Raw genomic sequence first — 55624 nt, 5'->3', positions numbered from 1 at the left:
GTGCCGTCCGGAGCCCGTACGTGCTGGTCGGCGACCACGTAGCCGACCCGGGCGCCGGGGAAGCAGGTCTTGGCGAACGAACCGAGGTAGACCACCCGCCGCCGCTCGTCCAGTGCCTTGAGCGTGGGCAGGCCGCTGCCCGTCGGGGTGAAGAACCCGTAGGGGTTGTCCTCCAGGACGAGCAGGTCCTCGGCCTCCGCCAGTTCCAACAGCCGCCGCCGTTCGGCGACCGGCATGCAGGTGCCGGTGGGGTTGGAGAAGTCCGGCACCGCGTAGAACGCCCGGGGCCGCTTGCCGGCGGCCCGCAGTGCGGCGATCGTGCGTCGCAAGACGTCCGGATCACACCCCTCGGGGCCCTCCGGCACGTGGACCGTCTCGATGTCCAGCAGGCGGGCCGCGCCGGTGATGCCCACGTAGCACGGCGAGGAGACCAACAGGACGTCCGACGGGTCGGCGAACAGGGCGCGCAGGACCAGGAACATCCCCTCCTGCGCGCCCACCGTGACGACCAGGGAATCCGGCTCGGCGGTGATGCCCTCGTCGTTCTGCAGGGCGCGCGCGACCAGTTCGTGGATCTGGCCGTTGGTGCGCCCGTACTGGAACAGCAGCGTCCGGACCTGGTCGGGGGTGCAGCCCCGCTCCTCGATCAGGTACCGCTGGTAGGCGGCGAGGTAGTCACCGATCCGCTCGACCTCGAAGAGCCCCTCGTAGGGGCGGCCGGGGCCGAAGGAGATCGCCTCCGGGTAGCGGGAGGTGACCTCGTTGAGGAAGTTCATCACCTCCATCAGCGGATCGGCGAGCGAGCCGTGCAGCGCGCGGCTCGGCAACTCGGTGGTGGGGGGAACCTGGCTCACCTGGCGTCCTCCCACAGGACCGGGCAGAAGTCCGGGTCGGTGTAGTCGGGGTTGCCGGCGGCGTCCTTCCGGACCAGCACGTCGTTGTTGTAGATGACCTGGCCGCCGTCGGACAGCTCGAAGGGACGCCACTGGTTGGTGCGGTCCTGGAGGTGCAGCGAGATGGCCCGGCGGGGCCGGTCGCTGACGTTGTAGCCGCTGCCGTGGTAGGTGCGGCAGTGGTGGAAGCTGATGTGCCCCTTGGGGATGGTGATGGGCACCTTGCGGACCTCCACGTTGTTGAAGGCGGCGTTCTCCGTGAGCATGTCCTCCAGTTCGGAGCGGTCGCGCTCGGCGAAGTGGCGGCTGGTGGAGTCGTCGTTGCCGGTCTCCTTCCAACGGTGGCTGCCGTCCACCATCGTGATGGTGCCCATCTCCTCACCACAGTCGTGGAACGGGATGAAGGCGGTCAGCATCTCGTCGGAGGAGCAGGTTTGCCAGTAGTGCCGGTCGAAGTGCCAGGGCACGATGTTGCGCGCGTCGTCCGCCCGCTGCGGCTTGTGGATCAGGGTGCTGTTCCACAGGCGTATCTGGCTGGTCTGCGAGATCAGGCCGGCGACCGCCGCGATGATCGGCTTGGACAGGATGGAGCGGATCGTGTCGTCCTCATAGAAGATGTAGTCGTTGTGCCGGTGCACGTCGCCCTTCTCCGGCTCCCAGTACGCCAGCCGCGGCGGACGGGCGGGCAGGGTGCGGTCCCGGTGGCCGGCGTAGAAGCGGTCGGCCGCGGAGTCCAGCAGGTCGACCTCCTCGTCGGTGAGCAGCTTCTTCGACAGGTAGTAGCCGTGCTCCTGGAAGAACTGCACCTCCTCCTCGGTGGGCAGCAACTCCCGCTCGGCGGCGGTCAGCGGGAAACGGGCGTCGTCGATCGTCATGCCGGATCCTTCGTCTCGGTGGTGTGGGGTCGTGCGGGGGAGGGTCAGGTGGTGCGGCCGGCCCCGGCGGGGCGCAGCAGATCGTGGGTGACGTCGGAGAGCCGGGGCCGGCCGGTGAGGGCCATCGCCTCCTCCAACTCCGCCCGGAGGGTGGACAGCACCTGCGCCGCGCCGGGCTCGCCGTCGACGGCCAGGCCCCAGAGGACCGGCCGGCCGACCAGGACCGCGCGGGCCCCGAGCGCCAGTGCCTTGAGCACGTCGGTGCCGCGCCGGACGCCGCCGTCGACGAGGACCTCGCACCGGTCCCCGGCGGCCGCGACCACCTCCGGGAGCGCCTCCAACGCCGGTACGACGCCGTCAAGTTGGCGACCCCCGTGGGTGGACACGATCAGCCCGGCCACGCCCAGCCCGGCCGCCCGGTGGGCGTCCTCCGCGGTGAGCACGCCCTTGAGGACCAGGGGCAGGTCGGTCAGCGACCGGATCCACGCCAGGTCGTTCCAGGTGAACGCGGCGTCGTGGTGCCGGGCGGCGTGCCCGGCGAGCGTGGAGTCGCCGGCGCGGCCCTCGTGCAGCCCGGCCTCGTGGTCCCGGTCGAGATTGGCCGGGCGGATGTGCGCCGGCAGCCGGAACCCGTTGCGCAGGTCGCGCTCCCGGCGGGCCATCCGCGGGGTGTCGACGGTGATCACCAGGGCCCGGTACCCGGCGGCCTCGGCGCGGCGCACCAGCGACGCGGTGACCTCCCTGCGGCGCAGCACGTACAGCTGGAGCCACAGCGGTCCGGTGGCGGCCGCGGCGACGTCCTCCAGCGACGTGCTGGCGAAGGTGCTGGTGACGGTGAGCGCGCCCGCCGCGCCGGCCGCGCGGACGGTGGCGAGTTCGCCGTCCGGGTGCACCAGTTGGTGGTAGGCCATGGGCGCGATGCCCACGGGGAGCGCCACCGGGGCGCCGAGCAGGGTGGTGGCCGGCTCGCAGTGGGACACGTCGACGAGGGCGCGGGGCCGCAGCCGGTACCGGTCGTAGGCCGCCCGGTCCTCGTGCAGGGTCAGCTCGTCGCCGCTGCCGCCGGCGATGTAGTCGAACACCGAGCGGTCCAGTCGGGCCCGGGCCGCGGACTCGTAGTCCCGCGGGTTGAGCAGCGGTTCGGGCCGGGTTTCGGGGGTGGCGGTGGGCGCGGTCACCCGCCGGCCCTCGCCGCGGCACCCGCCGGTACGGCGTTGTCGGCGCGCTCCCGCTCGACGGCCTCGTAGAGGGCCTTGATGTTGCCGCTGCCGAAGGTGCGGGCGTCGAGCCGCTGGATCAGCTCGAAGAACACCGTGCGGCGGGCGTACGGGGAGCGGGTGAAGACCTGCACGAGCTGGCCCCACTCGTCCCGGTCGGCCAGCAGTCCCAGTTCCTGGAGGACGGCCGGGTCGACGCCCACCTCGATCCCGCGCTCGGCCAGCGAGGCGTAGTAGCCGGCCGGGGTGTTGAGCAACTCCACGCCGGAGCGGCGCAGTTCCCGTGCGGCGGTGACGATGTCGTCGGTGGCGTAGGCGACGTGCTGCACGCCGGGGCCGTCGAAACCGTCGAGGAAGTCGTTGAGCTGGCCGCGGTCGCTGGTCGGGTCGGGCTCCACCATGGTGAAGGTGATGCCGCGGGTCTCGTCCTGGACCACCTTGGAGGCCATCGCCTGGCCGCCGACGACGATGTACTCGTCGTAGGTGTGCTTCAGGCCCAGCGCCCGGCCGTAGAAGTCGACCATGGTGTCGAGGGAGCCGGGGCGCAGGACGAAGGCCAGGTGGTCGATGGAGCGCAACAGCCCGGCGTCGGCCGCGCCGTCGTCGACGGGCAGGTAGCGCTGCGGCAGGAACGGGCCTGCGGGATCGGCACGTTCGACGAAGGTGTGCACCAGGTCGTTGGTCGCGGCGATGGTGGCCCGAACGACCCGACCGCCCGCGTCCTCGAACGTCTCGGGCCCGGCGACCGGGTCGGCGCCGGCAGCCACCGCACGGGCGAAGTCGCCGGCCGCGTCGGTCGACCGCAGGGCCACGTCCCGGATGCCGTCGCCGTGCTTGCGCACGAAGTGCGAGGCGGCATGGTCGGCGTGCAGGGCCGAGGTCAGCACCAGGCGGACCCCGCCGTGGGCCAGGACGAGCGACCTGGCGCCGGCCAGTCCGGTAAGCGGGCCGGCCTCGGCCACCACGCGGAATCCGTAGGTGCTGCAGTAGTAGTGGGATGCCTGGTTGACGTCACCGACGAAGAACTCGACGTGGTCGACGGAATGGGCGGTCACTCTGGTCCAATCTCTCGAACTGAAGGGTGTGCGGACGCACCGGCCCGCCCCGCCGCGGAACGCCTGGCGGGGGTGGCCGTTCGGTCATTGCGAGGGGAGTGCGGATGCCTCCGCCGCTTCGGCGAGGGCGCGGAAGACGTAACAGGCCGAGGTCGCGCCGGGGTCCTGGTGCCCGATGCTGCGCAGCCCCAGGTAGGCGGCCCGGCCCTTCCTGGCCTGGAGCGGGATGGTGGCGAGCATGCCGGTCTCGGCCGCACGGGCGGCGGCGCGGGCGGCTGGGGGGAGGCCGGCGCCCGATTCGGCGGCGTCCCGGAAGGCGCCGACCGCGGGCGAACAGGCGTCGATCATGGTTTTGTCGCCGGGGACGGCCGCGCCGAGGCGCTGCATGGTGGCCAGCGCGGCGGTGAGCCCGGCCGCGAACCGGAGGGTGCTGACCTCCGTTGCCGTGCCGAGGGCCGCTCCCCACGTGCGGAAGGCGCCCCCGTACAGGGGACCGGCGGCGCCTCCGACGACGGAGACGAGGGTCGTGCCCGCGGCCATCAGGGCGGTGCCGGGGGAGGCCGGTCGTTGGGACGGGGCGTCGAGCGTGACGCGCACGGCGGCGAAGCCACGGGCCATGTTGAACCCGTGGTCCCCGTCCCCGATGGCCGAGTCGAGGTCGATGAGGTGGTGCTGGTGCTGGTGCATGGCCGTGCTGACGCGCCGCAGCCAGTCGAGGACGAGGGAACTGTCCACCACGTCCCGACCGGGCACGTCCGCACGGCCCCGTAACGTCTCGGGCTCCCCCGCAGGCTCCCGCATGACAGGTGCTCCTTCGATCCCCCGCGCCGCAGTGCTCCGCGGCTACCGGATTACCAACGCATTACCGAAAGGCGTTCGGCATTACCGAATGCCGATAGGAAGCAAAACGCAGCGACCCCGGCCGCGTCAAGGTTTACCCGCACACGTGAGCGCAGGCTTGACGGTTCGTAGGGCGAAGCGCGGCCTGCGGAAGGCGGGTTGGTGAAGGGCGGATGACGTGGAGGTGTGGCGGCCGGGCGGACATCCGTCGGCGGCTCGCGGACCCGTGCGGTCCCACGCCTCGTGTGGTGCTGAAGCGGTCGGGACGCCAGGCAACCTCAATCGCAGGCGCGCAGGCCGGCGTTGCGCGGGGCGCCGAGGTCCCGGGACAGGCTGCGGGCGGCCTCGCGCACCGCAATGGCGTGTTCCTGGCGGGTGTTTTCGGCCATGAGCCGTTCCACCGGGCCCACCAAGCCCAGTCCACCGACCGCTTCGCCGGTGCGGTCGAAGACCGGCGCCGCGATGCCCGCGTCGCCGAGCGTCAACTCGTTCTCGTCCACCGCGTAGCCGGTCTCGCGCACCCGGTCCAACTGGGCCTCCAGGCGTTCCGGATCGTCGAGGCTGAAACCGGTGACCCGCGGCAAGGCTCCTGCCAGCAGGGCGCCCCGGCCCGCTGCGGGGCGGAAGGCGGCGATCGCCTTGCCCAGCGCGCAGGCGTGCCAGGGCAGACTGGCCCCTGTCTCCAGCACCTGTACCGCCCCGCCCGGGCGGAACGCGTGGTGCACCACCAACACCTGGCCGTCCGTCAGGATGCCGGCCCAGACCGCCGCGTCGGCCTGGGAGGCGAGCCGGTCGGCCCAGGTCACCGCCCGGGTCCGCAGTTCGTGCGAGTCGAGGTAGGCGTTGCCCAACGTCACCAGGCCCGGGCCCAGTTGGTACTTGCCGCTCTCCCGGTCCTGGACGACCAGGCCCTCCGACTCCAGGGTGCGCAGCAGTGCGTGGGCGGTCGGCTTGGCGACGCCGACCCGGTCGGCCAGCTCCGTCACGCCCAACCGCGGGGTCGCCGTGGCGAGTTCCCGCAGTACGTGGATCGCTCTGTGCACCGCCTGGACCATGAACCACTCCTCGGTCAGTATTGCTGAACAGTGTTCCGACCCATAGGGTCCTTGTTCATGACACCGCTGGTTGGCATCGTACTTGTGTCGCACCGTGCGGAAATCGCCCTCGGAGTACGGTCGCTGGCCACCGAGATGGCCGGCGGCCGGGTCACCGTGATCGCGGCCGGCGGCACCGACGACGGCCGTACCGGAACGAGTTACGCCCGCGTCCTCGCCGCGCTGGACCGCGCCGCCACCGAGGCCGGTGTGCTGGTCCTGCCGGACCTGGGCAGTTCGGTGCTCACCGCCCGCCTGGTCCTGGGGGAGCGCCCCGACATCCGCGCCGTGCTCGCCGACGCCCCGTTCGTCGAGGGCGCCGTCGTGGCCGCCGTCACCGCGGCGACCGGCGCCGCGCTGCCCGCCGTCGCCCGGGCCGCGGAGGAGGCCCGGAGCATCAGCAAGTTCTGACCGGGCGGCCGTCCACCGGCGCCCGCGCTCCCGGGGTCGTCTCCGCACCGGGCCGGCCCCTCCGGCCGCACGGGTGCTGCCGACAGCCATAGACGGCACCAATGGCCGCCATCGGCACTGCGTCATTGCCCTGCCGGCCGCCGTCGATCAAGGTGGAGGACGTCGCCGTCCCCGCCCGTGCCCCCGTGCCGTCCCTGCCCGTGCCCCCGATCAGAAGTGCGGACCGTCAGTCATGACCTCACCGAACGTCGAGCAGTCCCGCCCCCACACCGTCGTCTTCCGCGGCATCCGGCCCCTCGGCGGTCCGCCCGTCGACCTCACCGTCGTGGACGGCGTCGTCGACGCGGCGGGCGTCGGCGCCGGCGGCGCGGCCCCCGGGACGGCGTCCGAGGTGGTGGACTGCGCCGGCCTGCTCGCCCTGCCCACGCTCGTCGACGCGCACATCCACCCCGACAAGACGTCCTGGGGCGAGCCCTGGTACACCCGCCGCCGCCCCGCCCACGGCATCGCCGACCACGTGGCGCAGGACGTCGAACTCTCCCGGTCGCTGCCCACGCCGGTCGGCGTGCGGGCGCACCGGCTGCTGGCCCACGCCGCGGCGTGCGGCACCCGCGCCCTGCGCGCGCACGCCGACGTGGCCCCCGCCTTCGGGCTCGAAGCGCTCGTCGGCGTCAACGAGGCGCGCGCGGCCCTCGCCGGCGTCCTCGACGTCCAGACCGTCGGCTTCCCCCAGCACGGCCTGCGACAGGCACCCGGCACCGACAGGCTCCTGGACGAGGCCGCCCGGAGCGGACTGATCGACCTGGTCGGCGGCATCGACCCGGCGGGCTTCGACGACGACCCCGAGCACCTCGACACCGTGTTCGGCCTCGCCGAGCGGCACCGCCTCGGTGTGGACGTCCACCTGCACGACCGCGGCGCTCGGGGCCTGGCCCCGCTGCGGGAGATCATCGCGCGCACCCGTGCCCTGGACATGGGCGGCCAGGTGACCGTCAGCCACGTCTTCTGCCTCCCCGGTCTGGAGCCGCGGGAACTCGACGAGCTGGCCGACGAACTCGCCGCGGCGGGCGTCTCCTTGACCACGGTGGCCGCCGACTCGGTGTCCGTGCTGCCGCACCGGCGGCTGCGTGCGCACGGGGTGCGGGTCGGCATCGGGTCCGACGGCGTGCGCGACGCCTGGAGCCCCTTCGGCACCGGGGACATGCTGCACCGCGCGCACCTCCTCGGATACTGCACCGGTGCCCGCCTCGACGAGGAACTCGACGCCTGCTACCTGGGTGCCGCGCACGACGGGGCCGCCCTCGTCGGCCTGCCGCGGGCCGACTTCACGCCCGGGGCGCCGGCTGACTTCCTGCTCGTCGACGGCGAGTGCCTGGCCCAGGCCGTGGTGGACGTGCCGCAGCGGCGGATGGTCGTCCGGGCCGGCCGGATCGTCGCCCGCGACGGCGCCCTCTGCTGATCGCCCGCGACGGCGCCCTGTGCTGACCGGCCACCAACGGGGTGACGGGCCCCGACGGCAGCGTAGGTCCGCACTCGACGTCACGATGCGGAGCGAACACTCCGAACCCTTCCCCACTTTCCCTAACCTTCCCTATTGGAGTTGCTGATAGGGAAGGTTAGGGTATTTTCATGAGTGATCGTCTGTACTCCGTGGAGCAGGTGGCCGAGCGGTTGGGCCTGCATGTGCGCACCGTCCGCAACTACGTGCGCGACGGGCGACTGCCCGCGGTCCGCATCGGCAAGCAGTACCGCATCGCGCACGCGGACCTGGAGGCCTTCACCGGCCGCCCGGTTCCCGCGCCCGAGGACGGCACGGCGGGCCGGGAGCCCCACACCGAGGTGTCGAGCATCGTCGAGGTCGAGGACATCGACCCCGCGACGGCCGACCGGCTGACCTCGCTCCTGATGTCCGCGGCCACCGGACGCGGGCCGGGGGAGCGACCGCTGCGGATCCAGACGGTCCACGACAAGGACCGGGCCCGGTTGAAGGTCATCGTCCTGGGCGGACTGGCCGACACGGCCCGGTTGTTCGACTACATGGAGGGGGTACTCACATCGTGAGCACTAACGAGGGCACGAGCGCCAGAACGGACGGCGGCACGAGCGCGCTGTACACGTCCGAGGCCGGGGCGGCGGAGATCCGGCGCCGCTACCAGGACGCACTGGAGGCCTGGCCGGTGCCGGCCGAGCGGGTGCGGGTGCCGACCCGACACGGCGAGACCTTCGTCGTCGTCTCCGGCCCCGAGGACGCCCCGCCCGTGGTGCTGCTGCACGGTTCGGGTGCCAACGCCACGATGTGGCAGGGCGACATCGCGTCCTGGGCACAACACTTCCGCACCTACGCCGTGGACCTCATCGGCGAGCCCGGCCTCAGCGCCCCCACCCGACTGCCGTTGGACTCCGACGCGCACGCGCAGTGGCTGGACGACGTCTGGCAGGGGCTCGGGCTCTCGACCGCGGCGGTGGTCGCGACGTCCCTCGGCGGGTTGCTGGCGTTGGACTTCGCCGACCGTCGGCCGGAGCGGGTGACGCGGCTGGCGCTGCTGTGCCCCGGCGGCGTGGGGCGACAGAAGACGGGCTGGGTGTTCACGTACCTGCTGTCGCGGGCCTTCGGCCGCAGGGGAGTCCGCCGTTCGGTGCGCGCGGTGACCGGCATCAAGGACCCCGCCCTCCAGCCCGTCCTCGACACCGTCGTCCTCACCTTCACGTACTTCAAGGCGCGTACCGAGCGACTGCCGGTCTTCCCCGACGAGGTGCTGCGCCGACTGGGCGTACCGGTGTTGGTGATCGCCGGGGACCGGGACGCGCTGTTCGACTCCGCGGAGACGGCTCGGCGGGTGCGCCGTTGCGTGCCGCGGGCCACGGTCCGCCTCCTGCCCGGCGTCGGTCACGCCATCTTCGGCCAGACCGCGGCGATCCGGGACTTCCTGCGCGACTGAACCGGTGGTCCCCAACGGCGTTGCGGAAAAAGTGAGTTGAGGGCAGCCGGAGTGGTGCCTGTGAGGGCTGGCACGGGCGTTCGGGCGAGGTGCGCCGGCGCTCGGCCATGCGCCCCCCTGCGCCCCCGCGCACCCCGCAAGACTCTCTGGACGGCCCCCAGGGCGGGCCCTAGCGTCACGCGTCGTGACTAGCATCCCGCAGGCTCCTGACATCCTGTCGGCGCAGTTCGCGACCGACCCCTACCCGGCGTACCGCGTGCTGCGCGAGCACTATCCGCTGCTGCACCACGAGGGCACCGGCAGCTATCTGCTCTCCCGCTACGAGGACGTGGAACGGGCCTTCCGCGAGCCGGTGTTCACCAGTGACAACTACATCTGGCAACTCGAACCGGCGCACGGCGGACGCACCCTGCCGCAGATGAGCGGGCGCGAACACGCCGTGCGCCGGGCCCTGGTGGCCCCCGCGTTCCGCGGCCGGGAACTGCGCGAGACGTTCCTGCCGATCATCGAGCGCAACGCCCGCGAACTGATCGACGCCTTCCGCGAGGACGACGAGGTGGACCTGGTGGCGCAGTTCGCCACCCGCCTCCCGATCAACGTGATCGTCGACATGCTCGGCCTGGACCGGGCCGACCACGACCGCTTCCACGACTGGTACACCGCGGTCGTCGGCTTCATCGCCAACCTCGCCCAGGACCCCAAGATCGCGGACGCCGGGCGCCGCGCGGGGGAGGAACTCGCCGCCTACCTCCACCCGATCATCCAGAAACGGCGCGCCGCACCCGGCGACGACCTGCTCTCCAGGCTGTGCACCGCCGAGGTCGAAGGTGTCCGGATGAACGACCAGGACATCACGGCGTTCGTGAGCCTGCTGCTGTCCGCCGGCGGCGAGACCACCGACAAGGCCATCGCCCTGATCGTCCGCAACCTCCTCGCCCACCCCGAACAGCTCGCCGCGGTCCGCGCCGACCGCTCGCTCGTCCCCGCCGCGTTCGCCGAGACGCTGCGCCACACCCCGCCGGTCCAGATGATCATGCGGCAGCCCGCCGAGGACGTCACCGTCAGCGGCGGCACCGTGCCCGCCGGCGCCACCGTCACGTGCCTGATCGGCGCGGCCAACCGCGACGCCGACCGCTACACCCACCCCGACGCCTTCGACGTCCGCCGCCCCGACCTCACCCCGGACACCGCCTTCAGCGCCGCCGCGCAGCACATCGCCTTCGGCCTCGGCCGGCACTTCTGCGTCGGCGCCCTGCTGGCCAAGGCCGAAGTCGAGACCAGCATCAACCAACTCCTCGACGCCTTCCCCGACATGGCGTTCGCCGACGGCGTGGCGCCGCCCGACGCCGGCGTGTTCACCCGCGGACCGCGGCAACTACGGCTGCGCCTGGGCGACCACCGGCGCTGAACGACCCCGTTGCACGCGGGCCGGCCGCACCCGGCGACGCCGCGGAGGATCACGCCTCCGCGGCGCGGGCGTCCGCCCAGGGATCCACCGGGACCACCCCGGTCACCCGGCCCCGCACGTCCAGCAGCCGCCCCATCAGCTTGGTCTGCCGCAGGACCACCGAACGGTCCCGCAGGACCAGCTGCGGCAACCGCTCCCCGAGCTGCGTCTCCAGCCGTTGGACGTCGGCCACGGTGTGCAGCCACACCGTGAACAGCAGGTTCTGCGGACCGGTCACCGAGGAGCACAGCCGGACCTCCGGCAGCGTCAGCAGCACCCGCACCGCCTCCGGCAACCGCTCGGCGGGCACGCTCGCCCACAAGGTCGCGGAGACCGGCCACTCGGTCAGCTCGCGCGCCACCTCGCAGCGCAGTGCCAGATCGTGGTCGGCGAGCAGCCGGCCGACCCGGCGCCGGACCGTGGGCGCGCTCAGCCCGACCGCTCGGCCCAGGGTGACCGCGCTCGCCCGGCCGTCCCGCGACAGCTCGGGCAACAGCGCCCGGTCGGGACCGTCGAGGGGGACCGCGGCACCGGTGCGCGGCGGGGGCGCGGCGGCGGTCCGCAACTGCTCGCTCTGGGCGGCGGTCAGCGCCCGCAGCCGCCACCGGCTGCCCTCGCCGTACAGGCGGGTGGCGATCCCCGCACGGGTGGCGGTCACCCCCGGCAGGGTCGCGATGGTGCCCAGCAGCAGCGCGGAGAGTTCGCCGAGGCCCGGCACGAAGGCGGTGATCAGCAGGTCGCGGCCGCCCGCCATGTGCTCGACGGTCGCGACCTGCGGCACGTCGGCGAGCGCCCGGGCGACCGCGTCCACACTGCCCGACCGGCAGTCGATCTCGATGAACGCGGTGACCAGCCGTTCCAAGAGGCGACGGCCCGGATAGCCGGTCACCCAGGCCAGCCCCGAACGCTCCAGCCGGCTCCAGCGGCGGGCCGCGGTGACCGGGTCGATGCCGAGGACCGGCGCCACGGTCTGCCAGGACGCCCGCGGCGAGATCTGCAGCGCGTGGACCAGCCGCGCGTCGAGACCACCGAGGACACCGGTTTCCTGCATGAGGGCCGCCTTGCTGTGTCTTTCCTGCATTCCCAAGGTATTCCGTTTGCCGCGGTCACGGCGCTGAGCAGCATGTCCTCCCAGCCGGGCAGGCCGCCCGGCACGGACGGTCCGGGGAGTCCCGGGCCCCGTGGGGAAAGAGGTTCGCGATGACTCCAGCGGTCGCCGACGGCGGAACGCAGACCGGAAGGGGCAGCACCCCAAGCACCGGCGAGGACGTCCGCAAGGGCCGCCGCGCGCTGCTCGCCGCGACCGTCGGCGGGGTCGTCGAATCCTTCGACTGGACGCTCTACGCGGTGCTGGCGCCGTTCTTCGCCGCGCAGGTGTTCCCCGGCGACGACCCCGTGACCCAGCTGCTCGGCGCCTACCTCGGCTTCGCGGTCGGCTTCGTCGTCCGGCCGCTCGGCTCGTACCTGATGGGACGGATCGCCGACGCCCGCGGCCGCCGCTTCGGACTGACCCTCAGCATGGCCGTGATCTCGGTGGCGAGCGTGCTGATCGCGGCCCTCCCCACGGCCGCGACGATCGGCGCGGCGGCGCCCGTGCTGCTGGTGGGACTGCGTCTCGTCCAGGGCCTGTCGATGGGCGGCGAGAACCCCAGCGCCGCCGCGTACGTCACCGAGACCGCGCCGCGCTCGGTGCGGTTCCTCTACAGCGCCCTCTCCTACTCCGGCGTGATCATCGGCAACATCCTCTCGTTCGGCGTGCTGACGCTGCTGCTCGGCACCCTCGGCAAGGACGGCGTCACCGGTGGCGGCTGGCGGATCGGCTTCCTGGTGGCGGCCGTGCTGGGACTGCTGGCGCTGTGGATCCGGCGCGGCGCCCAGGAGAGCGAGGAATTCGCCGAACAGGCCGCCCACCGGCCCACCGCCGCCGAGCGGCGCGCCCTGCTGCGCACCCACTCCCGGCAGCTCGCCGCGGTCTTCCTGATCACCCTCGGCGCGACCATCGGCTACTACTTCGGCACCACCTACCTGCCCCAGTACGCGGCGCAGCTGGGCGTCGTCTCGGCCGCCGATTCGGCCGCCGCGATGCTGCTGCCGCTGGTGGCGCTGATCGCCGCGATGGCCGTCGTCGGCCGGCTCGCCGACCGGCTCGGGGCGCTGCGCACCCTGCGCACCGGCCTGGCGCTGCTGACCGTCGCCACCGTGCCGCTGATGACCGCGCTGGCGCACCGGACCCTGCCGATGTGGCTGGTCACCGTCGTCTACCTGCTGCTGATCGCGGCGCCGATCGGGCTGGCGAACGTGCTGTTCGCCCAGCTGTTCCCGGTGGCCGTGCGCGTGGTGGCGATGGGCGTGCCGTTCACCCTCGCCACGGGGCTGTTCGGCGGAACCTTCCCGCTGCTCGCCCAGGCACTCGGTAAGGCCGGGCACCTGACGCTGGTGCCCTGGTGGGCCGCCGGCGCCGCGGCCGTCTCCTTCCTCGGCACCTTCCTGATCCGCCCCCCGACCGACCCCTCCGCCAGCGACTCCATCCCCCCTGCGACCCGTGAGGACCCCGCATGAACCTCCGTGACGACGCCCACGCCCTCTCCGCCGACCTGGTGCACCTGCGGCGCACCCTGCACCGCACGCCCGAGGTCGGCCTGGACCTGCCCCGCACGCAGGAGACCGTGCTGGCCGAACTCGCCGGCCTCCCGTTGGAGGTCACCACCGGCGGGGGACTGAGCTCCGTGACGGCGGTGCTGCGCGGCGCGGCCCCCGGCCCCCTCGTGCTGCTCCGCGGGGACATGGACGCGCTGCCGGTCGCCGAGCGCACCGGCCTGGACTTCGCCGCCGACAACGGCCGCATGCACGCCTGCGGCCACGACCTGCACACCACCATGCTCACCGGCGCCGCCAAGCTGCTCTCCGCCCACCGCGACCGGCTCGCGGGCGACGTGCTCTTCATGTTCCAACCCGGCGAGGAGGGCTTCGACGGCGCCCGGCACATGCTGGCCGAAGGGCTCCTGGACGTCGCCGGGCGCCGACCCGACGCCGCCTACGCCGTGCACGTGATGTCAGCCGGGCTGCCCGGCGGCGTCTTCGGCACCCGCGGTGGCCCGGCCTTGGCCGCGTCCAACGTGCTGCGGGTGACGGTGCGCGGCGCCGGCGGGCACGGCTCGATGCCGCACCGCGCCAAGGACCCGGTGCAGGCCGGCTGCGCCATGGTGACCGCGCTCCAGACGTGGATCACCCGCACCTTCGACGTCTTCGACCCGGTGATCCTCACCGTCGGCACCTTCCACGCCGGCACCCAACAGAACGTCATCCCCGACACCGCGGTCTTCGAGGCGACCGTCCGCAGCTTCTCGGCCGAAGCCCAGGCACGGGTCAAGGACGGCACGGTGGAGGTGTGCCGGGGCATCGCCGCGGCGTACGGCGTCGCGGTGGACGCCGAGTTCGCCGAGCTGTACCCGGTGACCGTCAACGACCACGCGGAGGCCGCATTCGCCGCGGACACGGTCCGCGAGGCCCTCGGCGAGGAGCGCTTCGCCCCGCTGCCGCAGCCGCTGCACGGGTCCGAGGACTTCTCCCGGGTGCTGGCCGAGGTGCCCGGCGCGATGCTCACCCTCGGGGCGCCCCCGGCCGGCGCCGACCCCGAGCGCAGCGCCAACAACCACTCCCCGCTGGCCGAGTTCGACGACGCGGTGCTGGCGGACGGCGCGGCCGTCTACGCGGAACTCGCGGCCCGACGGCTGACGCGTACCCCCTAGGTGCTTGCACCGCCCCGCCGCCCCGGTCACAGTGACAGGGCCCTCGACATCCGCTATGTCCGGTCCGTCCCCGGTGGAGGAATCCCGCATGACGCAGTTCGAGCAGTGGGACATCGTCACCGGGGTGGGACTGACCGCGCTCGGCGTCGCGGCCGGCCGGGCCCTGGACACCGAACGCCCGGACCACCTCGTCAGCGACCCCTACGCCGCTTCCTTCGTGGCGGCCGCCGACCCGCCGGTGCCGGTGCCGCGGCGGCTGGCCGACACCGCGCGGATGCCCGACGTCGCGCGCGACGTGTGGACCTCGATGGCGCAATACCTCGGCGTCCGCTCCCGGTTCTTCGACCGGTTCCTGATGACGGCGGCGGCCGGCGGCGTCCGCCAGGTGGTGGTGCCGGCCGCCGGCCTGGACGCCCGGGCCTTCCGCCTGGACTGGCCGCCGGGCACCGAACTGTTCGAGATCGACCAACCACGGGTGCTGGAGTTCAAGGACGGCGTGCTCGACCGCCTCGGCGCCCGCCCCCGCTGCGCCCGCCACCCGGTCCGGGCCGACCTGCGCGGCGACTGGCCCACGGCGCTCCGGGACGCCGGATTCGACCCCGACCGGGCGACGGCGTGGCTGGCCGAAGGACTGCTGCCGTTCCTGCCCGCCGACGCCGAACGCCGGTTCTTCGACCGGATCGACCGACTGTCCCCGCCCGGCAGCCGGCTGGCCGCCGAACACCTGGCGCCCAGCGTCCGCCCCCTCATCGAGGACCCGGAGTTCCGCGCGGCCGCCCGCCAACTCGGCGTGGACATCGCCGACCTGTGGCACTTCGCCGGCAAGGCGGACCCCGACCGGCAGCTCACCGCCGCCGGCTGGGCCGTGCGGTCCGTCCCGACCTACGAGGTCGCCACCGCGTACGGCCGGGACCTGCACGGTCTGATGGGCCGCACCGCACAACACGGCCGCTTCCTCACCGCCGAGCGATAGCCCGACGGTGAGCAAACGGCGCGCCCGACGACCGGGGGCAGTCGTCAGCCGTCAGACGCGGGCACCGGTGTCCCACCGGTCCCGGCGGGCACCGCGCCGCGCCGGGCGGCGGCCCGACCGCCGCGGCGACGCACCGCCGTCCCGCTCCAGGACGACGGCCAGCGGAGTCGCGGTGAACACCGACGAACACGTCCCGACGACGATGCCGATGAGCAGCGCCAGCGCGAAGTCGGTCAGCGTGTCCCCGCCCAACGCGGCGAGCGCGGCCAGGATGAACACCGCACCCATGCCGGTGTTGACGGTGCGCGGCACGGTCTGCAGCACCGCGGTGTTGGCGAGGTCGGGGAACGGCGTGCCGCGGGCGGCGCGCCGCAGTTCCCGGACCCGGTCGAAGACCACCACCGAGTCGTTGACCGAGTATCCGATGACGGTCAGCAGCGCCGCGAGGAAGACGCCGTCCAGCGGCTTGCCGAGCCAGGCGAAGACCCCCACCAGCACCACGACGTCGTGCGCCATGGCGACCACGGCGGACAGCGCGAACGTCCAGCGGAAGCGCACCGCGAGGTAGCCCAACTGCGCGACGAGGGCCAGCCCGAGGGCCACCAGCGCGCCGCGACGCAGCTCCTCGCCCAGGCTCGGGCCGATCAGCTCGTCGCGCACCTTCTGCGCCCCGCCGCCGAGTTCGTCGACGACCCGGCCCGCCGCGGTCAGCTCCGCCGCGGAGAGCCGTTCGGTGCGCACCGTCAGGGTGCGGTCGCCGGAGGTGGAGACCTGGGCCCGGTCCAGGCCCGCCGTGCCGAGCGCGGCGCGGGCCCGCTCGGCGTCGACCGGCCGGGTGGTGGTGTACTCGACCATCCGGCCCCCGGTGAACTCCACGCCGTAGTCGAGGCCGCGGACGGCGATCCCGGACCCGGCCAGGAGCAGTGCGGCACCGCTCAGCGCCAGCCAGCGGCGCCGGTGGCGCATCAGGTCCGGGCGGCGCCGGGAGAGCCAGGACCGGACCCGCCCGAGGCCGGCCAGACCGGTCAGCCCAGGGCGCCGCCGGACCGGCCGCAGCGCGATCGCGCACTCCGCCAGCACCCGGGTGACCAGCAACGCGCTGACCATCGAGGCGGCCACCCCGATGCACAGGGTGACGCCGAAGCCGCGCACCGGCCCGGACGCGAAGAAGAACAGCAGCACCGCGGCGATCAGGGTGGTGACGTTGGAGTCGGCGATGGCGCTGAACGCGTTGCGGAAGCCGGCGGCCAGCGCGCTGCGCAGGGTGCGCGGACGGGCGCCCGGCCCCGCCGCGTACTCCTCGCGGGCCCGTTCGAAGACCAGCACGTTGGCGTCCACGGCCATCCCGATCGCCAGGACGAACCCGGCGAGGCCGGGGAGGGTGAGGGTGGCGCCCAGGGCCAGCAGCGCCGCGTAGGAGATCAGCGCGTAGCAGGCCAGCGCCAGCGTGGCGAGCGCGCCGAGCAGACGGTAGACGACGGTGATGAACACGGCCGTCAACGCGACCCCGATGACCGCGGCCTGGGCGCTGGAGGTGAGGGCCAGTGCGCCGAGCGTCGGGCCGACCGCCCGCTGCTCGACGATGTCCACCGGCACCGGCAGCGCCCCGCCGTTGATCAGCAGCGCCAGCTCCTGCGCCGCGTGCTGGTCGAAGCCGCCGGTGATCCGGGTCGTCCCCCCGGTGATGCCGACGCCGCACGCCACGGACGACTCGACCTGCGGCGACGAGATGACCTTGCGGTCCAGGACGATCGCGGCGCGGCGGGCCGGATCGTGGGGTGCGGCGCAGGCCGCCTTGCCGGTCAGCTGGGCCCAGGCGCGTTCCCCGGCACCGTGCAGGCTGAGGCCGACGAACCAGCCGCTGCCGTCCTGGCCGTCGAACTCGGCCGCCGCGCGCCGCACTTCGGCACCGGTCAGGGCGGCGGGACCGAGCCGCAGCGGCGTGCCCGAGTCGTCGGGCAGGACGGTGGCGCCGTCGGCGGGGGCGGTGCGGTCGGTGTCGGTGCCGGGGGTGGCTGTGCCCAGGACCGGATGGATGGTGAGTTGGGCGGTGCGGCCGAGGACTTCGGCCGCCTCGTCGGGATCGTCGAGGCCGGGCAGTTCCACCAGGATGCGGTGGTCACCGGCGCGGGAGAGGTTCGGTTCGCTCACCCCGAGGGCGTCCACGCGGCGGCGGAGCACCTCCAGGGTGCGGTCGGTGGCTTCCCGGTCGGCCTCGGCGGTCGGGGAGTCACGGGTTTGCAGTACGAGTTGGGTGCCGCCGCGCAGGTCGAGACCGAGCCGTGCGGGCTGGGTCAGCGCGAGGAACGTGGAGAGGGCAAGGATCGCGAGCGCGAACAGCGCCCGCACCCTCGTGGCGCGGGTCACAATGCCTCCAGCAGGCATGGGCGGGCCGCGGGTGCGGCCCCGTTGGTTGGCTGTGCGAGGGAGCTGGAGGCTGGGGCGGGGCCCGGTCCCGGCACCGGCCGGCGTAGCGGAGCGAGTCGGCCACGACGGCGCCGGGCGGCGCCGGGCGGTGCGTGCGGTGCGACGGCCGGGCGCCCTGATGCGCGGGCACGGTGCCGGGCGCCGGCGCGGGGGCCGGCAGGTGACGGGTCGTCGGCCCGATGAAGTGGGGCGGCCCGTGGTCGGCGGTGTCCCGGGACGCCGTGTGGTGCGCGCAGGCCGCGGTGGAAGGAGCACCGGCCCGTTCCGCGGCCGCGGCGTCGCCGGCCCCCGGTACGAGCACCGCGAGCACCGCGAGGAAGGCGAGCAGGACGGATCGGCGCCGCCGCGCCACATGAGCACACACAGTACGCAAACCCTCCCTTAGCGACACTCTGCCATGTCCGTCGCCCGCGCCGCCCGGCAGGGCCGGCTCCGGCGCCTGGCACGGGCGGCCACCGCCCCTTCGGCATGACGGTGCGGCCCTCGTCAACGCACTAGGGTGGGCACGGAAGTTGCGGGGGGACGCACGACGGCACGAAGGAAAGGTGGCCCGCGCATGGCAGTGTCGGAGGACTGGATGGGGGCGCCGCCCCCGGAGCCCGTGGAACTCCATACGGACCGGCCGCACGCCGCCCGGGTCTACGACGTCCTGCTCGGCGGCAAGACCAACTACCCGGCGGACCGGGAGGCGGCGGAGCAGACCCTCACGGCGCTGCCCAACGCCGGCGCGATCGCCCGTCAGAACCGCGCCTTCATGCAGCGGGCCGCCCGCTACCTGGCGACCGAGGCCGGCATCCGCCAGTTCCTGGACATCGGCACCGGCATACCGACCTCGCCCAACCTCCACGAGATCGTCCAGGCGACGGCGCCGCAGGCCCACGTCGTCTACGCCGACAACGATCCGATCGTGCTGGCGCACTCACGCGCCCTGCACACCAGCCGTCCCGAGGGCCGCACCGCCTACATACAGGCCGACCTCTGCCAGCCCCGCGCGATCCTGCGGAACCGGATCCTGCGCGAAACCCTCGACCTCAGCCGGCCGGTGGCCCTCACGCTGATAGCCGTGCTGCACTGGCTCCCGACGGACTGCGACCCCTACGACGTCGTCCGGGACCTGATGGCGGAGTTCGCCCCGGGCAGCTTCCTGGCCCTGACGTACGTCACCGCCGACTTCGAGCCGCAGGCCCTCCAAGAGGTCTCGGACAACTTCGAGGCCAAGGGCTCGCACGTGAACGCGCGGAGCAAGGGCGAGGTGTTGCGCTTCTTCGACGGCCTGGAGTTGGTCGACCCGGGCCTGACGGCGGTCCACCGTTGGCGCCCGGACCACGTCGAAGTGGGCACCGGCGCCTGGTCCGACGCGGACATCCCGCTGTACGCCGGGCTCGGCCGCAAGGGCTGACCGGCCCACGGAAGCAGGCCCCCGGCGCGACGGCGCCGGGGGCCGCAGTTCATTCCGCCGCCGGGAGCGCCGCCCAGACGGCCTTGCCGGCCGCGGTCGGGGTGGTCCATCCCCAGGACGAGCTGAGGCAGTCGATGATGTGCAGCCCGCGCCCGCTCTGGGCGAAGAAGTCGGGCTCCCGCAGCACCGGGACGTCCGGACTGTGGTCGCAGACCGTGCACAGGACGAGGTCCCGGCAGCGCAGCAACCCCATCCAGAGCTGATGCGGTGCGGTCGCCCCGCGGGGCTGTCCGTCGGGTTTGGCGAGCCCGTACCGCAGGGCGTTGGAGAGCAGCTCCGAGACGACCAGGGCGGCGTTGTCCACGAGGGGTTTGAGGTTCCAGCCGTCGAGGGTGGCTCCGGTGAACCGGCGGGCCTCCGAGGCTGCCTTGCCGTCCGCCGAGAGGGCGCGGGCGGCGAGCCCGGCGGGCCGGATCGCACGGTCGTCGAGCCGGATGTCGCGCGGGGCGTGGGCGAGCCAACGGCTGAGGGGCTGGGTGGGGAAGAGGGCGGCAGGTGGTCCTGCCGGGTGGGTTGTCATCACGAACTCCGTGGCGCCTCTCAGACCTTCGTCACGAACGGGTGATTCGGCTCCCACTATCCCCGGCCGCTGCTGGCGCTGCAAGTGCATCTGCAATTACATTCGAGACGAACGCAATTGCATCGGTAAGTGCATCCGCCCGTGCGGCTGCACGTGATGCCTGGTCAGACGCGTGTGCGCGGAGCAAGGGAGTGGCGGGATGGAGCAGTTCGACAACGGTGTGGCCGCGGGCCTGATCGAGGGCGCGGTCTGGCGGAAGAGCCGGCGCAGTGCGCCCGGGGGCGACTGCGTCGAGGTCGCCGCGCTGGCCGACGGCGGTTTCGCGGTCCGCAACTCCCGCGACCCGCAGGGCCCGGCGCTCATCTACACCCAGGCGGAGATGGCGGCGTTCGTCGGCGGCGCAAAGGACGGCGACTTCGACGCGATGCTGGGCTGAGCGGCCGCGGAACGGGCCCGCCGGCACACGGGCCCGTCCTCACGCGCATCGTTGGCGCATTTCTGTACCTGACGGCCGGTAAGTGCGACACTGGGGGTATCAACACTGTCGCTCACGGGAGTTGGGATGACCGCGATGAGCCGGCCGGAAGGCGAGCTGTCGATAGCGCGATACCTGCAGGAGCCGCAGGTGGGCCCCACGGCCGCGCGCATCGTGCTGGGAGCGCAGCTCCGGAAACTGCGGGTCGGCGCCGGGATCTCACGTGAGGCCGCCGGCACGGCGATCCGTGGTTCCCACGCCAAGATCACCCGACTCGAACGGGGCCAGGTCGGCTTCAAGAGACCCGATTTGGTCGACCTTCTGACGCTTTATCAGGTGCTCGACCCGGAACGCCGGGACGACTACTTCGCCCTGGCGGATCAGGCCAACTCCTCCGGCTGGTGGCACGAGTACAGCGACGTCCTGGAGGACTGGTTCGAACTCCACCTCGGCCTGGAGGAAGCCGCCGCGCTGATCCGGACCTACCAGGTGCAGTTCCTGCCCGGACTGCTACAGACCGAGGAGTACGCCCACGCCGTCACCCGCATCGGCTACCCCAACGCACCGCAGACCAAGGTGGACCGCCTGGTCGCGCTGCGGATGGACCGCCAGCGGCTGCTGACCAGGACGGACGCCCCGCGGCTGTGGGCAGTGGTCGACGAGGCGGTGCTGCGCCGTCCGTTCGGCGGCCGCGAGGTGATGGCGGCCCAGCTGCGGTCCCTGCTCAAGGCGGTGGAGATGCCGAACGTCACGCTCCAGATCGCCCCGTTCAGCGTGGGCGCGAACGCGGCGGCCGGCGCCCCCTTCAGCATCCTGCGGTTCGCCGAACCGGAACTCCCCGACAAGGTCTACCTGGAGCAGCTGACCAGCGCCCTCTACCTGGACAAGCAGGAGTCCGTCGACCAGTACACCGCGGTCATGGACCGGCTGTGCACCGAGGCCAACACCCCCTCGGAGACCGCTGACTTCCTCACCCGGCTGATCGACGACCTCGGCTGATCGAGGACCTTGGCTGAGCGACGGGTCGGCCGACCGGACCTCCGCGACGGGGAACCAGGCGGTCGTCGCAGCGCACCCCGCGCCCGGATCACCCGCGCCCGCCCAGGAAGCCGTACCACTCCTCCAACCGGTCGGCCACCGCCGCGAGCGAGAACTCCGCGGCGACCGCGACCCGGCCGGCGGCCGCCCGTCGGGCCCGCAGCGCCGCGTCGTCCAGGAGCTCCAGCACCGCCCCGGCCAGTTGCTCCGGCGAACCGTCGGTCACCGCCGCGGCGTCGTGCCGTCGCAGCGCGGCGGCGATCCCGCAGCGGTCCGTGCAGACCACCGGAGTGCCCACCGTCAGCGACTCCAACACGCTCATCGGGAACGGCTCGTCGATGCCGGGCAGGACGTACACGGTGGCCCGCGCCAGGCGCCGCACCGCCGCATCGTGGTCCAACGCGCCGCCGTAGGCCACCACCCCGCCCAACCCCTCGTCGGCGACCGTCAGCCGGACCTCGGCCAACCGCCCCTCGTCCGCGCCGTGGACCGGGAACGTCACCTCCGGCCGCTTGGCGTGCACCAACGCCGCCATCCGCACGAACGCCTCCGGCCGCTTCCGGGCCTGGAGGCGGGCCAGGAACAGCACCTCGGTCGGCTGCCGCTCCGCAGCCGCCCCGCGCGCCGGCGCCCGCACCCCGTTGGGCATCCGGACCAGGCGCGGTCCGCCCGGCCCGAGCACCTCCCGCAGTTCGGCCTCCTCCGCGTCGGTCAGCACCAGCACCGCCGCGGCGCGCCGCAGCAGCGGGACGAAGCACCGGTCGAAGGACCTGGCCAGCACCGCACGGCCGGGCCGGACCGCGCCGTGCGTCTGTACCAGGAACGGGCGCCGGCGCACCGCTGCCGCCGCGAGCGCCGCCAGCGACACCAGGTTGCGCCCGGCGTGCAGGTGGAGCACGTCGGCCCGGCCGGCCAGCCGCCACAACAGCGGCAGCAGCCCCAGGTGGAACAGCCCCGGCAAGCCCCGCCCCGGGACGAAGGCGCGGGCGCGTCGGGCGTGCAGCGGCACCCCGTCCACGGTGCGCGGCGGCGCGCCGCGACCCCGCCACAGGGCGACCAGCCCGACCTCGTGGCCGCGCCCGGCCAGTTCGCCGAGCTGCGCCGTGGCCACGCCGACGGGACCGTCGTGCGCGCCGTCATCACCGACCAGCGGGACCACGTGGACGATCCTCATCGGACGCCTCCCGCGGTGTGCACGGTGCCCGCAGGCCCGTCACGGTGCGCGACCCGCTCCGCCGTGGCCCAGGCCGCACCGACCGGCACCGCGGCAGCTTCGAACAACCCCATGGCCCCCCACTCGGTCGTCCCCAAGACCGGCGCGGTCGGCCCCCCCCCGGAACGCGACCGCCGCCGTATTGGAGCTGAACGTAGAGCACGTTGCGCCCAACGGCTGCCGAATTCCTAATTTGAGGGTTCTTGTGGCTTGTTGTTGGCAAGTGTGCCGTGCCGTTACGCGCGTTCGTCGGTGCGGTCAGGTGCCGAAGCGCAGCCGTCCGGGGCCCTCCCCGCGCAGGTCACAGGCCCTGCGTGCGGCTCGTGCGGACACCCACCGGAGGGGCGCGCCCACCCCGGGACGGGCGGGGCCTCGGCCGCGGGATTGACTACTTCGCGCGCTTGCACCCGGGCAACCACCGCACCGAACCGGTCGCCCCGCGGAACGTGGCCCGGATCACAACGTCGTGTGCCGGACGCTCGGAATGCCACCCCCGCCGGGGCGGTTGGTGACTACACGCAAGCACCGCACACACCCGTACCAACCGGTACTTATGAGGAGTTCCCCGTGACCGTCACCGCGTCCGCAGCCTCCCGCGCGGCCGAGATCCTCTCCCGGCCCGTCGCACTGAACGGCCTGACCGTTCCGAACCGCATCGCGATGGCGCCGATGACGCGCATGTTCTCCCCGAACGGCGTCCCCGGTGAAGACGTGCGCTCCTACTACGCCCGGCGCGCCGCCGCGGGGGTGGGCCTGATCATCACCGAGGGCACCTACGTCGGCCACGCATCGGCCGGGCAGAGCGACCGGGTGCCGCGGTTCCACGGGGACGAGCAGCTGGCCGGCTGGGCGAAGGTCGCCGAGGCCGTGCACGAGGCGGGCGGCACCATCGTGCCGCAGCTGTGGCACATCGGCATGGTGCGCCAGCAGGGCGAACCGCCCTTCGCCGACGCCCCCGCCGTCGGCCCCTCCGGCATCCGCGTCGACGGCACCGAGGGCACCGGCCGGGCGATGACCCGGCGCGACCTGGACGACGTCATCGGCGCCTTCGCGGAGGCCGCCGCGGCCGCCGAGCGCATCGGCTTCGACGGCATCGAACTGCACGGCGCCCACGGCTACCTCCTGGACCAGTTCCTGTGGGACCGCACCAACCGCCGCACCGACGCGTACGGCGGCGACCCCGTGGCCCGCACCAAGTTCGCCGCCGAGGTCGTGGCCGCGGTCCGGGCGACCGTCTCGCCCGACTTCCCGGTGATCTTCCGCTACTCGCAGTGGAAGCAGGAGGCGTACGACGCGCGGCTGGCCGAGACCCCCGAGGAGCTGGAGGCGATCCTGGCCCCGCTCGCCGCGGCCGGCGTCGACGCCTTCCACGCCTCCACCCGCCGCTACTGGCGCCCGGAGTTCGACGGCTCGGACCTGAACCTCGCCGGATGGACCAAGAAGCTCACCGGCCGGCCCACCATCACCGTCGGCTCGGTCGGCCTCGACGGCGACTTCGAGCGCGCCTTCCAGGGCGAGGGCGCCCCGGTACAGGGCATCGACGACCTCCTGGACCGCCTGGAGCGCGACGAGTTCGACCTGGTCGCCGTCGGACGCGCCCTGCTCCAGGACCCGCAGTGGGCCGCGAAGGTGCTCGGCAACCGCACCGAGGAACTCCAGCCGTACGACGCCAAGGCGCTCAAGTCCCTGAGCTAGCCGGCCCCGGGCCGGGCACCCACCCCGTGCCACGACCTGCGCGCCACCCCTGGGGGGCCGCAGGGCGGGGCACGGGGCGGGCGCCCGGTCAGGTCAGCTCGTCGGCGAGCAGGTCCATGAGCAGCGCGTCCTGCCAGCGGCCCGTCCGGTGGTCGCGCCCGTACGCCCGCATGACGCCCACGGGCCGGAACCCGACCTTGCGGTAGCTGCGGATCGCCGCGGTGTTGGCGGCTGCGGGGTCGATGGTCAGCCGGTGGTGGCCGCGTTCGGTCACCAGCCACCGGGCCAGCGTGCGCACCGCGTCGGTGCCCAGTCCCCTGCCGTGATGACGCGCCGTCAGGAAGACGTCGATGCCGGCACGGTGGAATTCGGGGTCGGTCTCCTCGTCGAACTGGATCGCTCCGACGACCTCCCCCTCGAAGACGATGGCGAGCATGCCCGCGAAGTCCGCCGGAGGCGACCACCACGCCGCCACCTCCGGCTCCCGCACGATCCGGTCGAGCACCGCACCCTCGCCGTCCACCACCGGTCGCAATACGACGTCGTCCCCGCGCAGCTCCATGCCCCCATCATCCCCCAGGGGGTGGTCACGCCCGGCGCTCGCACGACCTCGTGCAACGAGCGAACCTGACGGCGGACGTTCTTATTACAGTGGCGACGTCACTTACTGACGATCTACGGACCAAGTGAGGTATTCGCCAACCATGTCGACCGAAACGTTTGAGTTCCAGGTAGAGGCCCGTCAGCTGCTCCAGCTGATGATCCACTCGATCTACTCGAACAAGGACGTCTTCCTCCGTGAACTCGTCTCCAACGCCTCCGACGCCTTGGACAAGCTGCGCCTGGCCGCGCTGCGGGACGACGCTCTCGACGCCGACGTCTCCGACTTGCACATCGAGCTTGAGATCGACAAGGGCGCCCGTACGCTCACCGTCCGGGACAACGGCATCGGCATGTCGTACGACGAGGTCGGACAGCTCATCGGCACGATCGCCAACTCGGGGACCGCCGAATTCCTCCGGGAGCTGAAGGAGGCGAAGGACGCGGCCGGTGCGGAGGGGCTGATCGGCCAGTTCGGCGTCGGCTTCTACTCCGGCTTCATGGTGGCGGACGAGGTCACCCTGCTGACCCGGCGCGCGGGCGAGAAGAAGGGCACCCGCTGGTCGTCCCGCGGCGAGGGCACCTACACCCTGCAGGAGGTCGACGAGGCCCCGCAGGGCACCTCGGTGACGCTGCACCTCAAGCCGGCCGACCCCACCAACCAACTGCACGACTACACCGCGGACTGGAAGATCAAGGAGATCGTCAAGCGGTACTCGGACTTCATCACCTGGCCGGTCAAGCTCGTCGGGGAGGCGCCGGCCGAGGACGACGGACCGGCCGAGCCCGAGACGCTCAACTCGATGAAGGCGCTGTGGGCGCGTTCCCGCGACGAGGTGTCCGAGGACGAGTACCACGAGCTGTACAAGCACATCAGCCACGACTGGCGCGACCCGCTGGAGACCGTCCAGCTCCAGGCCGAGGGGACCTTCGAGTACCAGGCCCTGCTGTTCGTCCCGTCGCACGCCCCGCACGACCTGTTCACGCAGAACGCCGCGCGCGGGCTCCAGCTGTACGTCAAGCGCGTCTTCATCATGGACGACTGCGAGGCGCTGCTGCCGCCGTACCTCCGCTTCGTCAAGGGCGTGGTCGACGCGCAGGACCTCTCGCTCAACGTGTCCCGCGAGATCCTCCAGCAGGACCGGCACATCCTGATGATGCAGCGGCGGCTGACGAAGAAGGTGCTGTCGTCGGTCAAGGCCATGATGGCCGACGAGGGCGACCGCTACGGCACGTTCTGGCGGGAGTTCGGCGCGGTGCTGAAGGAGGGGCTGGTCTCCGACTCCGACAACCGCGACGCCCTGCTCGCGGTCGCGTCGTTCGCGACCACGCACGGCGAGGACGAGTCCGTCACCCTGGAGCAGTACGTGGAGCGGATGGGGGAGGGGCAGGAGGACATCTACTTCATCACCGGCGAGTCCCGGCAGAGCATCGACAACTCCCCGCACGTGGAGGCGTTCCGCGAGCGGGGCATCGAGGTGCTCCTGCTCACCGACCCGGTCGACGAGGTCTGGGTCGACGTGGTGGGGGAGTTCCAGGGCAAGCGCCTCCAGTCGATCGCCAAGGGCGAGATCGACCTCGGCGCCAAGGACGACGCGGAGTCCGAGGGCGAGCGGGAGAAGCGGGCCGAGGAGTACGCGGGCCTGCTCGGCTGGATGGGCGAGCAACTCGCCGAGGACGTCAAGGAGGTGCGGCTGTCGTCGCGCCTGACGGTGTCGCCGGCCTGCATCGTCGCGGACGCCGACGCCATGACGCCGGCGCTGGAGAACATGTACCGGGCCATGGGACAGGAGGTGCCGCGCACCAAGCGCATCCTGGAACTCAACCCCGACCACCAGCTGGTGAAGGGCCTGAACCAGGCGTACGGGGAGCGCGAGGACCGCACCGACCTCACCGAGAACGCCGAACTGCTGTACTCCTTGGCGGTCTTGGCGGAGGGCGGCCGCCCCACCGACCCCGCACGCTTCGTGAAGGTGGTGGCGGACCGCCTGGGCCGCTCCCTCTGACCGTCCGCCGTTCCGCGGCCGAGGGGTGAGAGCGTCCGCCGGTAGGCGTCCGGCAGCGGTGACCGGTGCACCGCTGCCTGGCCTACTGGCGGACGCTCCGTCATGCGTGGGGACCGGCGGCTACCCCATGCTCTTGGCGCCGTCCAGGGACTCGCGGAGGATGTCCGCGTGGCCGGCGTGCTGCGCGGTCTCGGCGATGATGTGCATCAACACCCGACGGGCCGACCAGTGCGCGTCAGCCTGGAACCAGGGGGCCTTGGGCAGCGGCCACGAAGCGTCCAGGTCGGGCAGGGTGGCGACCAACTCGTCAGTCCGGCGGGCCACTTCCTCGTAGGCGGCCAACACGCCGGCCAGCGTCTCGCCGGGCAGCAGTCGGAACTCCTCGGCCCGACGCTCCCAGTCGGCGGCGGTCATCGCCGTGAAGTCGGGCATCACCGAGGGGCCGTGCTGGATGAACTCCACCCAGCTGCGTTCGGCCGAGGTGACGTGCTTGATCAGGCCGCCCAGGCACAACTCGCTGGCGCCGGTCCGCCGGCCGGCCTGCTCGTCGGTGAGGTCACGGGTGGTGAAGCGCAGGAAGTGTCGTTGCTTGGCCAGTGCCGCCAACCACTCGGCGCGCTCGCCGGTGACCGCGGGTGCTTCGGTCGGGTGCTCGGTGGTCGATTCGTCGCCAGTCATGGACTCCGCCTCTCGGTGTTGCCTGTTCCATCGGTGAGGAGAACGCTAGGCGGCATGGCGGACAGTGGCTGTCCTAGATCGGAACCGGGGGGCCGCGGATCGGGTTCCGCGCGCCGATCCCGCCGCCCCGACGCGACACGCGCCCGACATCAATCCGTCACGCCCGACCGGGAATGGCGGCCCAACGTGCCGCGTTCTCAAAGGGCATGACTGTTGGAGTTTCCCTCAACCCGATCGACCCGACGAATCAGATCGACGCGAGCGTGCAACTCGCCAAGGAGGCGGCGGCCGCCGGACTGCGGTCCGCCTGGTTCGGCCAGACCTTCGGCGCCGACTCGCCCCAGCTCGCCGCGCTCGTCGGGCGCGAGGTGCCCGAGCTACAGGTGGGCACGTCCGCCATCCCCGTCTTCGGGCGGCACCCGCTCGTCGTCTCCAGCCAGGCCCAGACCGCACAGGCGGCCACGCACGGCCGCTACCACCTCGGACTCGCGCTCGGCACCAAGCTCCTGACCGAGAACGGCTTCGGCATCCCCTTCGAACGACCCGTCGCCCGACTCCGCGAATTCCTCACCGCAGTACGGCAGTTGACCGAAACGGGCAGTGCGGACTACCACGGCGAGCTCCTCACCGCGACCACGCCGATCCCCGCCCGGGTGCCCGGCGCGGAGTCCGGCGTCCCGCTGCTGGTCGCGGCCATGGGCCCGCAGGCGCTACGGGCCAGCGGGGAACTCGCCGACGGGATCCTGCCCTACCTCGCCGGGCCCCGCGCCCTCGGCGAGCACATCGTCCCGGCCCTCACCGCGGCCGCCGAGGCCGCCGGTCGCCCGGCCCCACGGATCGTGGCACTCGTCCACGGCGTGGTCACCGACGACGTCGAAGCGGTCCGCAGCACCTTCACCGAGACGCTCGCGTTCTACGAGCAGATCCCCTCCTACGCACGGGTCATCGGGCTGTCCGGCGGCCGGCGGGCGGTCGACGTCGCGGTCATCGGCGACGAGAAGAAGGTGGCCGCCGAGGTGCAGCGCTACCGCGACGCCGGCGCCACCGAGGTGGTCTTCTCGGGGACGGAGGTCAACGGCGCCGCCGACCGGCGCCGCACCTGGGAACTCCTGGGGCAGCTGGCGGGCTGACCGGACGGGTCGCCGGGGAAAGCCGGATGCACCGACCGGCGGCCGGCCGTTACCCTGTCCGCATGTCTACGCCCCGCATTTCCTAGCCGAGGACCCGCTTCCACGCCAGAAGTGTGTCCTCGTGCTTATTCGGAGCGTTACATCATGATCACCGTTCGTGGCGTCGAGCTGCGCGCCGGCGCCCGCCTGCTGCTGTCCGACGTGTCCTTCACCGTCTCTCCCGGCGACCGGGTCGGCCTGGTCGGCCGCAACGGCGCGGGCAAGACCACCCTGCTGACCGCCCTCGCCGGACGGGCCGAACCCGCCGCCGGGACCCTCACCCGCACCGGCCCCCTCGGCTACCTCGCCCAGGACTCCCGCGCCGCCGACCCGGCCCAGCGCGTCCTCGACCGGATCCTGTCCGCCCGTGGCCTGGACGCCGCCCTCCAGCGCCTGCGCGCAGCCGAGTCCGCGATGGCCGACGCCGCCGACCCCCAGGGGCTGGAGCGCGCGATGGCCGCCTACGCCCGGGCGGAGGCCGCCTTCCAGGCCGGCGGCGGCTACCCGGCGGAGGCCGAGGCCGCCCGGGTCGCGGCCGGCCTCGGCCTCCCGGAGCGGGTACTGACCGGACCCGTCGGCGCGCTCTCCGGAGGCCAGCGGCGCCGGGTCGAGCTGGCCCGCATCCTCTTCGCCGGGCACGGCGGCACGCTGCTGCTGGACGAGCCCACCAACCACCTCGACGCCGACTCCGTCGGCTGGCTCCGCGGCTTCCTTCGGGCGCACCGGGGCGGCCTGGTCGTGATCAGTCACGACACCGCACTGCTGGCGGACGTCGTCAACCGCGTCTTCCACCTCGACGCCACCCGCGCGGCCATCGACCAGCACAACACCGGCTGGACCGGCTACCTCGCCCAGCGCGCGGCGGACGCCCGGCGCCGCACCCGCGAGCGGGCCAACGCCGAGCGCAAGGCCGCGTCCCTGCACGCCCAGGCGGACAAGATGAAGGCCCGCTCCGCCACCGCCGTCATGGCCAAGAGCATGGCCCGCCGCGCCGACCGGATGCTCGCCGAGCTGGAACCGGTCCGGCGGACCGAGAAGGCGGCCCGGATCCGACTGCCCGAACCGCACCCCTGCGGCCGGATGCCGCTCGGTGCGATCGGCCTCACCAAGTCCTACGGCGACCACCCGGTCCTCACCGGGGTCGACCTCGCCGTGGACCGGGGCAGCCGCCTGGTGATCCTCGGCCTCAACGGCGCTGGCAAGACCACGTTGCTGCGGCTCCTCGCCGGTGCGGAGAGCCCGGACGCCGGCCGCGTGGTGCACGGCCAAGGGCTGCGCCTGGGCTACTTCGCCCAGGAGCACGACACCCTCGACGGTGCCCGGACGGTCCGGGAGAACCTGGCCGCGGTCGCCCCGCACCTCACCGACCAGGACGCCCGGCGCGTGCTGGGCGCGTTCCTGTTCTCCGGAGACGACGCCGACAAGCCCGCCGGTGTCCTCTCCGGAGGGGAGAAGACCCGCCTGGCGCTGGCCGGACTGGTCCACTCGGGAGCCAACGTGCTGCTCCTCGACGAGCCGACCAACAACCTCGACCCGACCTCCCGGGACGAGGTGCTGGCGGCGGTCGGTCGCTATCCCGGCGCGATCGTGATGGTCACCCACGACGAGGGTGCCCTGGACGCCCTGCGCCCCGACCGCGTGCTGCTCCTGCCGGGCGCGGACGAGGACCTGTGGAGCGAGGAGTACCGCGACCTGGTGGCCCTCGCCTGAGCGAGCCGGGGCGCGCCGGACCGGCGCGGGTGATCCGGCCCGATGACGGCGCTGGTTCCCGGGCCCGCGCCGTGGTGGCGGCCGGGGCCCGGGAACCAGCCGCTCACGTCACGACGTCGGCGTGGCCGTCGGCGTCGGGTAGGCCGTGGTGGCGGCGGACGACACCTGGCGGGCCTCCTTGGCCACCAGGGCGGCCAGCTTCGCCGGGGTCAACTTGGTGGCCGGGTCGGCGAGCGTCTGCCCGTTGACCTGCACGACCGGGACCGGGCCCAGGCCCGCGGCGGCGTAGTCCTCCTGGGACTTCTTCGCCCATCCCTGGCGCGTGCCGCGTTCCAGGCACAGGTTGAACGTGTCGTGCTGGATCTTCCCGGCCTTCTTCGCGATCTGCTTCAGGAGCTTGGGGTCCTTCAGGCCGTCGGTCTGCGGCGCCGGCTGCTGCTTCCAGAGCTGGTCCATGAAGGGGCCGAAGCGGCCCTGGTCCTGGGCGCAGGCGGCCGCGGCGGCGGCCTCCTGCGCGCCGGTGCCCCCGTACTGCCGGTCGCTCTGGGTGACCAGTCGGTAGTCGATCTGGACCTGCCCGGACGCCAGGAGCTGCGCGAATGTGGTGGCGTACTTCTGCGCGAAGTCGCGCGACTGCGGGCTGCGCGGGTCCTCGTACACCGTCATGGTGACCGGCACGGTCGGCTTGACGGGCAGGGACAGCTTCGTGGCGGCCGACGTGCCCACGGCGCCGGAGGGCGGCTCGAACGCGGTCGCCTCGCCGGCCCGGGAGAACTGGCCGATCACGACGGCCGCCCCGCACACCACGGCGAGGCCGACCCCGGCCACCACGTAATTGCGCCAGTGGCCGCCGGAGCCCTTCTTCGTCGCGTCGCCGTTGTTCTTGTTCCCTGCGGAGGCCACCATGCGCACCCTTTCACCAGGCAGTTCTCTGTGCTTGCCGACGGCGCCGTTCGCCGCGCCGGGCCGTCCTCAGCCGTCTCCGCGGGGTGCGGACCACGGCTGTGGCACGCACAGTGTGGCAGCATCCGCGCGCTACCCCCGGCTCGGGGCCCGCGCTGGGCTGCTTCCGGCCGGCACGCCGGCACCGCAGGACGCAGCAGTGCGCGAAAGCCTACGGAGAGCGAGCGGCCCGCCGGCGCCGGGGAGGCCGGCGGAGGCGCCAGACCGGCCGGTCGGTCTGGCGCGGGTCAGCTCCCGGGCGGCGACCAGACGTAGGGCGTGGTGGTGGTGATGGGGAGGAAGCCCAGCCGTTGCAGGATGGGGGCGCTGTCGGCGGACGCGTCGACCTGGAGGTACCGGACGCCGCGGGCCACGGCGAGTTCGGCGCGGGCGGCGACCAGCGCACGGTAGATCCCGCGGCCGCGCCAGGCCGGCCGGGTCGAACCGCCCCACAGGCTGGCGAACTCGGTGCCCTCCCGGAAGACCAACCACGCCGCGCAGACCACCTCGCCGCCGGCCTCCGCCACCAGGACGACGATCTCCTCCTCCGCCGCCGCGATGCGGGCGCTCAGGTCCTCGGCGAGCCAGCTCCAGTCCTGGCCCCATACCGCCGACTCCATGGCGGCGATGCGGTGCAGGTCGATGTCGGCGGTCACCCGCCGCAGCGCGACACCGGCCGGCAGGACGGGAGCGCCGGCCAGCTGCTCGGTCCGGCCGACGAGCACCGTCTCCGGTTCCTCGGGGACGAAGCCCGCGGCACGGAGCCGGTCCGTGAGGTCCGCCGGCCGGTCGTGCCCGCGGGTCTTCCACTCCACCGCCTCGCCGCGGGCGGCGAAGCGGTCGCGCTGGCGGGCGATCAGCCGGTCCAACTCGGCACCGCGCAGGCCGACGTCCGGCGGTGCGCTGACGAAGCCGCGGAACTGCCCGACGACCCGCAGCACCGGGCCGTCCTGCTCGTAGGCGACCCCGTCGGGCGGCGTCGGAGGTACTCCCCGCATCTGCTCGTCGTAGGCCGCGAGCAAGCCGTCGATGTCCGTCACGCACCCGACATTACTGAGCGGTGGCAACTGGTTTTCCGGGCCGAACCGCGCCCCGGCCCCGCGACCGCCGCGCCTATCGTCACCCGTGCCCCGGCCGACCGGCCGGCCCCACCAGAGAGGTACGACCATGACCTTCACCCTGACCACGGACACCATGACGGTGCGGGGCCGGCGACTGGCCTACGCGGATGCCGGCGGACCGGGCACGCCGGTGCTGGCCCTGCACGGGCACTTCGGCCGGGCCAGGGCGTTCGCCGCCCTGGCCGCCGCCCTGGCACCGGAGTTCCGCGTCGTCGCCCTGGAACAACGCGGCCACGGCCTCAGCGCTCGCGACGACGACGTGTCCCCGGACGCGTACGTGGCCGACGCCGCCGCCTTCGTACGGGCCTTGGAGCTGGGACCGCTGCCGGTGCTCGGCCATTCGATGGGCGGGGTCGTGGCGTTCCGGCTGGCCGCGCACCATCCGGAACTGGTCCGGGCGCTGATCGTCGAGGAGGGCGGTGCGCTCAACCGCCGGCCCGAGGTGGCGCATCCGGTCCTGGACGTCCGGGACTGGCCGCGCCGGGCACCGACGCTCGGCGAGCTGCGCCGCCAGGTGGAGGCCCGGGGCGTCCCGGACGCCGGCTACTTCCTGGAGAGCGCCGTCGAACGGCCCGACGGATGGGGGTTCCTCTTCGACCACGCGGACATGGTGCGGTCTCAGGAGGCGCTGATCGGTGACTGGTGGCCCGACTGGCTGGCCACCAGCTGCCCCGCGCTGCTGCTGCACGGCCTGGACAGCTTCGTCCTCCCCACCGCGATGGCGCGGGAGATGGCGCAGCGCCGGCCGGGCACCACCCTGCGGGAGTTCCCCGGGTGCGGGCACTGGCTGCACGACGACGACCCGGCCGGATTCGCCGCGGCGGTACGGGAGTTCCTCACCGCGCTGTGAGGGCGCCGCCGGTCGTCCCGCCCCGGCTCGGCGGGTCTATCGGGCGAGCAGGCCGTCCAGGATGCGGCCGTACAACCACCGTGCCGAGCCGGCCACCACCGGTCGGAAGGCGTCCGGGACGCCGCGCGGGTGCACCTCGCCGCGCCAGACGACGCGGCAGCCCCCGTCCCGCGGACCCACCTCGACCTCGGCCCAACCGGTCACCACCCGGCCCTGCTTCGCCAGCCGGCAGCGGCCCACGGCCGCCGCGCCGGTGGCGGCCGGCGGCTCCCACCGCACGACGCGCATCACGTCGTCGAACGCGAGCCGACCGAGGCCGGTCCGGGCGACGAAGGTGGTGCCCTCCCGGGTGGGCGGCGGCGTGGTCACGGTGATGGTGGTGAGCGGCACGTAGGCGGCGTGGGCCGCCCAGTCCGTCAGCCGTCGCCATGCCACGTCGGGGGAGAGGGGCGTCGTGCGTGCGATCAGGAACCCGGCCACGGCCCCATGCTAAGCAGCCGCGCGGTTCCCGGCCCGGCCGGTCTCAGGCCGGTGCGTAACCCCGGCTGCGCACCAGTTCCCGGGCGAGGCGGGTGAAGGCCAGCGCCGCGGCGGTCCGGTAGGCGTCGGCGCGACGGAGCAGCGTGACGGTCCGGGTGGGCAGGGCGGGGGCGAGGGGGAGCGGGGTGAGGTGGGGGTGGTCGTGGGTGATGGCGTCGGGGAGCACGGTCGCCAGCGAGGTGCGCCGGACGATCTCGGTGAGTGCCTGGATGGAGTTGGCCTCCACCGCGATGCGCGGGTTGACGTGGTGCTGGGCGAAGTAGGCGTCGATGTGCGTGCGGGTGGCGAAGTCGCCGCTCAACAGGGCGAGTTGGCGGTCGGCGAGGGCGCTGACGGGAAGCGGCTCCGGAGGGTCGGCGGCAGGGTCGGGGGCCGCGGTCACCAGGCTCAGCGTCTCGGTGAACAGCGCGGCCGCCTCGATCCCGGCCAGGTGCGGGCCGGCGAAGGCGATGCCGAGGTCCAACTCGTCGTCCAGCAGACCCGTTTCGATGCGGTCCTGGGGCATCTCCCGGACCGCCAGGGTGACGCCGGGGTGGCGGGCGCGCAGCTCGGCGACGAGCGGTCCGACGAGGTAGGCGGTGAACGTCGGGGTGAGCCCCAGGCGCAGGTGGCCCCGGGAGAGGTCCCGCACGTCGTGCACGGCCCGCTCGGCGGCGGCCAGGTCGCGCAGCGCGTGCCGGGCGTGGTGGGTGTACGCCTCGCCGGCGTCGGTCAGGCGCACGGTGCGGCCGCTGCGGTCCAGGAGCTGCACCCCCACCGTCCGCTCCAGCTGCTTGATCTGCTGCGAGAGGGTCGGTTGCGAGATGTGCAGGTCCTCGGCGGCACGGGTGAAGCTGCCGTGCTCCGCCACGGCGAGCAGGTAGCGCAGATGACGTAGTTCCAGGGCCATGTCACCACTATAGGACCACGTATAGATGTGATCTATAGGAGGCATGGCTAGTGACTCTTGGACTCTATAGGTCCAGGTCGTGCATGGTGGATCTCGCCGGCCACACCGGACCGGCCAGCACGACCGAAGGGAACGACCATGCCTGACCTCGCCCAGCGTGTCGCACGCTTCCAACGCGACGTCCACCCGGCCAAGGCCGACCTGTTCGGTCACCTGGCCACCCACCACCAGCCGCACACGCTGTTCATCAGCTGCTCCGACGCCCGCGTCGTCCCGGAACTGATCACGTCGAGCGAGCCGGGCGAGCTGTTCGTCGTCCGCACCGCCGGCAACCTCGTCCCGGCCCACCACCACGGGTCCGGCGACGGGGTGACGGCCAGCATCGAGTACGCCGTCGCGGTGCTCGGCGTCACGGACGTCGTGGTGTGCGGACACGCGGCGTGCGGGGCGATGACGGCGCTCGCCAAGGGCCACGACCTCTCCGGAACCCCCGCGGTCGCCCACTGGCTGCACCACGCGGACGCCGCCCGGGCGTGCACCGCCGCCGGCGGGCACGCCGCGGACGTGCCGGAGCTGGTCCGGCAGAACGTCCGCACGCAGCTGACCAACCTGGTCACCCACCCCGCGGTCGCCAGGGCCCTCGCCGGGCAGGCGCTCCGCCTGCACGGCTGGGTCTACGACATCGCCTCCGGCGGCGTGGAACGCATCCCGTACGACGAGGCGACCCCGGGCGCCGCACCCCGCGCCGCCTGACCGTGCCGGCCCCTTCCCCGGCACCCCACCACCCCACCACCGAAAGGAACCCGTCACCATGAACGACGCCACCACCCCCCGCACGCCGCACGCCCAGATCCACCCCGACGCCCGCCAGGCCCTGGCCATCGCCGCGGTCGAGGCCAAGACGCGCAAGGACCTCACCTGGCAGCAGATCGCCGACGCCGCCGAACTGTCGGTCGCGTTCGTCACCGCCGCCGTGCTCGGCCAGCACGCCCTGCCGGCCCGGTCGGCCCGTGCGGTCGCCGAACTCCTCGGCCTCGACGAGGACGCGGTGCTGCTGCTCCAGACGATCCCCACCCGCGGCTCGATCCCCGGCGGCATCCCCACCGACCCGACCATCTACCGCTTCTACGAGATGCTCCAGGTCTACGGCACCACCCTCAAGGCCCTGGTCCACGAGCAGTTCGGCGACGGCATCATCAGCGCGATCAACTTCAAGCTGGACGTGCAGAAGGTCGCCGACCCCGAGGGCGGCGAGCGCGCCGTCATCACCCTGGACGGCAAGTACCTGCCGACCAAGCCCTTCTGATCCGGCCCGCCCCACCCGCCCCCACCCGGAAGGAAGCCCTCCCATGGACTTCGCCCAGCGCACCATCGACCTCGCCCGCCAGAACGTCGCCGAGGGCGGCCGCCCCTTCGCCACCGTCATCGTCAAGGACGGCAAGGTCCTGGCCGAGAGCCCCAACAAGGTCGCCCAGACCAACGACCCCACCGCCCACGCCGAAGTCCTCGCCATCCGCGAGGCGTGTACCAAGCTGGGCACCGAGCACCTGATCGGCACCACCATCTACGTGCTCGCCCAGCCCTGCCCGATGTGCCTGGGCGCGCTCTACTACTGCTCCCCGGACGAGGTCGTCTTCCTCACCACCCGCGACGCCTACGAGCCGCACTACGTCGACGACCGCAAGTACTTCGAACTCGCCACCTTCTACGGCGAGTTCGCCAAGGAATGGGACCAGCGCCGACTCCCGATGCGGTACGCGCCCAGCGACGCGGCGGTGGACGTCTACCGCCTCTGGCAGGAGCACAACGGCGGCCGGCGCAACGCCACCTCGGTACCCGGTCAGTAGGTTCCCGGCTCCGCACCTCCGGCGCCCGGCAGCCGGGCACGCTCCGCAGCGTGCCGCGGTCGCCGGGCGCCGGCCCGTGTACCGCTACCCGTCGAAGTCCGTGGAGCGGCTCAGGTGCTCCCAGGCGGCGAACTCCGCACGGGCCCCGTCGAGGGCCGGCAGACGGGACAGGTCTACCCGGTGCAGTGGCGAACGGGGCCGGCGGGCGCTCGGTGGTCCGCGTGCGCGGCGTGGGCGGGAGCGGTGTGCCGGATCAGCTCGTCGACGACGTCCCGGGCGTCGCCCCGCCGCGCGAACGCGGCCCGCTGCCGCCGCGCACCGCACCCGCCCGGCCCGTGCGCGCCGCCGTCCGCGTCGTCCTCCGCACCGGCGAGCCGCCGCACGGCCGCGGTGACCGCCGCCAACTCCCCGGACGCCTCCAGGGCCGGTCGGGTGTACGCGACGAGTTCCCGCAGCAGCCGGCCGGCCGGGACGGACCGGCCGGTGCGCACGTCGAGGGCGTGCTCGGCGCAGCCGTCCCGGGCGGCCCGCCAGTAGGCCGCCCGCAGCAGGGACGGGCACACGTCGGGGCCGGGGTCACCGCGCCGCACCTGCTCCAGGGCCTGTACGACCAGGGCCCGGACCAGGACGGCGAGCACCGCCGCCTGCTCGACGCCCACCGGCACGTCCATGGCGCGGACCTCCACGGTGGGCAGGTGCGCCGACGGCCGCACGTCCCACAGCAGCGTGTGGTCGCCGACGACCGCTCCGGCCTCCTCCAGGGTCGCGCACAACTGCTTGTAGTGGTGGGCGGAGCGGAAGTACGGCGGCGGCCCGGCGACCGGCCACCGACCGCCGGCGGCGGTGCGCCAGCTGGCGTACCCGGTGTCCCGACCGTCCCGGAACGGGGAGTTCGCCGACAGTGCGACCAGGGACGGCAACCACGGCCGCAGGTGGTTGCAGACCAGGACCGCGTGGTCCAGGTCGGGGACCTCGACGTGCGCGTGCAGGGCGCAGTGCGTGTGGGTCTCGTTGAGCGCCCGGTAGGCGGCGAGTCCGGGCCCGTAGGCGGGGTCGTCGCGGAGCGGCGCCGGGTCGGCCGCGCCCAGGACCGGCGTTCCGGTGGCCGCCATGCGCAGCCCCTCCGCGGCGGCCGCGCCGGCCACCGCGGTCCGCATCCGCTCCAGGTGGCCGCGCAGTTCGTCCAGTCCGGCACAGGGCGGCGTCTTGGCCTCGATCTGATACTCGGTCAGCTCACCGGAGACCTGGTCGGCCAGGGCCGACGCCGCGCGCCGCAGCACCTGGGAGCCGGCCGGCACCACCTCGCGGGTCTCGGGGTCGACGAGGAAGTACTCCTCCTCCACGCCCACGGTCGGGATCCGCTCGTCACTGCTCATGTCCGGTGTCCTTCGTCGCCCGGCCCGGCTCCGCCACCACGGCCGTGGGGCGCGTCGGCTCGGGGCGGTCCGGGTCCGCCGGGAGGGCCGGGGCACCCACGGAGCCGGACCGCCCCGGGCCGCCGAGACCTCGTCGCTCTCCTGCGCCCCATGCTCGGGCCGCGGCAAAGGACGTGCCACAGCGGTTCACCCGCCCGGGAGACACCGGCGTGCCCGGCACGACGCCTCCGTTCACACTGGTGGCGCAACGTCCCGACCGTGCGAACGAAGCCGGAGACCCCTCATGCCCCACCCGATGTCCGCGCCGGAGGACGGCCGTCCGACGATCACCGGAAAGGTCCCCGACCATCTGCTCCGGGTCAGCGACCTCGCCCCCGCGACCCTGGCCGAACTGCTGGACCTGGCGGCCGCGATGAAGCGGGAACCGCTGGGCTGGCAGCGCGAACTACGCGGCGGCGCCATCGGTTGCCTCTTCGAGAAGCCGTCCACCCGGACTCGGGTGTCGTTGGCCACCGCCGCGCACCGGCTCGGCATGACGGCCGTCGTCCTCAACCGGGACGAGATGCAGCTCGGCCACGGCGAGACGGTCGCCGACACCGCCCGCGTCCTGTCGTCCTACCTGGACGCCGTCACGGTGCGCACCTTCGACCACGCCACGGTCGAGCGACTGGCCGAGGCCGCCACCATCCCGGTCGTCAACGCGCTGTCCAACCCGCACCACCCGTGCCAGTCCCTGGCCGACCTCCTCGCGCTGCGCGAGCACTTCGGCACCCTGGCCGGCCTGACCGCGGCCTTCCTCGGCGACGGCACCAGCAACACCTGCAACTCGTTCCTCGCGGCCTGTGCGGCGACCGGGATGCACCTCACCATCGCCAGCCCCGCCGACTACCCGACCGATCCGGACCTCCTCGGCGAGGCCCGGGAACTGATGGCGCAGACCGGTGGTTCGGTCACGCTCACCACCGAGCCCCACGACGCCGTCCGCACCGCGCAGGCCGTCTACGCCGAGGTGTGGGTGCCCATGGACAAGCCCCACGAGCGCGCCGAGCGCGCCGCGCGGCTGGCTCCCTACCGGGTGGACGAGGCCCTGCTCGCCCGCGCCCCGCGCGAGGCGGTGGCCCTGCACTGCCTCCCCGCCGTCCGCGGCGAGGAGATCACCTCCGAGGTGCTCGACGGCCCCCGGTCCCTGGTCTGGAACCAGGCGGCGAACCGACTGCCCACGGCCCAGGCGCTGCTGCACACCCTCATCACCACCAACCGGCAACGGACCGCCTGACCGTCCGCTTGCAGGTCAGAGCGGCTGGAACGGCCGTGCGACGAGCGCGCGTCGCCGGTTTGAGATCCGGATATGACCCCTTCAGGTGGAAGAAGGCGTGAAGTCTCCCCACTCGCCCCACCCCTCGCCGACCATTCGGAGCGTCACTGATCACCGGTGTGATCAACACAAAGGGGTGGGCCGGCCCGCGGGCCGGTAGCGGCGATCCCGCGGCGCCTACGGGCGTTGCCGGACGGCCGCGCCCACAGAAGGGGACGAATCACGATGAACGTCAAGCTGCTCTCCGCCACCGCGGCCGCCCTGGCCGTGGCCGGGGTCGTCGCCGGATCCGCCGCCGCGTACGCGACGGTGTCCGGCGACGGTGGAAACCGCATCGGCACGGTGCGGGCCAACGGCAACGCCTCCGTGAAGCAGGGGGGCCTCGGCGCCGCCTGGGTCGAAGAGGCCGGCGACGTCAAGCAGGTCGTGCTCACCGGCAACCGCATCGGTGTTCTGAAGGGCAACGGCGACGCCTTCGTCAAGGAGGGCGGCCTGAGCGCCAGGTGGGTCAAGGAGGCGACGGGCGTCAAGCAACTGGCGTTGTCCGGGAAGCGGATCGGGGTGCTCAAGGACTCTGGAGAGGCGTTGGTGAAGGAGGGGGGCCTGAGTGCCGCCTGGGTGAAGGAGGCCGGCAAGGTCAAGCAGCTGGAACTCTCCGGGCGGCGCATCGGCGTGGTCAAGGGCAACGGCGACGCCTTCGTGAAGGAGGGCGGCCTGAGCGCCACGTGGGTCAAGGAGGCCGGCAACGTCGTCGACCTCGACCTCGCCGGCAACCGCATCGGCGTCCTCATGGGCAACGGAGCGGCGTCCGTGAAGGAGGGCGGCCTCAGCGCCGCCTGGGTCAAGGAGGCCGGCGACGTCATCCAGTTGGAACTGTCCGGCAACCGCATCGGTGTCCTCAAGGACGACGGCGGCGCCTTCGTCAAGGAGGGCGGCCTGAGCGCCACTTGGGTCAAGGAGAGCGACAAGACGATCCAGATCGCGTTGTCGGGCAAGCGCATCGGCGTCCTCAAGGGCAACGGTGACGCCTTCGTGAAGGAGGGCGGTCTCAGCGCCGCCTGGGTCAAGGAGGCGACCAACGTCACCGAGCTGGCCTTCTCGTAGCCGGCAGGCAGTGGTGGTCGGGGCCCCGGCCGGCGCGTGGACGCCGGCCGGGGCCTCAGCGTGCGGCGCCCGACGGCCCGTCGGAGTCGGCGTACTGGGCCACCCCGTTGCCGAGCGACCAGTCGGGCGAGGCGTTCTCGGTCAGCGTGACGAACACGTTCCGCGGCTCGGTGCCCGCGTACTCCTCGGCGAGTTCGGCGATCCGCCGGTAGAGCGCCTGCTTCTGGGCGGGGCCGCGCCCCGCGCGCAGGGTGATCGCGACGTACACGATGCCGTCGTCGCGCCGGATGCCGAGGTAATTGCCGTGCCGCAGCGTGCTGTTGGTGCCGTCGTGGCTGGTCAGGACCTGGAAGCGGTCCTCCGGCGGGATCTGGATCGTCTCGATCAGGGCGTCGTGCACGGCCCGGCCGAGCGCGTCGAGCCGCTCGGCGTCGGCCCGCAGTGCGTCGATGCGGACGAAGGGCATGGGGGGTCTCCTCGGTGCGGTGCGGTGCGGTGCGGTGCGGGTGGTGTCGAGGCGGGTGTGGCGTGTGCGGTCCGCGCGATCGCAAGTGTACATACTAGTAGGTACAGTCGTGCGGCGTATGGCGGGTGGGCGTCCACCGGTGGTCGACGCGTAGGGTCCCCGGGTGAACACCGCACCGGATCCGCAGGACCTCTCCGACGACGAACTCGGCACCGCCGTCTGGGAGATGACGGCACGGCCCGTCACCCCGGCGGAGGCCGGGCACCTGCGGGAGCTGGGGACGGAGCTGACGGCCCGGCACGCGGACGCGGTGGAGCGGGTCCGGGCGTACGAGCGCGGCCTGTCGTACGTCCTGCGGACCCTGGCACTCAGCCCGGGCCGGGAGAACGTGGTGCAACTGCTCCGCCTCCTCGACCAGCAGCGCGCCTCCAGCACGGACGCCGGCCTGCGGCTGCCGACCGTCGCCTCGCTGCTGGCCGAGGGGCACCGGGTGATGGACCTCGCCGCGGAGGTCTTCGAGCGGCGCGGCCGCGACCGGGTCGACGAACTGCGTGCCTGCCTCTTCCACGAGTTGGTGCTCCGCGGGGTGGACACCGACGACTTCCCGCCCCTGCGCGACTGGCCCGTCGTACGCCCCGGCTGGCACGCGCTCAGCTGGCTGCCCGTTGACCGCCGCGGGTTCGAGTCCGATCCCGACTTCCCCAGCCGCTCCGTGCGCAGCGGCGCCTACGGCACGGACACCGAGCTCCCCGCCGAGGGCCGAATGGACCCGCCGGTGCCCCGCACCACCGCGCGTTCCGCACTCCGGGACGTGGCCACCCCGGAGGTGCACGGCCGCATCCGCTCCGCCGTCACGGCCGGTGGTTGGGGCGACGACGCCGCCTGGGTCTTCACCCTGGACGCGCCCGTCGCCCCGGAGGACGTGCCGGCCCTGCTCCCCACCCTCCCCATGGCCTGCCTCGACGGGCTCGGCCCCACCGACCGCTTCGAGATCGCCCGCCGCCCCCTCGACGCCGTCTGGCGCCTGCTGTTCGCCACCGCGTCGATGGGCGGCATGTACAGCGGCGGCGTGCACGGCGCCCACGGCCGGCTCGCGGCCTGGCAGTCGCTGGCCGGCCTGACCGGTACCCCGTGGGGCGACGGCGCGGCGGAGGTCGAACGGCGCGCCCTGGCCAGCACGTGGTTCCACTTCCTGGCCGATGCCGACTGGTTCCACAACGAGATCCACGACTACGGCATCGCCTGCCTGTCCCCGGACCGCCGCCGGCTCGCCGTGCTCACCGCGACCGACACCGACTGACGCCGACCGACGTCCGGGCGGGGCCGGCCTCACGGAATCAGTCGCTGCTCCTTCGCCGCCGCGACCGCACCCGCACGGGTCTCGACGCCGAGCTTGGCGTAGATGCGGACCAGGTGCGTCTTGACGGTGGCCTCGCTGATGAACAGGGCGCGGGCGATCTCGCGGTTGCCGAGCCCGCGGGCGAGCTGGCCGAGGATGTCCAACTGGCGCTCGGTCAGCGCGGCATGGGGCTTGCGCACCCGCTCCATCACGCGGTTGGCCGCGGGCGCGGAGAGCACGGCCCGCCCCTCCGCGGCGGCGGCGATCGCGGCGAACAGCTCCTCGGGCCGTTCGGCCTTGAGGAGGTAGCCGGTGGCGCCCACCTGGACGGCGCGGGTGACGTCGGCGTCGGTGTCGTAGGTGGTGAGCACCAGGACGTGGGTGCCGGGCACCTCGGCGACGATCCGGCGGGTGGCCTCGATGCCGTCGATGCCGGTGCCGAGGCTGAGGTCCATCAGCACCACGTCGGGCCGGCGTTGGGCGGCGACGGCCAGCGCCTCCTCGCCGGTGGCCGCTTCGCCGACGACCTCGATGCCCGGATCGGCGGACAACAGGGCGCGCAGGCCGGCCCGGACCACGGCGTGGTCGTCGCACAACAGCAGGCGCACCCGCCGGCCGGGTGTGTCGGGGGAGTCGGAAGGGCGGGACATGCGGGTCACTCCTCGTCCGGGTCGGGCGCCGGGCCGCTCGCCCGGAGCGGTACGGCCGCGGAGACGACCGTGCCCTCGCCGGGATGGGACTCGATGGTCAGCGTGCCGTCGAGCTGCCGCAACCGGACCTCCATGGCGCGCAGTCCGTGGCCGCGGTGCGGTGCGGCCCCGGGGGCGTCCGGTTGGTCGGGGCGGAAGCCGCAGCCGTTGTCGGCGACGTCGAGGACCACGTCCTCGTCGAGGTAGCTGAGGGTCAGGACGGCGTCGCTGGCGCGGGCGTGTTCGCGGACGTTGGCGACGGCGCCCTGGGCCACCCGCAGCAGGCCCGCCTCGACGGCCGGCGGCAGCGGTACCGGATCGCCGTCGATCCGGAAGCGCACGGCCGGACCGCCCTGCGACGGGTCGGCAGCGGTCCCCGCGGTGGCCGCCCCGGCCGCGGTCTCGCGCCGGGCCAGCGCCCGCAGCGCCTCGGGCAGGCCGCCCCCGTCGGCGAGGTCGGCGGGCGCCAGGTCGTGGACGAACCGGCGCGCCTCGACGAGGTTGCGTTCCGCGATGGCCGAGGCGGTGGTCATGTGTTGGTGGGCCGCTGCCGGGTCCGCGTCCCAGAGCCGTTCGGCGGCCTGGAGCAGCATCCGCTGGCTCGACAGGGCCTGCGCGAGGGTGTCGTGGATCTCCATCGACAGCCGCTCGCGCTCGGCGAGCATGCCCGCCCGGCGTTGACTGCCGGCCAGCACGCGGCGGGTCCGCACCAGGTCCTCGATCAGCAGGTGTTGCCGGACCGACTGGCGCTGCATGTGCGTGAACACCGTCGCGGCCAGGCCGGCGACCACCGGCGGCACCACGATCAGCAGCGGGTCGGGGCCGTTGATCCGCACCTGGGCGACCACGATCAGAACCGTCAGTACGGTGATCAGCGCCAGCGCGGCGCGCGCCGGGAGCAGCTGCAACGCCGTGTAGACGATCGCCACCGCACTCCAGGCGAAGCTCGGTGCCTGGAGCACCAGGACCACCCACCCCAGCACGAACACCCCGAGCCAGACCCGGCGCCACCGCGCCGCGATCGCACCGTCCGCGGCCGGCCGCGCCACGTACGCCACCGCCAGCAGCGTGGTGAGCGCGATCACCCACCAGGTGCCGGGGGCACCGGGGTGATGGGTGAGGTAGCGGGCCATGGCGGCGATCAACAGCACCACGAACGAGGCCGAGATCACCGCCTCCATCCCGCGGCCGGCCGGTCCGTCCGCGGGGTCCGTCCGCGGTACGCCGTCCGCCGCTCCGGTACGGCCACCGCTCACGTGCTTCACGTCCATCCCTGATTCGTAGCCCGGATTCCGGCCCGTTCCCATCATCCGATCGGTTGACACCGACGTCCTCCATCATGCTCCGCGACGCCATCCGCTCCGCGGACCGTGGCCCCGCCCCGCGCCACCAAGGATGGAACCACCGCAACCACTGCGGACCGCGGGGCCCCGGCCCCGGGGCGACGAAGAGGAGCACCTCCCATGCAGATGCCGTCCACACGGACCCGGATCATCGCCGGCGCGGCCGTCCTGGCAGCCGTCGGGGTGACCGCCGTCGGCGCGGTCGCCGTCGCGGCCCCGGACGACGCCGCCCGCAGTGGCGCGGCCACAGCGGCCCAGGCGCAGCCGCAGAACGTCGTCGCCACCGACCACCTGACCATCGCCGGGGCGGCCAAGGCCGCGCAGGCCGCGCTCAACGCCGCCGAGAAGGCCGGCCAGCACGTGTCGGTGGCCGTGGTCGACCGCAACGGCAACACCATCGTCACGCTGCGCGGCGACGGCGCCGGCCCGCAGTCGTACAAGGCGGCGGAGGAGAAGGCGTTCACCTCGGTGTCCTGGAACGCGCCGACCTCGACGCTGGTCAAGCGCCTGGAGCAGGCCCCCACCCTGAAGGACATCCCCGGCACGCTCTTCCTCGCCGGCGGCGCCCCCGTCCAGGCCAAGGGCGCCCCGGTCGCCGGCATCGGCGTGGCCGGCGCCCCCAGCGGCGACCAGGACGAGCAGTTCGCCCAGGCCGGCGTCGCCGCGCTCAACGGCTGACGGCCACCCGCCCCCCCGCCGGCCGCGGGCCCGTCCACGGATCGGGCGCTGTTGGTTGATCCGGGTCCTTGATCACTTCGCCCAGCCGGCCGAGTCGGCGGGGCGAAGTGCTGCGACGTGACTGGTGCGGGTTCGGCGCGGGGTGGCGGGGTGAGGCGCCGGCCGATGCTGGAGGGCGTGCACTGCTCACGGACCGGGCAGGGCTGGCAGTCGCTCTTGTCGAAGCGGACCCGGGTCACGGGGACGCCTTCCTCGGAACGACAGGGATCCCAGGACGAACGCCACGGCCTGGACCCGCCCAGCGAGCTCCGGCGCGGCCGCGGCGAGGATGTCGTCGAACTGGGCAAGGACGCTGCCGCCGGCGGCCGGGCCGACCATGCCGCGCTCGGTCACCATCAGGCCGATCGCCGTGCCGAGCCCGAGCGGCTCGCGGCTATCGCGCCGTACGAGGGTGGGATAAGCCAGCCCGACGATAGGGGGCGCTCGGAAGTGTCTTCGGAGGTCTGCGGGTTGCGTGCGGTCAGGGCCGTCGGAGCCTGACCGCGAGGAAGCACGGAGCCTGGTGGAGCCTGTGGTAGACCGTTTCGTTGAGTTCTCGCAGGTCAGGCGCCGGGCGAGGCTCGACGAGCCTTTCCAGCATGAATCCGGCGGCCAGCAGTTCGTTCAGGAACGTTTCCAGCGTCATGCGTTGGTAGTGGATTGCCAACGGGCTTCCGGCGAGCGGGAGGTCAACCCAGTCGTCGGCGTAGTACGAACCACCGAAGTACTGCCAGTCAGATGTCGGGTGGGTCGTCGACACCAGCAGCCACCCGCCCGGACGCAGGACGCGTCGTAGCTCACCGAGGAGACGCGGACGGTCGGCGATGTGGTGGAGCATCAATGCGCACACGACTCCGTCGAACGAGGAGTCGTCGACGAAGTCCAGCGGCTTCTCCACGTCGTGCATGCGCAGTTCGACCCGGTCGCCCAACCGCTCCCGCGCGTGATTCAGCAAAGTCGCGCTGCCGTCGATTCCGACCACCTCGGCACCACCCGCGAGGAGTTCAGCCGCGTAGTGCCCGGCCCCGCAGCCGACGTCGAGGATCTCCAGCCCGGCTACGTCTCCCGCAAGTGCGAGCATCGCGGGTCGGTCGGTGTGCGCGTTGAAAGGGCTGGTGTCGGCGTTCTTCGCGAAGTGGTCGCCGAGTTCGCCGTGGTAAGCGGTCTCTGTGGGCATCGTGACAGCATCGCGCCGGCGGCTGCCAAAGGCGAGCGGTTTTTTGTAACGGAGGGTCAGGGTTCGGCGGCTGCGCCCAGACCTCGGGTGAACCGCAGTAGTTCGGGTGAACCGCAGTAGTGGAGGCACCGGGGTGGGCCGCCGCGCGGCCAGGGCAGCGCGGCGGCTGCGCTATCGGGCGGGCCCCGGGATGACCTCAAGCCGAGGCTCGGACCGGGTTCGGGGCGCGAGATCCACGCCGCTCAGCTCGCTCACGACGCACACGACCGACGGCCGGAGGGGACAGCGAGACGACGGGAACCAGGCCCCCGTCCCCGTCGTCTGCACGAGCCGGTACGGCCAGGCGGCGGGCGTGCGGGACCGGAGCACCTGGGCGGGCGGCACCGTACTGTCCGACGCCGCGTCGTTGCCCTGGCCCGCATCTCCCAGGGACCGTCCCGGCTTCCGAGCCGGCCCCAGCACACCCGCCTCAGCGGCATGGCCCGCACCCGTCCGTCCGCGACACCGCACTCCACCTCGACGTCAGCGCCCCCTTGACTGCGGGTCAGCGGGCGCGTCGGCGCCGAAGGAGCGCCCACCTGGGCAGGAGGAGCAGTAGCAGGCTGTAGTACTGCAGCACGGGTACGGCGAGGGCGAGGACAAGAGCCAGGACCAGAGAGAGGACGTTGAGATAGCTCTCGGTGTAGGACTCCTGGAGCCTGCCCGGTTCCTGATCGTCCTCGTCGAGCAACCCCGGGGTGGTTTTCAGGATCCTCAGCATCGCCACCCGGCACACCATGCCGGCCAGGAGGGTCGCGTAGTAGAAGCCCGCCACGAACCGGTTGCGGCCGAAGGCGGCGATCATCTCCGCCGGCAGGGGGAGCACGACAACGGAGAGCAGCCACCCCATGTTCCACACCATCAAGGAGCGGGTGACCTTCACGACCGACGAGAAGGCCCGGTGGTGCTCCCGCCAGACGTTCGCGACGACCGCGAAACTGAGCAGGAAGCTCCATATCTGGTCGAGGTGACCGGTGATCACCTCGCTGGCCTTCCCGTGGGCGGACGCGACCTCCGGGACGAGGTCGACCAGCGGTAGGACCAGCAAAGTGATCGAGATCGCGGTCACCGCATCGGTGAAGAGGATCAACCGCTCTCCCGAGGCGCCCCCTTCGGCCCTGTCCGGGACCGCAACCGGCGACTCTGCCCGAGTGGGCCCTCCCGCGCCGGTTTCGTCAATGGCGTCGCTAGTACTCATGCGTGTTACACCTTTCTTCTGTCCGACCCATCGGGCCGGGGTCTGCCGGATGCGGCCGCTCCCACGACCAGGGCGGACCACAACCTCTGTCTGTACAAGGGCTGTTGGGTAAACGGCTTCGAGTTCGAGCACGAAAGCAGCCGCTGCCCACGGGGCAGGTCCGGCCGCGGCACCAGCCGGAAGCGGCGAAGCGCGCGTCGAACTCGTCCAGGTCACGTTCGATGCCGCCGGTGACGGCGAGCACGGCCAAGTCCCACAGGGTGGCGGAGTCGGGTTTGCCGATCTCACCGACGACGGTCGGTCTCCACGACCACGGCACGACCGCCCGACTCGGAGCGGCGCCTACCGTGCGGATGCCTGTCCGGATGCCTGTCCGGATGACGCCGCGACGGCCGCGGTGCGGTACTGGGGGCGGGCGGGGTCGAAGGGAGGGCTACCGGCCGCGCGCGTCATGCTGCGCCCTCCGCGCCTCGGTTCAGGCCGGGGCTCAGCGCTGCCCGGAGGCGCGCACCATCAGCGCTCCCGAGCGGGTGAGCAGCGCGGCGATCGCCATGAGCACCAGCCCGTTGGTGACGATCGAGGAGATGTCCTGGGGCAGGGCGCCATGCCGGACGAAGAAGCGCCCCAGCTCGGAGCTGTACCAATGGGTGGCGCCGATGGAAAACACCGAGCGGGCGACGATCAGGCCGATCCACAGCGCCGCGTAGCTGCGGCCGGCCCGGGCGACGACCCGGCCGTCCGGCTCCCGGAAGACCTGGACCTGGCTGACCGCGATCAGCCCGAACAGCACGCCGGCCGCGAGTCCGCAGATTTCGATGGCCAGGCCGATCCCGCTGTCGAAGAAGGTGCGGACGAACACGGGGACGATGATCACCGCGACGATCAGCGGGCGGAGCAGGCGCCCGCGGCTCACCGCCTTGGTGCCGAGGTCGGCGTGCAGGGTCGTGAGCAGCACGACGACGTTGACGAGGAGAGCGCTCTGCAAAGTGGACACGGATTCCGCCCGTAGGTGAAGGGGATTCTTGTCCACACAGCGTCAGACCTGTGCCACGGCCCGGGCGTCGGCCGAGGAGCCTAGGAGGGTGGAGCGCGGATACCTCCACCCTCCTCCACCCTGCTCCACCCGTCGGCGGGCCCCGGTCCGGACTGCGGGGAAGAGGTGTATGCCAAGCTGAAATCATGGCTGTGATCACAGAAGGCAAGCCGTCGTCGGCACCCCCCGTGCCGCCGCGACCGATCCTGCCGCGTCCCGACCTCTGGCAGCACGTGCTGCCCCGGGTGCTCGGTCTGGCTCTGGTGCTGATCGGCCTGCCGTTCTCGGACGGGCTCGTCTGGTCCGCCACCACCTACGTGCTGGTGGTGCTGATGAGCGGCGCCTGGGCGCTGTGGTGCGTGGCCGGCCTCCGGGCGGGACCTCCGGTGCCCGAGGCGTGGGCAGTGCCGATCCTGGGCGTCACGATGATCAGCGGGAATCTCCTGATCACCCTCGAACCCGAGGCAATGCTGGCCACGGCAATCATCGGGATGGCGATGGTGTCGTCCGGGGCGGTCCTGCCCACGCTGGCCAGCACGGGCGTGCTGGCGGCTGGTGTCCTGGCGCTGGCGATCGGCGGGATCGTGGCCGGTTTCCCCGGGCAGGCATGGGCGCAGGTCACCGCCTGGATCGCCGCCCTGCTGGCTTGTCAGCTCGCCGGCGCGACCCGGCGCAGCATCGGGACTCAGCACGCGCAGGCCGAGGAACTGTTGCTGCAGACCCGGCGCGCGCAAGAGGAGCAGCAGCGGGCCGCGGCGCTGGCCGAGCGGACCCGGATCGCCCGGGAGATCCACGACGTCCTGGCGCAGTCGCTGGGCGCCCTGGCGGTCCAGTTGGACGTGACCGACTCGCTGCTCACCGCGGATCCGCCGCGCACCGGAGAGGCGGTCGAGCGGGTCCGCAACGCCCGCCGGATCGCCGTCGACGGACTGACCGAAACCCGCCGCGCGATCGCGGTCCTGCGTGCGGACACCCCGCCCCTGCCGGAGGCCCTCACCGCGCTGGTCCACGACCACCGCACCGCCTCCGGCGCGCCCGCGACCTTCACACCGGTCGGCACCCCGCGCACGCTCGAACCAGAGGTTGGGCTAGCGTTTCTGAGAGTCGCCCAGGAGTCCCTGGCGAACGCCGCCAAGCACGCCCACGGACGGGAGTTGACCGTCACTTTGGAATACGAGGAGGACCAGGTGAGGCTGACCGTGCTGTCCGGGCCCGCCGGCTCCGGTGGCGGCGAGGTCGGCCCACGGCCCCGAGTGGTGGGAATGGACGGCGGCTACGGTCTGGCCGGCATGCGTGAGCGGCTGCTGCTGATCCGCGGCGACCTGACGGCCGGACCCACCCCGGAGGGGTGGCGCGTGCAAGCGGAGGTGCCCGCATGAGTACCCGGGTGGTGGTCGTCGACGACCAGGCGGTGATCCGCGAAGGCCTGATGACCCTGCTGGACATGATGCCCGGCATCGACGTCGTCGCCGGGGGCGCGAACGGCGAGGAGGCTGTCGCCAAGGTCGCCGAAACGCACCCGGACGCGGTGCTGATGGACCTGAGCATGCCGGTGATGGACGGCGTGGAGGCCACCCGCCGGATCGTGGCGGCGCACCCGGACGTGGCCGTCGTGGTGCTGACGACCATGGCGGACGATCAGCTGATTCTCGACGCCCTGCAAGCCGGCGCCCGCGCCTACCTGACCAAGGACGCCGGCAAGACCGAGATCGTTCGCGCGATCGAGGCCGCACTCGCCCGGCACACCACCTTGGACCCGATCGTCCAGGAACGGCTGCTGGCCGCCGCCCTGCGCGGCGCCGACCACACGACCGAACAGCGGCGGGCCGAACCGTCGCAGGATCTGCTGACCCCGCGCGAGTCCGACGTACTGCGGCTGCTCGCCCAAGGGTTGTCGAACCGCGCGATCGGCCGGCGCCTGCTGGTCGGGGAGGCCACCGTCAAGACCCACGTCAACCACCTGTTCGCCAAGCTCCGGATCCGCAACCGCGCGGAGGCTGTCGCCTGGGCCCATGCCCACGGCTTCGGACCCGGTGCGGACGGCGTGCGCTCTGGCCAGTCCACCGCGTGAGCGGCGCACCGACGATCGATCAGCGCCCGGCAGATCACCGGATCCGGCACAGGTGCCGGCAATGGGCGGGAGGCTGACCTGCACGCCCTGGAAGGACACGTTTGCGCGGGGCTCCGACTCCGCGCTGCTCGACCAACGCATCCCCTCGGCCACGGCCCTGTCTCTGGACGGCGCGTTGCGCATGCAGACTCCGCACACCAAAGTGGGAGTCGAACCCGCTGGTGGACCGGCAGTACACCGACACCCACGGCGCCTCCATCGTCGGATGCGCCTTCGCCCGCATGCTCGACTTCAAGCTGACGCCGAGGCTGAAGAACATCGGCTCCGCGAAGCTGTACCAACCAACAGCCGGGCAGGACGACCAGTGGCCGAACCTGGGCCCGGTACTCTCCACCAAGACGATCGACTGGGACCTGATCGCCCAGCAGTACGACCAGATCGTGAAGTACACCACCGCCCTGTGCCTGGGCACCGCCGAAGCCGGGCAGGTCCTGCGGCGCTTCACCAGGGGAGGGCCCAAGCACCCGACGTACCGGGCGATCGAGAAGTTGGGCCGGGCCGTACGTACTTCGTTCGCCTGCGGCCAACTCGCCGACGTTGGGATGCGCCAGGAGATTCACGAGGGGTGGCAAGCGGTGGAGAACTGGAACCCTGCGAACAAGGACCACTTCTAGGGCAAGGACGGCGACCTGGCCGGTGCGGACAAGGAATCCCAGGAGGTCAGCATGCTCGCGCTGCACCTGCTCCAGTCCGCGCTGGTGCACGTCAACACGCTGCTGATGCAGGAGGTCCTGGCCGATCCGAGGTGGGCGGACAAGCTCACCGACGCGGACCGGCGGGCCCTGTCACCGCTGTTGTGGACCCATGTGAATTCGTCCGGCCGGTTCGAGCTGGACATGAACAGCCGTCTCGATCTGGACCTGTCCCTCCGGGCGACGGTGCCCGGCCCGCGCGCTCCGCAGGAGGAAGCAGCCGCAGCCCCGGCGCGACACCAAGGCTCCGGGCCCGGCCGCAAGCATGGTGAAAAGGCTCCGGTGCAGCGGTCGGCTACGACTCGAACGCGATGAGCCGTTCGGCGGCCTTCCAGAGTTCGCCTTCGCGCTGCGGGTCGTAGGACTCGTCCGACGAGCGGTCCACACGGCCGCGGTCGACGTAGGAACCGGTCGGCGCCTGGGTCGTGCCGAGGACGACGTCAGCGAGGTGGCGGCCTGCGGCGTTGCGGCTGGTGGCGAAGGGGGTGAGGGTCATCACCGGCATGATGCGCCGCATCGCGAACCGGGAGACGGGGTCGGCGTCGCGGGCGAGACCGGTGCCGGGGACGAATCCCGGGTTGTAGGCGACGGCGTCGATCCCGGCCGGCAGGCGGCGCGCGTACTCGTGAACCAGGTAGATCGCGGCCAGCTTGCTCGTCGAGTACGCGGTGCGCCCGCCGGCCGCGGTGTCCGGCTTGGCGAAGGCGCCCGTGCGGGCGAGGGCGTTCGGGGACTTCCAGGCCGGGCCCGGCACCATGCCCATGTTGTGCTTGAAGTCGCCGAAGTGGGTGTCGCTGACTGTGATCACAATCCGGGCGGGGGCGGAGAAGCGGTCCTGGAGCAGACGCACGAACAGGTGGTTGGCGAGCACGTTGACCGTGAAGGTGGCCTCCAACCCGTCGGGCCCCTCGGTGAGCGCGTTGGTGTACTGAATACCCGCGTTGCCAACGAAGCCGCGCAGCGGCGGCAGCTCACCGCGGTCGAGCCGGTCGCGGATCTCGGTGGCGGCCCGGCGGACGCTGTCCAGCGAGCCGAGGTCCGCCGGGACGTGAGAGACCGTGCGCCCGCCCGTAGCGAGTTCCACAGCGAGCCGTGCGCCGGAGGATTCGCGGGCGACGACGAGGAGGTGCAGGTCCGGTGACCGACGCAGGATGTGCTCCGCCGCGACGCGGCCGATCCCGCGGCTCGCGCCCGTCATCAGGATGGTGTGCTTCATGGAAGGTTCCTTCACTCGTCAGCCGACGACGCCAGGCTCGGGCGCATGTCCACGTTCGCAGCGAGCGCCACCGCCAGCCAGTGCCGTCCCCGTCATGAGGACTGGCAGTACCCAGGCTCATCCCTCGTCGCGCGGCGAGAATGGACCCATGGCTTCCTCCCACTCCGATTTCGCCGCACTCTTGCGCGCCTGGCGTGACCGCCTGTCCCCGGCCGACGGGGGCTTCACCATGACGCACAACCGCCGCGCCCCGGGACTGCGCCGCGAGGAGCTGGCTCAGCTGGCCGGGCTGTCCGTTGACTACGTCCTGCGCCTGGAACAGGCACGTGCGAAGAACCCCTCAGCGCAGGTGGTCGGCGCCCTGGCCCGGGCTCTTCAGCTCTCCCGCGCCGAGCGTGACCAGCTGTACCGGAGCGCTGGGCTCCTGCCGCCGCAGGATGGGACAGTCGGCACCCATGTGCCCCCAGGCATCCAACGGCTCGCCGCGCGTCTCGGCGACGTTCCGATCGGCGTGTTCGCGGCAGACTGGACCTTGGTGTGGTGGAACACCATGTGGAGCGCCTTGCACGGTGATCCCGCTGTCCTCCCGGCCGACGAACGCAATCTCGCCCGTGCGCTCTTCGGCAACGGGGCCGCACGCGCCCTGATGCTCCCCATCCGGTTCGAGCGCGGACCGGACACCTTCGCAGCGTCGATCGTCGCCGACCTCAAGGACGCCGTCTCCCGCTATCCCACAGATTCCCGGCTCGATCATCTCGTGCAGGAACTACGGGAAACATCCGACGCCTTCGCTCATCACTGGGCCACACAGACCGTCGCCACCCAGCACACGAATGACCGCAAGACAATTCAGCACCCCCAGATCGGCGACATCCTGCTCGACTGCGACGTTCTCCTCGTCCCCGGCGCCGACCTGCGCATGGTCACCTACACGGCAGCGACCGGAAGCACCGAAGCAGGAAAACTCGACCTTCTTCGCGTCACAGGAGGTCACACCGTCACCGTGCTTCCCTGACCGGCTGCTGCTGAGCGGTTTCACCCAACCGACCGGGGCGAACCTCGCCCCTGCCGCGGACCACGATCGGTTCCAGCCCGCGCCACGTTCGACCAGCTTCGTCTCTGCCTGAGAACGCAACAGCCCTGAGGTCCCGCAGCTGGCGCAACCGGGATTTCGATCAAAGACCGAACAGGTAACCGGTGGGCCTGACAAGCAGCGCCCCAAGCTGCGCCACACGTCGGTTCTCGAAAACGGCCGTTTGTGAGAACCGCATCCATGCCGCCGCGAGCACAGACGAATCCGATCAGCGCAAGCTCAGCGCGCCTACCGGCAGCAGCTGGGCAGACCGGGCACCGGGGCCCTACCGGCGGAGGCGCGGCGTTGGCGGTTTCGCGGTGGGCGCCCGCCCGTTGTGCGGTGGCGGGCGCCGGGCCTGGTGCCTGTCAGGGGGTGGTGAGGCCGAACCAGTACCCGAAGGTCTCCAGCAGTCCGGTGAGGGTGTTCAGGCCGGTGCGGGTGAGGGAATAGGTGGCGTCGGCGGTGTTGGCGTCGGCAGGCTAGGGATGTAGACCAGGACGCCGTTGCGGAGCCGCACGGTGCTGCAGCGCCGCCTCGCTCTCGCCGTGCTCGCCGGACGCCCACGATGGCGCGGATGCCCATATGCGTGCCGAGGGCGAACAGGGCCAAGAGGAGGCGTCCTTGGGAGGACGGCTCGGTCGATGCGCTCGTACGCGGCGACCGAGGCGAACTCGTCGGTGAAGCCGGTGTCGAAGTCAGCGTTCTTGAGGACATCCAGGAGGTCGAGCACACCCCAGCGGGGTATCACCACGTCCTTGAGTGCCTGGAGGCCGGTGGGCTCGTCCAGCTTTTCCAGCTTCGGCACGCTGATCCACGGCTCGCCGTGCCGGGTGGTCACCTTCACTCCGCCCGACGAGCCGTCCGCCGGCCTCGGCCGCGAGCCGGCCGAGGCCGTTCGTCATCCGCTGCTTCAGATCCGTGATGAACTCCGCCGCGTCCAGCGGCTGGCTCACATCATGGTCCGCTGTCTGGTACGGCTGAAGGGGTTGGACTATCCGTTGTGTGCTTCGAGCTCGGTCGCCAGCGTCTGTTGGGTGGCCGCCCACGACGCCAGGAGCGCTAGATTGTCAGCGGTCGGCGTGCCCGCGGGTGCGGTGTAGACGATGAGGTGCAGGCCGGGTTCGGCGGGCAGTTCCAGGGACTCGACGTCCAAGTCGAGTTGGCCCACGATCGGATGGCGCACACGCTTACGGCCGGACCGGTGCAGCCGCACGTCCTGAGATGCCCACCGCTGCCGAAATAGCTCACTGCACGTTGACAGTTCGCCGACCAGGGCGATCAGCTCCTCGTCGTGCGGATTGCGGCCGGCTTCCATGCGTAGCTTCGCGGCCAAGTCACCCGCAATTCGGTCGTAGTCGACAAAGAAATCACTGGCCGCCTCGGGGTTCAGATAGACGAACCGCGCTGTGTTCGCGGGCCGTCGCGGGTCGGCCAGCACCGGTGAATACAGCGCGCGACCGAGTTGATTCATGGCGAGCACGTCATAACGTCCGTTACCGATCCAGGCCGGCGCATCGGAGATCGCATCGAGCACCTGCTGCAACGTCGAGCGCACCGTCACGGCAGGCCTGCGCCGGCGTGGGCCGCTGGGCGCCCCGGATTGGCGCGCGAGGCGAAACAGGTGGTCGCGCTCGGCCTCGTCGAGTTGCAAGGCAGAGGCCAACGCCTCGAGCACGCCATCGGAAGCACCGGCGAGGCTGCCGCGCTCCATGCGCACGTAGTAGTCGACCGATACCCCCGCCAGTAGCGCTACCTCCTCGCGGCGCAGACCTTTGACCCGACGGTTACCGCCGTAAACGGGCAGGCCCGCCTGCTCGGGTGTGATACGGGCGCGACGCGAGCTGAGAAACTCCCGGATCTCGCTGCGTAGATCCATCTTGGCCATCCCCTCACCGTAAGCCCGTCCCGCAGCCTAAGAGGTCCTAACAAAGGCGTCGGACGTGTCTGTAGGTGATGAGGCATGTAGCGAGCCCGAGGAAGGCTTCATGGATGTCGTCCCGTCGCTCCCATCGGATGCGCAGGCGACGGAAGCCGTGCAGCCA

53 protein-coding genes and 2 pseudogenes (1 of these 55 cut by a window edge) are annotated in these 55624 nt (G+C 72.6%); 28 read left to right on the top strand and 27 right to left on the bottom strand.

Annotated elements, in window-relative coordinates:
- From ABD385_RS11685 to ABD385_RS11660, 6 genes are all read right to left on the bottom strand, one after another.
- Positions 1 to 854, bottom strand: partial view of an aminotransferase-like domain-containing protein gene (locus ABD385_RS11685; RefSeq protein ID WP_344575093.1) — the 5' portion only. It extends 466 nt beyond the left edge of the window; the window shows 854 of its 1320 coding nt (coding positions 1–854); the start codon lies at positions 852 to 854; its stop codon lies off the left edge, out of view.
- Positions 851 to 1768, bottom strand: coding sequence for a phytanoyl-CoA dioxygenase family protein (locus ABD385_RS11680; protein ID WP_344575092.1), 918 nt, complete (start codon positions 1766 to 1768; stop codon positions 851 to 853). Before ABD385_RS11680 ends, ABD385_RS11685 begins: the two co-directional genes overlap by 4 nt.
- Positions 1769 to 1812: 44 nt before the next feature.
- Entirely contained in the window at positions 1813 to 2946 is a 1134-nt protein-coding gene (locus ABD385_RS11675) for an alpha-hydroxy acid oxidase (protein WP_344575091.1), read from the bottom strand.
- On the bottom strand, positions 2943 to 4040 hold the full coding sequence (gene hppD / locus ABD385_RS11670) for a 4-hydroxyphenylpyruvate dioxygenase (protein ID WP_344575090.1): 1098 nt from the start codon (positions 4038 to 4040) through the stop codon (positions 2943 to 2945). The genes ABD385_RS11675 and hppD overlap by 4 nt, the downstream gene beginning before the upstream one ends.
- Before the next feature lie 84 nt (positions 4041 to 4124).
- Entirely contained in the window at positions 4125 to 4841 is a 717-nt protein-coding gene (gene dhaL / locus ABD385_RS11665; protein WP_344575089.1) for a dihydroxyacetone kinase subunit DhaL, read from the bottom strand.
- A 317-nt stretch (positions 4842 to 5158) separates the two neighbouring features.
- Positions 5159 to 5935: an IclR family transcriptional regulator gene (locus ABD385_RS11660; RefSeq protein ID WP_344575088.1), complete on the bottom strand. Its 777-nt coding sequence runs from the start codon at positions 5933 to 5935 to the stop codon at positions 5159 to 5161.
- Positions 5936 to 5992: 57 nt separating this feature from the next.
- On the opposite strand from ABD385_RS11660, the gene dhaM reads away from it, so the two are divergent.
- From dhaM to ABD385_RS11635, 5 genes are all read left to right on the top strand, one after another.
- Positions 5993 to 6385 carry a dihydroxyacetone kinase phosphoryl donor subunit DhaM gene (gene dhaM, locus ABD385_RS11655; protein WP_344575087.1) on the top strand — a complete coding sequence of 131 codons (393 nt, stop codon included), beginning with the start codon at positions 5993 to 5995 and terminating at the stop codon, positions 6383 to 6385.
- A 232-nt stretch (positions 6386 to 6617) separates the two neighbouring features.
- Positions 6618 to 7844, top strand: a complete 1227-nt coding sequence (locus ABD385_RS11650) for an amidohydrolase (protein WP_344575086.1) — start codon at positions 6618 to 6620, stop codon at positions 7842 to 7844.
- 170 nt (positions 7845 to 8014) lie between these two features.
- Entirely contained in the window at positions 8015 to 8446 is a 432-nt protein-coding gene (locus ABD385_RS11645) for a helix-turn-helix domain-containing protein (RefSeq protein ID WP_344575085.1), read from the top strand.
- On the top strand, positions 8443 to 9324 hold the full coding sequence (locus ABD385_RS11640) for an alpha/beta fold hydrolase (protein WP_344575084.1): 882 nt from the start codon (positions 8443 to 8445) through the stop codon (positions 9322 to 9324). The genes ABD385_RS11645 and ABD385_RS11640 overlap by 4 nt, the downstream gene beginning before the upstream one ends.
- Before the next feature lie 184 nt (positions 9325 to 9508).
- Positions 9509 to 10732: a cytochrome P450 gene (locus ABD385_RS11635; RefSeq protein WP_344575083.1), complete on the top strand. Its 1224-nt coding sequence runs from the start codon at positions 9509 to 9511 to the stop codon at positions 10730 to 10732.
- A gap of 49 nt (positions 10733 to 10781) precedes the next feature.
- Here ABD385_RS11635 and ABD385_RS11630 read toward each other — a convergent pair whose 3' ends face one another.
- A complete protein-coding gene (locus tag ABD385_RS11630) occupies positions 10782 to 11822 on the bottom strand; it encodes an Lrp/AsnC family transcriptional regulator (protein WP_344575082.1) in 1041 nt (346 codons plus the stop codon).
- Between the two features lie 149 nt (positions 11823 to 11971).
- Between ABD385_RS11630 and ABD385_RS11625 the strand changes: the two genes are divergently transcribed.
- From ABD385_RS11625 to ABD385_RS11615, 3 genes are all read left to right on the top strand, one after another.
- Positions 11972 to 13330 (top strand): MFS transporter, encoded by a 1359-nt coding sequence (locus ABD385_RS11625; RefSeq protein WP_344575081.1) that lies wholly within the window; start codon positions 11972 to 11974, stop codon positions 13328 to 13330.
- Positions 13327 to 14520: a M20 metallopeptidase family protein gene (locus tag ABD385_RS11620; RefSeq protein ID WP_344575080.1), complete on the top strand. Its 1194-nt coding sequence runs from the start codon at positions 13327 to 13329 to the stop codon at positions 14518 to 14520. Before ABD385_RS11625 ends, ABD385_RS11620 begins: the two co-directional genes overlap by 4 nt.
- 88 nt (positions 14521 to 14608) lie before the next feature.
- Positions 14609 to 15493: an SAM-dependent methyltransferase gene (locus tag ABD385_RS11615; RefSeq protein WP_344575079.1), complete on the top strand. Its 885-nt coding sequence runs from the start codon at positions 14609 to 14611 to the stop codon at positions 15491 to 15493.
- 51 nt (positions 15494 to 15544) lie between these two features.
- Here the strand turns inward: ABD385_RS11615 and secD are convergent, their stop codons facing one another.
- Positions 15545 to 17860, bottom strand: coding sequence for a protein translocase subunit SecD (secD, locus tag ABD385_RS11610; protein ID WP_344575078.1), 2316 nt, complete (start codon positions 17858 to 17860; stop codon positions 15545 to 15547).
- Between the two features lie 616 nt (positions 17861 to 18476).
- On the opposite strand from secD, the gene ABD385_RS11605 reads away from it, so the two are divergent.
- Entirely contained in the window at positions 18477 to 19319 is an 843-nt protein-coding gene (locus ABD385_RS11605; protein WP_344575077.1) for an SAM-dependent methyltransferase, read from the top strand.
- Positions 19320 to 19368: 49 nt separating this feature from the next.
- Here the strand turns inward: ABD385_RS11605 and ABD385_RS11600 are convergent, their stop codons facing one another.
- Entirely contained in the window at positions 19369 to 19899 is a 531-nt protein-coding gene (locus tag ABD385_RS11600) for an ATP-binding protein (protein ID WP_344575076.1), read from the bottom strand.
- Positions 19900 to 20098: 199 nt separating this feature from the next.
- Here ABD385_RS11600 and ABD385_RS11595 point away from each other — a divergent pair, with 199 nt between their 5' ends.
- Entirely contained in the window at positions 20099 to 20335 is a 237-nt protein-coding gene (locus tag ABD385_RS11595; RefSeq protein ID WP_344575075.1) for a DUF397 domain-containing protein, read from the top strand.
- Between the two features lie 126 nt (positions 20336 to 20461).
- On the top strand, positions 20462 to 21373 hold the full coding sequence (locus ABD385_RS11590) for a helix-turn-helix domain-containing protein (RefSeq protein WP_344575074.1): 912 nt from the start codon (positions 20462 to 20464) through the stop codon (positions 21371 to 21373).
- A gap of 88 nt (positions 21374 to 21461) precedes the next feature.
- Here the strand turns inward: ABD385_RS11590 and ABD385_RS11585 are convergent, their stop codons facing one another.
- Positions 21462 to 22586 (bottom strand): glycosyltransferase, encoded by a 1125-nt coding sequence (locus ABD385_RS11585; RefSeq protein ID WP_344575073.1) that lies wholly within the window; start codon positions 22584 to 22586, stop codon positions 21462 to 21464.
- A 606-nt stretch (positions 22587 to 23192) separates the two neighbouring features.
- On the opposite strand from ABD385_RS11585, the gene ABD385_RS11580 reads away from it, so the two are divergent.
- A complete protein-coding gene (locus ABD385_RS11580) occupies positions 23193 to 24320 on the top strand; it encodes an NADH:flavin oxidoreductase (RefSeq protein WP_344575072.1) in 1128 nt (375 codons plus the stop codon).
- Between the two features lie 88 nt (positions 24321 to 24408).
- On the opposite strand, the gene aac(6') is transcribed toward ABD385_RS11580, so the two are convergent.
- Positions 24409 to 24882: an aminoglycoside 6'-N-acetyltransferase gene (gene aac(6'), locus ABD385_RS11575; RefSeq protein ID WP_344575071.1), complete on the bottom strand. Its 474-nt coding sequence runs from the start codon at positions 24880 to 24882 to the stop codon at positions 24409 to 24411.
- 142 nt (positions 24883 to 25024) lie between these two features.
- Here aac(6') and htpG point away from each other — a divergent pair, with 142 nt between their 5' ends.
- Positions 25025 to 26926 carry a molecular chaperone HtpG gene (htpG, locus tag ABD385_RS11570; protein ID WP_344575070.1) on the top strand — a complete coding sequence of 634 codons (1902 nt, stop codon included), beginning with the start codon at positions 25025 to 25027 and terminating at the stop codon, positions 26924 to 26926.
- Positions 26927 to 27046: 120 nt separating this feature from the next.
- Here htpG and ABD385_RS11565 read toward each other — a convergent pair whose 3' ends face one another.
- Entirely contained in the window at positions 27047 to 27604 is a 558-nt protein-coding gene (locus tag ABD385_RS11565) for a DinB family protein (protein ID WP_344575069.1), read from the bottom strand.
- Between the two features lie 206 nt (positions 27605 to 27810).
- Here ABD385_RS11565 and ABD385_RS11560 point away from each other — a divergent pair, with 206 nt between their 5' ends.
- Positions 27811 to 28734, top strand: coding sequence for an LLM class F420-dependent oxidoreductase (locus tag ABD385_RS11560; protein ID WP_344575068.1), 924 nt, complete (start codon positions 27811 to 27813; stop codon positions 28732 to 28734).
- Positions 28735 to 28878: 144 nt separating this feature from the next.
- Positions 28879 to 30483, top strand: a complete 1605-nt coding sequence (locus ABD385_RS11555) for an ABC-F family ATP-binding cassette domain-containing protein (RefSeq protein WP_344575067.1) — start codon at positions 28879 to 28881, stop codon at positions 30481 to 30483.
- 108 nt (positions 30484 to 30591) lie between these two features.
- Here the strand turns inward: ABD385_RS11555 and ABD385_RS11550 are convergent, their stop codons facing one another.
- Both ABD385_RS11550 and ABD385_RS11545 read right to left on the bottom strand, forming a co-directional pair.
- On the bottom strand, positions 30592 to 31389 hold the full coding sequence (locus ABD385_RS11550) for a thioredoxin domain-containing protein (protein ID WP_344575066.1): 798 nt from the start codon (positions 31387 to 31389) through the stop codon (positions 30592 to 30594).
- A gap of 284 nt (positions 31390 to 31673) precedes the next feature.
- Positions 31674 to 32465 (bottom strand): GNAT family N-acetyltransferase, encoded by a 792-nt coding sequence (locus ABD385_RS11545; protein WP_344575065.1) that lies wholly within the window; start codon positions 32463 to 32465, stop codon positions 31674 to 31676.
- A gap of 127 nt (positions 32466 to 32592) precedes the next feature.
- On the opposite strand from ABD385_RS11545, the gene ABD385_RS11540 reads away from it, so the two are divergent.
- A complete protein-coding gene (locus ABD385_RS11540) occupies positions 32593 to 33396 on the top strand; it encodes an alpha/beta fold hydrolase (RefSeq protein WP_344575064.1) in 804 nt (267 codons plus the stop codon).
- 36 nt (positions 33397 to 33432) lie between these two features.
- On the opposite strand, the gene ABD385_RS11535 is transcribed toward ABD385_RS11540, so the two are convergent.
- The gene (locus ABD385_RS11535) at positions 33433 to 33876 is read right to left on the bottom strand and encodes an SRPBCC family protein (protein ID WP_344575063.1); all 444 of its coding nucleotides are present in this window, start codon (positions 33874 to 33876) and stop codon (positions 33433 to 33435) included.
- Positions 33877 to 33919: 43 nt separating this feature from the next.
- Entirely contained in the window at positions 33920 to 34825 is a 906-nt protein-coding gene (gene cynR / locus ABD385_RS11530; RefSeq protein ID WP_344575062.1) for a transcriptional regulator CynR, read from the bottom strand.
- 138 nt (positions 34826 to 34963) lie between these two features.
- Here cynR and ABD385_RS11525 point away from each other — a divergent pair, with 138 nt between their 5' ends.
- Genes ABD385_RS11525 through ABD385_RS11515 form a run of 3 tightly spaced genes read left to right on the top strand, consistent with a single transcriptional unit; the run spans position 34964 to position 36672 of the window.
- A complete protein-coding gene (locus ABD385_RS11525) occupies positions 34964 to 35578 on the top strand; it encodes a carbonic anhydrase (protein ID WP_344575061.1) in 615 nt (204 codons plus the stop codon).
- A 58-nt stretch (positions 35579 to 35636) separates the two neighbouring features.
- Positions 35637 to 36131 carry a cyanase gene (gene cynS, locus ABD385_RS11520; RefSeq protein WP_344575060.1) on the top strand — a complete coding sequence of 165 codons (495 nt, stop codon included), beginning with the start codon at positions 35637 to 35639 and terminating at the stop codon, positions 36129 to 36131.
- Between the two features lie 43 nt (positions 36132 to 36174).
- Positions 36175 to 36672, top strand: a complete 498-nt coding sequence (locus ABD385_RS11515; RefSeq protein ID WP_344575059.1) for a nucleoside deaminase — start codon at positions 36175 to 36177, stop codon at positions 36670 to 36672.
- Between the two features lie 173 nt (positions 36673 to 36845).
- On the opposite strand, the gene ABD385_RS11510 is transcribed toward ABD385_RS11515, so the two are convergent.
- A complete protein-coding gene (locus ABD385_RS11510) occupies positions 36846 to 38048 on the bottom strand; it encodes a carboxylate-amine ligase (RefSeq protein WP_344575058.1) in 1203 nt (400 codons plus the stop codon).
- Positions 38049 to 38331: 283 nt separating this feature from the next.
- Here ABD385_RS11510 and argF point away from each other — a divergent pair, with 283 nt between their 5' ends.
- Positions 38332 to 39324, top strand: coding sequence for an ornithine carbamoyltransferase (gene argF, locus ABD385_RS11505; protein WP_344575057.1), 993 nt, complete (start codon positions 38332 to 38334; stop codon positions 39322 to 39324).
- 264 nt (positions 39325 to 39588) lie between these two features.
- Positions 39589 to 40467: a peptidase S1 gene (locus ABD385_RS11500; RefSeq protein ID WP_344575056.1), complete on the top strand. Its 879-nt coding sequence runs from the start codon at positions 39589 to 39591 to the stop codon at positions 40465 to 40467.
- Between the two features lie 55 nt (positions 40468 to 40522).
- Here the strand turns inward: ABD385_RS11500 and ABD385_RS11495 are convergent, their stop codons facing one another.
- Complete coding sequence (locus ABD385_RS11495) at positions 40523 to 40933, bottom strand: tautomerase family protein (RefSeq protein ID WP_344575055.1); 411 nt, start codon at positions 40931 to 40933, stop codon at positions 40523 to 40525.
- Between the two features lie 163 nt (positions 40934 to 41096).
- Here ABD385_RS11495 and ABD385_RS11490 point away from each other — a divergent pair, with 163 nt between their 5' ends.
- On the top strand, positions 41097 to 42233 hold the full coding sequence (locus ABD385_RS11490) for a DUF6183 family protein (protein ID WP_344575054.1): 1137 nt from the start codon (positions 41097 to 41099) through the stop codon (positions 42231 to 42233).
- 29 nt (positions 42234 to 42262) lie between these two features.
- Here ABD385_RS11490 and ABD385_RS11485 read toward each other — a convergent pair whose 3' ends face one another.
- Both ABD385_RS11485 and ABD385_RS11480 read right to left on the bottom strand, forming a co-directional pair.
- On the bottom strand, positions 42263 to 42922 hold the full coding sequence (locus ABD385_RS11485; RefSeq protein WP_344575053.1) for a response regulator: 660 nt from the start codon (positions 42920 to 42922) through the stop codon (positions 42263 to 42265).
- 5 nt (positions 42923 to 42927) lie between these two features.
- Entirely contained in the window at positions 42928 to 44232 is a 1305-nt protein-coding gene (locus tag ABD385_RS11480) for a sensor histidine kinase (protein WP_425585386.1), read from the bottom strand.
- 192 nt (positions 44233 to 44424) lie between these two features.
- On the opposite strand from ABD385_RS11480, the gene ABD385_RS11475 reads away from it, so the two are divergent.
- Both ABD385_RS11475 and ABD385_RS11470 read left to right on the top strand, forming a co-directional pair.
- On the top strand, positions 44425 to 44982 hold the full coding sequence (locus ABD385_RS11475) for a GlcG/HbpS family heme-binding protein (protein WP_344575052.1): 558 nt from the start codon (positions 44425 to 44427) through the stop codon (positions 44980 to 44982).
- Between the two features lie 165 nt (positions 44983 to 45147).
- A complete protein-coding gene (locus ABD385_RS11470) occupies positions 45148 to 45522 on the top strand; it encodes a hypothetical protein (RefSeq protein ID WP_344575051.1) in 375 nt (124 codons plus the stop codon).
- On the opposite strand, the gene ABD385_RS11465 is transcribed toward ABD385_RS11470, so the two are convergent.
- The 3 genes from ABD385_RS11465 to ABD385_RS11455 form a co-directional block, all read right to left on the bottom strand.
- Positions 45503 to 46198: a class I SAM-dependent methyltransferase gene (locus tag ABD385_RS11465; RefSeq protein ID WP_344575050.1), complete on the bottom strand. Its 696-nt coding sequence runs from the start codon at positions 46196 to 46198 to the stop codon at positions 45503 to 45505. The genes ABD385_RS11470 and ABD385_RS11465 overlap by 20 nt on opposite strands.
- A 544-nt stretch (positions 46199 to 46742) precedes the next feature.
- A complete protein-coding gene (locus ABD385_RS11460) occupies positions 46743 to 47327 on the bottom strand; it encodes a TMEM175 family protein (protein WP_344575049.1) in 585 nt (194 codons plus the stop codon).
- A gap of 595 nt (positions 47328 to 47922) precedes the next feature.
- Positions 47923 to 48429 carry a hypothetical protein gene (locus ABD385_RS11455; protein ID WP_344575048.1) on the bottom strand — a complete coding sequence of 169 codons (507 nt, stop codon included), beginning with the start codon at positions 48427 to 48429 and terminating at the stop codon, positions 47923 to 47925.
- 185 nt (positions 48430 to 48614) lie between these two features.
- Between ABD385_RS11455 and ABD385_RS11450 the strand changes: the two genes are divergently transcribed.
- The 3 genes and pseudogenes from ABD385_RS11450 (at position 48615) to ABD385_RS11440 (ending at position 51606) form a co-directional block, all read left to right on the top strand.
- Positions 48615 to 49847, top strand: coding sequence for a sensor histidine kinase (locus ABD385_RS11450; protein WP_344575047.1), 1233 nt, complete (start codon positions 48615 to 48617; stop codon positions 49845 to 49847).
- Entirely contained in the window at positions 49844 to 50539 is a 696-nt protein-coding gene (locus tag ABD385_RS11445) for a response regulator (RefSeq protein ID WP_344575046.1), read from the top strand. Before ABD385_RS11450 ends, ABD385_RS11445 begins: the two co-directional genes overlap by 4 nt.
- 221 nt (positions 50540 to 50760) lie before the next feature.
- A pseudogene (locus ABD385_RS11440) lies at positions 50761 to 51606 on the top strand (Tn3 family transposase).
- Here ABD385_RS11440 and ABD385_RS11435 read toward each other — a convergent pair.
- Complete coding sequence (locus ABD385_RS11435) at positions 51587 to 52507, bottom strand: SDR family NAD(P)-dependent oxidoreductase (RefSeq protein ID WP_344575045.1); 921 nt, start codon at positions 52505 to 52507, stop codon at positions 51587 to 51589. The pseudogene ABD385_RS11440 and the gene ABD385_RS11435 overlap by 20 nt on opposite strands.
- 148 nt (positions 52508 to 52655) lie before the next feature.
- On the opposite strand from ABD385_RS11435, the gene ABD385_RS11430 reads away from it, so the two are divergent.
- Positions 52656 to 53522 (top strand): helix-turn-helix transcriptional regulator, encoded by an 867-nt coding sequence (locus tag ABD385_RS11430; RefSeq protein ID WP_344575043.1) that lies wholly within the window; start codon positions 52656 to 52658, stop codon positions 53520 to 53522.
- A gap of 484 nt (positions 53523 to 54006) precedes the next feature.
- On the opposite strand, the gene ABD385_RS11425 is transcribed toward ABD385_RS11430, so the two are convergent.
- The 3 genes and pseudogenes from ABD385_RS11425 to ABD385_RS11415 form a co-directional block, all read right to left on the bottom strand.
- Positions 54007 to 54420 carry a hypothetical protein gene (locus ABD385_RS11425; protein ID WP_344575040.1) on the bottom strand — a complete coding sequence of 138 codons (414 nt, stop codon included), beginning with the start codon at positions 54418 to 54420 and terminating at the stop codon, positions 54007 to 54009.
- A 153-nt stretch (positions 54421 to 54573) separates the two neighbouring features.
- Positions 54574 to 55458, bottom strand: coding sequence for a helix-turn-helix transcriptional regulator (locus ABD385_RS11420; protein WP_344575381.1), 885 nt, complete (start codon positions 55456 to 55458; stop codon positions 54574 to 54576).
- Between the two features lie 46 nt (positions 55459 to 55504).
- Positions 55505 to 55624: pseudogene (locus ABD385_RS11415) on the bottom strand (IS5/IS1182 family transposase); the annotation flags it as partial.

Source organism: Streptomyces lunalinharesii, from assembly GCF_039532155.1.
In the GTDB taxonomy this organism is placed as follows: Bacteria; Actinomycetota; Actinomycetes; order Streptomycetales; family Streptomycetaceae; genus Streptomyces; species Streptomyces lunalinharesii.
The sequence above is the reverse complement of the archived record's forward strand: the minus strand, read 5'-3'. Positions and strand labels throughout refer to the sequence as shown.

Coding starts and splice junctions, on each gene's coding strand:
- ABD385_RS11680 (WP_344575092.1), bottom strand. CDS start 1,768: ATGACGATCGACGACGCCCGTTTCCCGCTGACCGCCGCCGAGCGGGAG.
- dhaL (WP_344575089.1), bottom strand. CDS start 4,841: ATGCGGGAGCCTGCGGGGGAGCCCGAGACGTTACGGGGCCGTGCGGAC.
- ABD385_RS11660 (WP_344575088.1), bottom strand. CDS start 5,935: ATGGTCCAGGCGGTGCACAGAGCGATCCACGTACTGCGGGAACTCGCC.
- dhaM (WP_344575087.1), top strand. CDS start 5,993: ATGACACCGCTGGTTGGCATCGTACTTGTGTCGCACCGTGCGGAAATC.
- ABD385_RS11650 (WP_344575086.1), top strand. CDS start 6,618: ATGACCTCACCGAACGTCGAGCAGTCCCGCCCCCACACCGTCGTCTTC.
- ABD385_RS11645 (WP_344575085.1), top strand. CDS start 8,015: ATGAGTGATCGTCTGTACTCCGTGGAGCAGGTGGCCGAGCGGTTGGGC.
- ABD385_RS11630 (WP_344575082.1), bottom strand. CDS start 11,822: ATGCAGGAAACCGGTGTCCTCGGTGGTCTCGACGCGCGGCTGGTCCAC.
- ABD385_RS11625 (WP_344575081.1), top strand. CDS start 11,972: ATGACTCCAGCGGTCGCCGACGGCGGAACGCAGACCGGAAGGGGCAGC.
- ABD385_RS11620 (WP_344575080.1), top strand. CDS start 13,327: ATGAACCTCCGTGACGACGCCCACGCCCTCTCCGCCGACCTGGTGCAC.
- ABD385_RS11615 (WP_344575079.1), top strand. CDS start 14,609: ATGACGCAGTTCGAGCAGTGGGACATCGTCACCGGGGTGGGACTGACC.
- ABD385_RS11605 (WP_344575077.1), top strand. CDS start 18,477: ATGGCAGTGTCGGAGGACTGGATGGGGGCGCCGCCCCCGGAGCCCGTG.
- ABD385_RS11600 (WP_344575076.1), bottom strand. CDS start 19,899: ATGACAACCCACCCGGCAGGACCACCTGCCGCCCTCTTCCCCACCCAG.
- ABD385_RS11595 (WP_344575075.1), top strand. CDS start 20,099: ATGGAGCAGTTCGACAACGGTGTGGCCGCGGGCCTGATCGAGGGCGCG.
- ABD385_RS11590 (WP_344575074.1), top strand. CDS start 20,462: ATGACCGCGATGAGCCGGCCGGAAGGCGAGCTGTCGATAGCGCGATAC.
- ABD385_RS11585 (WP_344575073.1), bottom strand. CDS start 22,586: ATGAGGATCGTCCACGTGGTCCCGCTGGTCGGTGATGACGGCGCGCAC.
- htpG (WP_344575070.1), top strand. CDS start 25,025: ATGTCGACCGAAACGTTTGAGTTCCAGGTAGAGGCCCGTCAGCTGCTC.
- ABD385_RS11565 (WP_344575069.1), bottom strand. CDS start 27,604: ATGACTGGCGACGAATCGACCACCGAGCACCCGACCGAAGCACCCGCG.
- ABD385_RS11560 (WP_344575068.1), top strand. CDS start 27,811: ATGACTGTTGGAGTTTCCCTCAACCCGATCGACCCGACGAATCAGATC.
- ABD385_RS11555 (WP_344575067.1), top strand. CDS start 28,879: ATGATCACCGTTCGTGGCGTCGAGCTGCGCGCCGGCGCCCGCCTGCTG.
- ABD385_RS11550 (WP_344575066.1), bottom strand. CDS start 31,389: ATGGTGGCCTCCGCAGGGAACAAGAACAACGGCGACGCGACGAAGAAG.
- ABD385_RS11540 (WP_344575064.1), top strand. CDS start 32,593: ATGACCTTCACCCTGACCACGGACACCATGACGGTGCGGGGCCGGCGA.
- cynR (WP_344575062.1), bottom strand. CDS start 34,825: ATGGCCCTGGAACTACGTCATCTGCGCTACCTGCTCGCCGTGGCGGAG.
- ABD385_RS11525 (WP_344575061.1), top strand. CDS start 34,964: ATGCCTGACCTCGCCCAGCGTGTCGCACGCTTCCAACGCGACGTCCAC.
- cynS (WP_344575060.1), top strand. CDS start 35,637: ATGAACGACGCCACCACCCCCCGCACGCCGCACGCCCAGATCCACCCC.
- ABD385_RS11515 (WP_344575059.1), top strand. CDS start 36,175: ATGGACTTCGCCCAGCGCACCATCGACCTCGCCCGCCAGAACGTCGCC.
- ABD385_RS11510 (WP_344575058.1), bottom strand. CDS start 38,048: ATGAGCAGTGACGAGCGGATCCCGACCGTGGGCGTGGAGGAGGAGTAC.
- argF (WP_344575057.1), top strand. CDS start 38,332: ATGCCCCACCCGATGTCCGCGCCGGAGGACGGCCGTCCGACGATCACC.
- ABD385_RS11500 (WP_344575056.1), top strand. CDS start 39,589: ATGAACGTCAAGCTGCTCTCCGCCACCGCGGCCGCCCTGGCCGTGGCC.
- ABD385_RS11495 (WP_344575055.1), bottom strand. CDS start 40,933: ATGCCCTTCGTCCGCATCGACGCACTGCGGGCCGACGCCGAGCGGCTC.
- ABD385_RS11485 (WP_344575053.1), bottom strand. CDS start 42,922: ATGTCCCGCCCTTCCGACTCCCCCGACACACCCGGCCGGCGGGTGCGC.
- ABD385_RS11480 (WP_425585386.1), bottom strand. CDS start 44,232: ATGGACGTGAAGCACGTGAGCGGTGGCCGTACCGGAGCGGCGGACGGC.
- ABD385_RS11475 (WP_344575052.1), top strand. CDS start 44,425: ATGCAGATGCCGTCCACACGGACCCGGATCATCGCCGGCGCGGCCGTC.
- ABD385_RS11470 (WP_344575051.1), top strand. CDS start 45,148: ATGCTGGAGGGCGTGCACTGCTCACGGACCGGGCAGGGCTGGCAGTCG.
- ABD385_RS11465 (WP_344575050.1), bottom strand. CDS start 46,198: ATGCCCACAGAGACCGCTTACCACGGCGAACTCGGCGACCACTTCGCG.
- ABD385_RS11450 (WP_344575047.1), top strand. CDS start 48,615: ATGGCTGTGATCACAGAAGGCAAGCCGTCGTCGGCACCCCCCGTGCCG.
- ABD385_RS11445 (WP_344575046.1), top strand. CDS start 49,844: ATGAGTACCCGGGTGGTGGTCGTCGACGACCAGGCGGTGATCCGCGAA.
- ABD385_RS11435 (WP_344575045.1), bottom strand. CDS start 52,507: ATGAAGCACACCATCCTGATGACGGGCGCGAGCCGCGGGATCGGCCGC.
- ABD385_RS11430 (WP_344575043.1), top strand. CDS start 52,656: ATGGCTTCCTCCCACTCCGATTTCGCCGCACTCTTGCGCGCCTGGCGT.
- ABD385_RS11420 (WP_344575381.1), bottom strand. CDS start 55,458: ATGGATCTACGCAGCGAGATCCGGGAGTTTCTCAGCTCGCGTCGCGCC.